General features: G+C 36.7%; 50 protein-coding genes and 1 other annotated feature (1 of these 51 running past the window's edge). Of the genes, 16 read left to right on the top strand and 34 right to left on the bottom strand.

Annotated elements, in window-relative coordinates:
- The 10 genes from lonB to VIO64_RS01480 form a co-directional block, all read right to left on the bottom strand.
- Positions 1-1384, bottom strand: partial view of an ATP-dependent protease LonB gene (lonB, locus tag VIO64_RS01525; protein WP_331914531.1) — the 5' portion only. 296 nt of this gene lie to the left of the window's left edge; 1384 of the gene's 1680 nt are visible here — the first part of the coding sequence; it begins with the start codon at positions 1382-1384; the stop codon falls past the left edge of the window.
- 190 nt (positions 1385-1574) lie between these two features.
- Positions 1575-2870, bottom strand: coding sequence for an ATP-dependent Clp protease ATP-binding subunit ClpX (clpX, locus tag VIO64_RS01520; protein ID WP_331914821.1), 1296 nt, complete (start codon positions 2868-2870; stop codon positions 1575-1577).
- 16 nt (positions 2871-2886) lie between these two features.
- Complete coding sequence (gene clpP / locus VIO64_RS01515) at positions 2887-3492, bottom strand: ATP-dependent Clp endopeptidase proteolytic subunit ClpP (RefSeq protein ID WP_331914819.1); 606 nt, start codon at positions 3490-3492, stop codon at positions 2887-2889.
- A 69-nt stretch (positions 3493-3561) separates the two neighbouring features.
- A complete protein-coding gene (tig, locus tag VIO64_RS01510; protein ID WP_331914529.1) occupies positions 3562-4848 on the bottom strand; it encodes a trigger factor in 1287 nt (428 codons plus the stop codon).
- A gap of 226 nt (positions 4849-5074) precedes the next feature.
- Entirely contained in the window at positions 5075-5773 is a 699-nt protein-coding gene (locus tag VIO64_RS01505; protein WP_331914527.1) for a metallophosphoesterase, read from the bottom strand.
- Positions 5774-5793: 20 nt separating this feature from the next.
- A complete protein-coding gene (gene uvrC / locus VIO64_RS01500; protein ID WP_331914525.1) occupies positions 5794-7629 on the bottom strand; it encodes an excinuclease ABC subunit UvrC in 1836 nt (611 codons plus the stop codon).
- A 40-nt stretch (positions 7630-7669) separates the two neighbouring features.
- Positions 7670-9403, bottom strand: a complete 1734-nt coding sequence (ptsP, locus tag VIO64_RS01495) for a phosphoenolpyruvate--protein phosphotransferase (protein ID WP_331914523.1) — start codon at positions 9401-9403, stop codon at positions 7670-7672.
- 2 nt (positions 9404-9405) lie between these two features.
- Positions 9406-9675 (bottom strand): HPr family phosphocarrier protein, encoded by a 270-nt coding sequence (locus VIO64_RS01490; protein WP_331914521.1) that lies wholly within the window; start codon positions 9673-9675, stop codon positions 9406-9408.
- A gap of 255 nt (positions 9676-9930) precedes the next feature.
- On the bottom strand, positions 9931-10494 hold the full coding sequence (locus VIO64_RS01485) for a zf-HC2 domain-containing protein (protein WP_331914519.1): 564 nt from the start codon (positions 10492-10494) through the stop codon (positions 9931-9933).
- Positions 10491-11051, bottom strand: a complete 561-nt coding sequence (locus VIO64_RS01480) for an RNA polymerase sigma factor (protein ID WP_331914517.1) — start codon at positions 11049-11051, stop codon at positions 10491-10493. The genes VIO64_RS01485 and VIO64_RS01480 overlap by 4 nt, the downstream gene beginning before the upstream one ends.
- Positions 11052-11240: 189 nt before the next feature.
- On the opposite strand from VIO64_RS01480, the gene VIO64_RS01475 reads away from it, so the two are divergent.
- Positions 11241-11591 (top strand): DUF192 domain-containing protein, encoded by a 351-nt coding sequence (locus VIO64_RS01475; protein WP_331914515.1) that lies wholly within the window; start codon positions 11241-11243, stop codon positions 11589-11591.
- Between the two features lie 89 nt (positions 11592-11680).
- On the opposite strand, the gene tuf is transcribed toward VIO64_RS01475, so the two are convergent.
- The 24 genes from tuf to VIO64_RS01355 all read right to left on the bottom strand — a co-directional run bounded on the left by tuf (position 11681) and on the right by VIO64_RS01355 (position 43026).
- On the bottom strand, positions 11681-12883 hold the full coding sequence (tuf, locus tag VIO64_RS01470; RefSeq protein ID WP_331914513.1) for an elongation factor Tu: 1203 nt from the start codon (positions 12881-12883) through the stop codon (positions 11681-11683).
- A gap of 76 nt (positions 12884-12959) precedes the next feature.
- Positions 12960-15047 carry an elongation factor G gene (fusA, locus tag VIO64_RS01465; protein ID WP_331914511.1) on the bottom strand — a complete coding sequence of 696 codons (2088 nt, stop codon included), beginning with the start codon at positions 15045-15047 and terminating at the stop codon, positions 12960-12962.
- Between the two features lie 88 nt (positions 15048-15135).
- Positions 15136-15606, bottom strand: coding sequence for a 30S ribosomal protein S7 (gene rpsG / locus VIO64_RS01460; protein WP_331914509.1), 471 nt, complete (start codon positions 15604-15606; stop codon positions 15136-15138).
- A gap of 150 nt (positions 15607-15756) precedes the next feature.
- Positions 15757-16185: a 30S ribosomal protein S12 gene (gene rpsL, locus VIO64_RS01455; protein WP_331914507.1), complete on the bottom strand. Its 429-nt coding sequence runs from the start codon at positions 16183-16185 to the stop codon at positions 15757-15759.
- Between the two features lie 61 nt (positions 16186-16246).
- A complete protein-coding gene (locus tag VIO64_RS01450) occupies positions 16247-16489 on the bottom strand; it encodes a ribosomal L7Ae/L30e/S12e/Gadd45 family protein (RefSeq protein ID WP_331914505.1) in 243 nt (80 codons plus the stop codon).
- Between the two features lie 220 nt (positions 16490-16709).
- Complete coding sequence (gene rpoC / locus VIO64_RS01445) at positions 16710-20210, bottom strand: DNA-directed RNA polymerase subunit beta' (RefSeq protein WP_331914503.1); 3501 nt, start codon at positions 20208-20210, stop codon at positions 16710-16712.
- Between the two features lie 17 nt (positions 20211-20227).
- On the bottom strand, positions 20228-23965 hold the full coding sequence (gene rpoB / locus VIO64_RS01440) for a DNA-directed RNA polymerase subunit beta (RefSeq protein ID WP_331914501.1): 3738 nt from the start codon (positions 23963-23965) through the stop codon (positions 20228-20230).
- Positions 23966-24771: 806 nt separating this feature from the next.
- On the bottom strand, positions 24772-25155 hold the full coding sequence (rplL, locus tag VIO64_RS01435; protein ID WP_331914499.1) for a 50S ribosomal protein L7/L12: 384 nt from the start codon (positions 25153-25155) through the stop codon (positions 24772-24774).
- Between the two features lie 69 nt (positions 25156-25224).
- Positions 25225-25758, bottom strand: a complete 534-nt coding sequence (gene rplJ / locus VIO64_RS01430) for a 50S ribosomal protein L10 (protein WP_331914497.1) — start codon at positions 25756-25758, stop codon at positions 25225-25227.
- A gap of 34 nt (positions 25759-25792) precedes the next feature.
- Positions 25793-25928: a sequence feature (ribosomal protein L10 leader region), on the bottom strand.
- 20 nt (positions 25929-25948) lie between these two features.
- Entirely contained in the window at positions 25949-26644 is a 696-nt protein-coding gene (gene rplA / locus VIO64_RS01425) for a 50S ribosomal protein L1 (RefSeq protein ID WP_331914495.1), read from the bottom strand.
- 95 nt (positions 26645-26739) lie between these two features.
- Positions 26740-27165 carry a 50S ribosomal protein L11 gene (gene rplK / locus VIO64_RS01420; RefSeq protein ID WP_331914493.1) on the bottom strand — a complete coding sequence of 142 codons (426 nt, stop codon included), beginning with the start codon at positions 27163-27165 and terminating at the stop codon, positions 26740-26742.
- Positions 27166-27384: 219 nt separating this feature from the next.
- Positions 27385-27903, bottom strand: a complete 519-nt coding sequence (gene nusG, locus VIO64_RS01415) for a transcription termination/antitermination protein NusG (RefSeq protein ID WP_331914491.1) — start codon at positions 27901-27903, stop codon at positions 27385-27387.
- A gap of 38 nt (positions 27904-27941) precedes the next feature.
- On the bottom strand, positions 27942-28175 hold the full coding sequence (gene secE / locus VIO64_RS01410) for a preprotein translocase subunit SecE (RefSeq protein ID WP_331914489.1): 234 nt from the start codon (positions 28173-28175) through the stop codon (positions 27942-27944).
- Positions 28176-28194: 19 nt separating this feature from the next.
- Positions 28195-28344, bottom strand: coding sequence for a 50S ribosomal protein L33 (gene rpmG / locus VIO64_RS01405; RefSeq protein WP_331914487.1), 150 nt, complete (start codon positions 28342-28344; stop codon positions 28195-28197).
- A 286-nt stretch (positions 28345-28630) separates the two neighbouring features.
- A complete protein-coding gene (gene ilvB / locus VIO64_RS01400; RefSeq protein ID WP_331914485.1) occupies positions 28631-30298 on the bottom strand; it encodes a biosynthetic-type acetolactate synthase large subunit in 1668 nt (555 codons plus the stop codon).
- A 29-nt stretch (positions 30299-30327) separates the two neighbouring features.
- Positions 30328-31995, bottom strand: a complete 1668-nt coding sequence (gene ilvD, locus VIO64_RS01395; protein ID WP_331914483.1) for a dihydroxy-acid dehydratase — start codon at positions 31993-31995, stop codon at positions 30328-30330.
- Positions 31996-32210: 215 nt separating this feature from the next.
- Positions 32211-32900, bottom strand: coding sequence for a CvpA family protein (locus VIO64_RS01390; protein WP_331914481.1), 690 nt, complete (start codon positions 32898-32900; stop codon positions 32211-32213).
- 24 nt (positions 32901-32924) lie between these two features.
- Entirely contained in the window at positions 32925-34154 is a 1230-nt protein-coding gene (locus VIO64_RS01385) for a DUF5711 family protein (RefSeq protein WP_331914479.1), read from the bottom strand.
- Positions 34155-34291: 137 nt separating this feature from the next.
- The gene (locus VIO64_RS01380; protein WP_331914477.1) at positions 34292-35335 is read right to left on the bottom strand and encodes a hypothetical protein; all 1044 of its coding nucleotides are present in this window, start codon (positions 35333-35335) and stop codon (positions 34292-34294) included.
- Between the two features lie 161 nt (positions 35336-35496).
- Complete coding sequence (locus VIO64_RS01375) at positions 35497-36894, bottom strand: DUF4340 domain-containing protein (RefSeq protein ID WP_331914475.1); 1398 nt, start codon at positions 36892-36894, stop codon at positions 35497-35499.
- Positions 36891-38303, bottom strand: coding sequence for a GldG family protein (locus VIO64_RS01370; protein WP_331914473.1), 1413 nt, complete (start codon positions 38301-38303; stop codon positions 36891-36893). Before VIO64_RS01370 ends, VIO64_RS01375 begins: the two co-directional genes overlap by 4 nt.
- A gap of 5 nt (positions 38304-38308) precedes the next feature.
- On the bottom strand, positions 38309-39040 hold the full coding sequence (locus VIO64_RS01365; protein ID WP_331914471.1) for an ABC transporter permease: 732 nt from the start codon (positions 39038-39040) through the stop codon (positions 38309-38311).
- A gap of 1 nt (position 39041) precedes the next feature.
- The gene (locus VIO64_RS01360; protein WP_331914469.1) at positions 39042-40070 is read right to left on the bottom strand and encodes an ABC transporter ATP-binding protein; all 1029 of its coding nucleotides are present in this window, start codon (positions 40068-40070) and stop codon (positions 39042-39044) included.
- 298 nt (positions 40071-40368) lie between these two features.
- Positions 40369-43026: a calcium-translocating P-type ATPase, SERCA-type gene (locus VIO64_RS01355; protein WP_331914817.1), complete on the bottom strand. Its 2658-nt coding sequence runs from the start codon at positions 43024-43026 to the stop codon at positions 40369-40371.
- 491 nt (positions 43027-43517) lie between these two features.
- Here VIO64_RS01355 and VIO64_RS01350 point away from each other — a divergent pair, with 491 nt between their 5' ends.
- From VIO64_RS01350 to VIO64_RS01280, 15 genes are all read left to right on the top strand, one after another.
- Entirely contained in the window at positions 43518-45257 is a 1740-nt protein-coding gene (locus tag VIO64_RS01350) for an ABC transporter ATP-binding protein (protein ID WP_331914815.1), read from the top strand.
- Entirely contained in the window at positions 45238-45663 is a 426-nt protein-coding gene (locus tag VIO64_RS01345) for a hypothetical protein (protein WP_331914467.1), read from the top strand. The genes VIO64_RS01350 and VIO64_RS01345 overlap by 20 nt, the downstream gene beginning before the upstream one ends.
- Before the next feature lie 17 nt (positions 45664-45680).
- Positions 45681-45896 carry a hypothetical protein gene (locus VIO64_RS01340; protein ID WP_331914465.1) on the top strand — a complete coding sequence of 72 codons (216 nt, stop codon included), beginning with the start codon at positions 45681-45683 and terminating at the stop codon, positions 45894-45896.
- A 73-nt stretch (positions 45897-45969) separates the two neighbouring features.
- Complete coding sequence (locus VIO64_RS01335) at positions 45970-46812, top strand: type II CAAX endopeptidase family protein (protein ID WP_331914463.1); 843 nt, start codon at positions 45970-45972, stop codon at positions 46810-46812.
- 35 nt (positions 46813-46847) lie between these two features.
- The gene (locus VIO64_RS01330; RefSeq protein WP_331914461.1) at positions 46848-47153 is read left to right on the top strand and encodes a PqqD family peptide modification chaperone; all 306 of its coding nucleotides are present in this window, start codon (positions 46848-46850) and stop codon (positions 47151-47153) included.
- Positions 47146-48489, top strand: a complete 1344-nt coding sequence (locus VIO64_RS01325; protein ID WP_331914459.1) for a B12-binding domain-containing radical SAM protein — start codon at positions 47146-47148, stop codon at positions 48487-48489. The genes VIO64_RS01330 and VIO64_RS01325 overlap by 8 nt, the downstream gene beginning before the upstream one ends.
- On the top strand, positions 48490-48708 hold the full coding sequence (locus VIO64_RS01320) for a hypothetical protein (RefSeq protein WP_331914457.1): 219 nt from the start codon (positions 48490-48492) through the stop codon (positions 48706-48708).
- The gene (locus tag VIO64_RS01315; protein ID WP_331914455.1) at positions 48692-50104 is read left to right on the top strand and encodes a radical SAM/SPASM domain-containing protein; all 1413 of its coding nucleotides are present in this window, start codon (positions 48692-48694) and stop codon (positions 50102-50104) included. The genes VIO64_RS01320 and VIO64_RS01315 overlap by 17 nt, the downstream gene beginning before the upstream one ends.
- A gap of 27 nt (positions 50105-50131) precedes the next feature.
- Positions 50132-51481 (top strand): aspartate aminotransferase family protein, encoded by a 1350-nt coding sequence (locus VIO64_RS01310; RefSeq protein ID WP_331914453.1) that lies wholly within the window; start codon positions 50132-50134, stop codon positions 51479-51481.
- Positions 51482-51504: 23 nt separating this feature from the next.
- Positions 51505-53886 (top strand): B12-binding domain-containing radical SAM protein, encoded by a 2382-nt coding sequence (locus tag VIO64_RS01305; RefSeq protein ID WP_331914451.1) that lies wholly within the window; start codon positions 51505-51507, stop codon positions 53884-53886.
- Positions 53887-53905: 19 nt separating this feature from the next.
- Complete coding sequence (locus tag VIO64_RS01300) at positions 53906-54688, top strand: class I SAM-dependent methyltransferase (protein WP_331914448.1); 783 nt, start codon at positions 53906-53908, stop codon at positions 54686-54688.
- A 24-nt stretch (positions 54689-54712) separates the two neighbouring features.
- On the top strand, positions 54713-55363 hold the full coding sequence (locus VIO64_RS01295; RefSeq protein ID WP_331914446.1) for an ATP-binding cassette domain-containing protein: 651 nt from the start codon (positions 54713-54715) through the stop codon (positions 55361-55363).
- 12 nt (positions 55364-55375) lie between these two features.
- The gene (locus VIO64_RS01290; protein ID WP_331914444.1) at positions 55376-56542 is read left to right on the top strand and encodes an ABC transporter permease; all 1167 of its coding nucleotides are present in this window, start codon (positions 55376-55378) and stop codon (positions 56540-56542) included.
- Between the two features lie 42 nt (positions 56543-56584).
- Positions 56585-56773 (top strand): DUF4177 domain-containing protein, encoded by a 189-nt coding sequence (locus tag VIO64_RS01285; RefSeq protein ID WP_331914442.1) that lies wholly within the window; start codon positions 56585-56587, stop codon positions 56771-56773.
- A 62-nt stretch (positions 56774-56835) separates the two neighbouring features.
- On the top strand, positions 56836-57564 hold the full coding sequence (locus tag VIO64_RS01280) for a B12-binding domain-containing radical SAM protein (RefSeq protein ID WP_331914440.1): 729 nt from the start codon (positions 56836-56838) through the stop codon (positions 57562-57564).
- Positions 57565-57671 lie beyond the last annotated feature (107 nt).

The following is a 57671-nucleotide window of genomic DNA, read 5'->3' as shown; positions in this document are numbered from 1 at the left end:
TATTGAAAATAGCCGAATAAATTGCGGCAAACACTGCGATTCCCGCAGATGGCCCGTCAATAGGCATACCGCCAGGAAAATTCAAGTGGATATCATATTTCTTACAGTCTAAACCCAGTACCTTCTTAAATACAGTAACAACATTATCCACTGATGATTTTGCGGTTCCTGCTCTTTTTAATTTATGGCCTCTTCCGTCAAGCTCTTCTTCTTCTATTATGCCGGTAACTGTGAGCCTGCCCTTCTCAGCTTCAGCTTCAATAGCTGTAGCCTCAATGTCAATAACAATTCCTGTACTGCTTCCTAATACAGCGAGCCCGTTTATACACCCTACAATCTCGCCTGCACTTACTTTCTTTTCCGCTCTTGGGCTATAGCGTCCAAACTCAATCACCCACTCAACATCTTTTTTTGTTATGATGCTTCTCTCTTCCACCAAGGCAGAGCCTCCAGCTATCTGTATAATATTCACCGCATCCCTTCCATTTTGTGCGTACTTTGCCACTATTTCCTCTACTCCGTCTTCAGTCTTAAACCCGCCTCTTATTGCTGCGTTTTTTGCAATTTCTGCTATTTCAACGGCTTGCAGCGGCCTGAAGTACACCTCAACACACCTTGATCTGATGGCTGGAGGAATTTCGTCTGCCTGCCTTGTAGTTGCTCCAACCAGCCTGAAATCGGCTGGAAGGCCTTTTTGAAATATATCATGTATATGTGAAGGGATATTATTGTCTTCAGAGCTGTAATAGGCACTCTCCATAATTACACGCCTATCCTCCAGCACTTTTAGAAGCTTATTCATTTGTATAGGGTGCAGTTCACCGATTTCGTCAAGAAAAAGCATTCCGCCGTGTGCACGGGTAACTGCTCCAGGCTTTGGCTGCGGTACCCCTGCAGCTCCATAAGCACCGGCACCCTGATAAATAGGATCATGCACCGAGCCTATAAGTGGGTCAGCTATACCTCTCTCATCAAACCTTAAGGTAGTTGCATCCATTTCTACAAATTTTGCTTCCTTCTTAAATGGTGACATGGAGTTTTTCCTTGCCTCCTCGAGAATAACCCTTGCGGCAGCTGTTTTTCCAACACCGGGAGGTCCGTAGATAATGACGTGCTGTGGATTAGGACCGCATAGTGCAGCCCTCAGAGCTCTTATTCCTTGCTCCTGGCCTATTATATCCTTAATTGCTGCCGGTCTGGTCTTTTCTGAAAGCGGTTCAGTAAGCTTTATTTCCCGAAGCCTCTTAAGCTTATCCAATTCTTTTTTCGACTCTTTCTCAATCGCACCCTTATTGCTCTGCTGTGATTTGAGCAGATTAAGAAAATATAGCCCTATAATCAACGTAAAGAAAAATTGTATAATAAATAAGACACCTGTAAGCATTAAACAACCTCCTTGGAAATTATGAATCTTCATTCCTAAAGTATTATTATTAACATAGAAAGCCATTTTATGCTGTTATAATCATTGTAAATATTAAGCAATAACAATAACAAAAATAAAAAACGAACTGATTTCATAATCAGTCCGCTTCCTATTTATATAATCTTTATAGGTTTCTATTAATTAAGGTCTATGATACCGATTCCCTTTTCATTCGAGACTTCTTTCCCGATGTTTTTTTTAGAGGCTTTTTATTCTCATTGATCACAATTGCCGGTGCCCCGTTATTTTCAACGGAGTCCCTGCCTATGGTACATTTTTCAACGTTGGTAGAGGATGGAATATCATACATGACATCCAGCATTATTTCTTCCAGAATTGCTCTTAATCCTCTTGCACCTGTATTTCTTGCTATAGCCTTTTCTGCAACGGCATCCAGGGCATCTGCCTCAAACTCCAGAATTACGTCATCCATCTCAAAGAGCTTTTGGTACTGCTTGATAAGAGCATTCTTGGGCTCTGTGAGAATCTGTACCAGAGCAGCTTTGTCAAGAGGATGCAGCTTTACTACAACAGGAAGTCTTCCTACAAACTCGGGAATTAATCCGAACTTTAAAAGATCCTGCGGTAAAATGCTCTGCAGGATGTTGCTAACATCCTTTTCCTTGGCTGTTTCGATTTTTGCTCCAAAACCTAATGACTTTTTGCCGATTCTGTTTTGTATAATCTTATCGATACCATCAAAAGCACCTCCACAAATAAACAAAATATTTGTGGTATCAATCTGAATAAACTCCTGATGGGGATGCTTTCTTCCTCCCTGAGGCGGAACAGAAGCTACCGTACCTTCAAGGATTTTCAAAAGAGCCTGTTGAACACCCTCACCGCTAACATCTCTTGTAATAGACGGGTTTTCAGATTTCCTGGCAATCTTATCAATTTCATCAATATAAATTATACCCTTCTCAGCCTTTTCAATGTCATAGTCTGCAGCCTGTATCAATTTGAGAAGTATGTTTTCAACATCTTCCCCAACGTACCCTGCTTCAGTCAATGAAGTAGCATCTGCTATCGCAAAAGGCACATTCAGTATCCTTGCCAGAGTCTGAGCAAGAAGCGTCTTCCCTGATCCTGTAGGACCAAGCATCACAATATTACTCTTCTGCAATTCAGTATCGTTGCTTTTTAAATCCGAACCAATCCTTTTGTAATGGTTGTAAACAGCAACAGATAAGGATTTTTTAGCCCCTTCCTGACCTATTACATATTGGTCCAAAATGGCTTTTATATCCTTTGGTTTGGGTATTTCGCTAAGATCAGTATCTGCTTTTATATCTTCAAATTCTTCTTCGATAATTTCGGAGCATAATTCTATACACTCATCGCAAATATATACCCCAGGACCTGCCACCAGCCTCTTGACCTGTTCCTGAGTTTTGCCGCAGAATGAACATTTAAGCTGCTTCTTTTCATCATATCTGGACATCATTCCACCTCATTCATTATCTTCTATGCATAACTTCGTCCACTAAGCCGTATGCTTTTGCATCTTCTGCCGACATGAAAAAGTCTCTTTCAACATCTTTTTCTATAACATCAAGTGGTTTGCCTGTATTCTCGCTTAAGATCCTGTTAAGCTTGCTTTTAATTTTGAGCAGCCATTCTGTATGAATCTTTATATCAGTTGCCTGCCCGCGGACACCGCCTAAAGGCTGATGTATCATAATTTCTGCATTAGGAAGTGCAAACCTCTTTCCTTTTGTTCCTGCCGATAATAAAAACGCTCCCATACTTGCGGCCATACCGACACATATAGTAGAAATATCAGGCCTAACATGCTGCATTGTATCATATATTGCAAACCCGGCAGTAACCGATCCTCCTGGACTGTTTATATAAAACTGTATATCCTTGTCCGGATCTTCCGCTTCCAGGAAGAGCATTTGTGCAACTATAAGACTTGCAGTAACATCATTTACTTCATCACTTAAAACTATTATCCTATCCTTTAGAAGTCTTGAATAAATATCATATGACCTCTCACCACGGTTAGTTTGTTCTACAACTATTGGAACAAGACTCATTACGTTGGCCTCCTTTTTTGTTATATTATATTATTTCCCACTTATGGTTCGATTAAAAATTAATTTTTATTAAAATCAAATTTAGCAGACTTATTAAACCAGCTTTGCGTTTTCCATAAGGAAATTAATGGTTTTTACAACTATCAAATCTTTTTTAATATATTCTATATCGTCTTCTTTTAAATGTTTCTTAAATTCTTCCTCATCCTGCTTATAATTTCCTGCAAGTTTCTTAATTTCTTCGTCTAATTCTTCTTCTGTTGCTTCTATCTTTTCTATAACAGCTATTTTATCAATTACCAACTGGTTTAAAACATCCTTCTCGGCTCTTGATCTGAACTGCTCGATAATAGCTTCCTGGGAAATACCATATGCAGCCATGTATCTGTTAATATCAAGACCTTGGTACCTCAGTCTCATATCAAAATCACGTATCAATACATCTATTTGTTGGTTTATCATTACTTCAGGAATATCAACAGTTGTGCTTTCTGTTATTTTATCCAATAAAGCTGTTTCAGTTTCATGCTTTGCATTTTTTTCAGCTTTCTCAATGATTTTCTTCTTTAAGTCTTCCTTGTACTCAGCTAACGTATCAAACTCACTTATATCCTGTGCAAACTCATCGTCAATTTCAGGATATTCCTTTACCTTGACATCGTTGACTTTGACTTTAAAGAGTGCTGCTTTGCCGTCTAACTCTTCCTTACCGTAGTTTTCAGGAAAAGAAACATTAACATCCACTTCATCCCCTGCTTTAGCACCGATAAGCTGCTCTTCAAACCCAGGTATAAATTGACCTGACCCGATCTTAAGACTGTAATTATCACCTTTGCCGCCTTCAAAAGCAACATCATCAATAAATCCTTCAAAATCTATAACCGCAATGTCTCCATCTTGTATTACTCTATCTTCAACTGAAACTATTCTTGCACTTTTTTCAACTATTGCTTTAAATTCAGTTTCCACATCTTCATCTGTAACATTTGCTTCAACCTTCTGAACTTCAATTCCTTTATATTCGCCTAACTCAACTTCAGGCTTAACTGTGACCTTTGCAGTAAAAATAAGATTTTGTCCGCTGCCAATTTGCTTTATATCCACTTCCGGTTTGTCTACAGGGTCGATGTTGTTTTCAATAACAGCTGCCTCATATGCTTCCGGACAGATTATGTTTATTGCATCTTCATACAATACGCCTTCACCATATGCTCTCTCTACTATATGTCTAGGTGCCTTACCCTTTCTAAAGCCCTGTACATTGAATTTTGATGCATTCTTTAAAAAGGATTTTTGCATACCTTCTTCAAATTTGTCTGCATCCACCTCAATTTCTAGTTGAATAACATTCTTTTCGATATTCTCAATCTTTACGTTCATCTTAACACTAATCCTCCCATTATATGTAATATTTTATCAGCACCAGTAAATTTGCAGATAACTGCCAAGAAAACCGGCAATAAACAATATTTTTAGTCATCGAATTCTCCAGGAATTCATATAATATGCACCTTTAAAACAGTCAATACATTATAACATAAAATTTTATCAAATTCCAATAATAACACATGAAAATTTTATTATTTTAAATGTCATCACTGGCTTGTTACAATTTCAGCGGTTTAAAATCAAGATAATCCGCGGATATTAATTTAAACTCCAATCCATTATTGTTCCCAACTACAGCGTTTCTATAACTTTCTCCATGCAAATGACCGTATAAACAGAGATTAACTTTATATTGTGCCATTAAATCTACAAAGTCTGTAGGCTCCTTCTTTGAGTTAAAGGGCGGATAGTGCATGGCAACAACTATAAATTTTCCATCTTCAATAGGAGCACTTTTAAGGGATAACTCCAGCCTCTGCAGCTCTCTGCTGTATATCTTGCGGTCTTCGCTGCTGAAGCCGTCATCACCGGGACTTATCCATCCTCTTGTGCCGCACACAATCATACTGCCCAGATCATAGCTGTTATTTTGCATAAATTCTATTGTTTTAAACCCATTAGACAAAACAAATTGCTGCAGCTTGCTGTGTGTTGTCCACCAATAGTCATGATTGCCTTTGGAAATAATTTTCCTTCCGGGAAGGTTTTCAATAAACTCAAAATCCTCTTTAGCCTGTTCGATATAAGTTGCCCAGGAAATATCCCCCGGAATAATCACAAAATCCTCGTCAGTGACTGTATCCGACCAGTTGACTTTAAGCTTCTCCATATAATTGGACCACTTCCAGCCAAACACATCCATTGGTTTATCTATGGATATAGCCAAATGAAGATCTGAAATAGCATAAATAGTCAAACTTGTTTTCCCCTTTGTTTTTAGTGAAAGTATTCATATATTTTTACGGCTACAGCATTGGTAATACCCTCAACAGCCTCAAGGTCATCCACCTGTGCTTCTTTGATTTTACTTACTGAGCCAAAATGTTTGATAAGTGCCTTTTTCCTCTTAGGTCCTATTCCCGGCACCTCATCCAACGCCGATTTACGGTATCTCATTTCCCTAAGCTTCTTATTATAGTCAACAGCAAATCTATGTGCTTCATTCTGAATGGCTGTTACAAGCCTGAATGCGTTTATATCCTTACCAAAGCTGATTTCCCCGGCCTGAGACATCAAAGCCCTGGTTTTGTGTTTGTCATCCTTTACCATGCCATATGCCGGTATATCAATATTCATCTTATTCATAACCTCTTTTACGGCATTGATATGCCCAAGTCCTCCATCAATCAATATGAGATCAGGCATTTTGGAGAACTTGCTGCTGTGTTTGGAATCCTCTTCCAACCTTGGTTTGAACCTTCTGAAAATGGTCTCCTGCATACTCCCGTAATCATTCTGTCCTTCCACCGATTTTATTTTAAACCTTCTATATTCTCGGTTTGCAGGGTGACCGTTTTCAAATACAACCATGGAGGCAACAATTTCCGAAGTACCGGTATTTGATATATCATAGGCCTCTATCCTCTGAGGAGGCTCCTTAAGGCTTACAAGACTCGCCAGTTCCTTAAGACCATCCTTAGACATGGCCTCGTCCCTTGCTACTTTATCCCTGAATTGATTTAAAGCCAACATTGCATTCTGAGAGACCATTTCTATCAACTTGTGTTTGTCGCCTTTTCTTGGAACCTTTATATATACTTTACCGGATCTTTTATCCGCAAGCCACTTCTCAATGATGTTAATCTCATCAATATCTTCTTGCAAAAGTATTTCCTGAGGAATAAATGAAGTGGCACTGTAAAACTGTTTCACAAATGAGGTTATAAGCTCCTTGTCCTCAACCTCTCCAACACCCTCAAATATGAAGTGCTCCCTGCCGAGAAGCTTTCCGCCTCTTATAAAGAACACCTGAATGCAGGAGTCGGTCTCATTTTTGGCATAAGCTATTACGTCCTGATCCTCCATCGCAGTAGAGAGAACCTTTTGCTTTTCTGCTACATGCTTAAGCCCTCTTATCTTGTCCCGGAGGCTTGCAGCTTTTTCGAAATCAAGATTCTCAGCCAGCCCATTCATTTGCTTCTCGAGCTTTGCTATAACCTCATCATGCTTACCGGCAAGAAAGCTGCATATATCCTTCATCAGGTTCCTGTAATCCTCTTTGTTGACATTACCCATGCATGGTCCAAGGCATTGATAAATATAATAATTGAGGCAGGGCCTTTCTTTCCCTACATCCCTTGGGAAAACTTTGTTGCATGTCTTTATAGGAAAAAGCTTCTTTAATAAATCGATAGTTTCCCTAACAGCAGACACATTAGAGTAAGGACCGAAGTATTTGGCACCATCCTTCTCAAGTCTTCTAGTCATCAGCACCCTTGGGTATTCTTCATTCATAGTTACCTTAATATAGGGATAGGTTTTATCATCCTTAAGCAAAATATTAAATTTTGGCTTATGCTTTTTAATAAGATTACATTCAAGTATAAGTGCCTCGAGCTCAGAGTTTGTAACAATATACTCAAATTCTGCAATCCTTGCTACCATTGCTTTAACTTTGGGCGGCATGTTGGCTGAAGATTGAAAGTATTGCCTTACCCTGTTTTTAAGAACAACTGCCTTACCAATATAAATAATTTGTTCATTTTCATCCTTCATAATATAAACGCCCGGTTTATCGGGCATTTTTTTTAACTCTTCCTGGATATTGAACATATTATTACTCCCATATATAAAACTTCGTAGTTCCTAGGCATTAAAAATGTTTTTTCAGCCACTCATCCATCATCTCAGATACCTGATGCTCATCAAGCTTTTGAAGAGCCGCCTCTAAAACCTCTTTACTATCTTTGTAGCTGATTTTTCTTATAATATCCTTAAGTGCAGTTACTTTTGCAGGATGTACGCTTAATCCGTCCACACCCATGCCTATAAGCAGTATTGCAGCTGAAATATCTGCCGCAATCTCACCGCAAACACTAACAGGTTTTCCTTTATCGTGGGATTTCATACAGCAGTATTTGACTGCCATGAGAAAATCAGGATTCAGATATAATTTGTCACTCTCTGACAAATGTTTGCGACTGGCTCCCTGCATTTCCTGAAGCAAATCATTGGTACCGATGCTTATAAAATCAACCTCATCCAATATGCTTTCAATATTTTCTATACCTGTTCTGTTTTCAATAACGGCACCAATCCTCAGGTTTACTTTTGTACGGCTTTTCTCATCCATGCCATTTATTATATTACTAATAATTTCTTTAGCTTTAAGGATATCATCAGCACTATTTACCATAGGAAACATAATGCCAACCTCTCCGAGCAATGCTGAATGGACTATGGCACTAATTTGCTGAATAAATATTTCCTTCTGGGAAAGGGAAAATCTTATTCCCCTTAACCCCTCCTTTTTTATGGACATTTTTGAAGTAAACCCTGAAAATATCTTATCATGGCCTGCATCCAATGTCCTAATAACAACAGGCTCAGGCCTGATTTTCTTTACTATTTTGGAATATGCGGCAAGCTGCTTTTTATCATCAGGCATTTCCTTTGAATTGATGAATAAAACTTCTGTCCTTACCAGCCCTATACCATCTGATAAATTGCGGACTGCAATATCGCACTCGTCAAAATTTCCAATATTGGCCATGATAGCTATTCTCTTATTATCAACCGTCTCAGCATGCGTGTTCCTCTTCCTGAAAAAGGCACCCAGTCCAAACATCTTGCTTTTATACAATTCCTTATATTCTGAAATTTCCTTTTTATCAGGATTAATAATAAGTATTCCATTGTTACAGTCAAGAATGGCAGACCGATTATTTGACTTAGTAATCAAATCATAAGGAACATTATTCATAAGAGGCACTCCGAGACCTCTTAATATAATGGCTGCATGGGAAAAATAAGCTGCACCTTCTTCTGCTACAACTCCTGTAACATTCCTTTTCCCAAGGGCAGCCGCAAGCCATGGTGTAAGACACTTTATTCCGATAATACACTTGCTGTCTATATCATCCAAGTGATGTTTGACTGTCTTTCCACCCATAATATTTCTAATTATCCTGCTTCCGATCTCTTTTATATCTATAATACTTTGCTTTGCATAATCATTATCACTTATCTCGATAACATTTACATAACTGTTTATGCACATGTCAACGGCGTTTTCGGCAAAAATCTTTTTTACATGGATCAAGTCTTTTATCTCACTGATAAAATACTTATCTTCCAAAATTGTCTTATAAGCCTCAAATATAAGATTGTCCTCTGCCTCAAGTCTTTGACGCAGGTCATTGCTAAGATCGCAAATCTCTATAAGAGTCTTGTCGATTGCAACCTCAAGCCTTATTATTTCCTCATTTATAAGACTTTCTTTAATTTTGCCCTTGTTTATTTCAATATTTGTATATTCAAATGTATATAACTTACCAACACCTGTCCCATTTGAAACAGGCATTCCGTTTAATAGGACCTTCTCCATTATCAGGCCCCTTCAACCAAACCTGCTGTTAAATATTTCTCCAAATCTGATATTGCTGACTGTTCATCCTCACCATCAGCTATCAGTATAATTTTTGTTCCGCTTCCTATTCCCAACGACAACATTCCCAATAAGCTTTTGGCATTAGCCTTTCTTTCTCCCTTTTCAATCCATATACCGGACTTGAAATTGGATGCCTTTTGAATGAACATAGCTGCCTGTTTTGAATCAAGACCCGACTGATTCTTTATTACAACTTCTTTTGATATCATTTATATATAGCCTCCTTAAAGTTCTTTTGTACATTATATAACTTACATAAATTCTAGTAATCTACTGATTACTTCCTTTTAATCCATACAAAACCCATCAAATATCAATGTCTATATCATTAGTCATATTAATTATAGCAGAAATTTTTAAAAAGCAAATCCTTTATTTCTAAATTTAAGGATTTCATAAATAAAACAGCATATTAATAACCTGCCTAGAGTACAGGCTATTAATATGCTGTTTTACCAGTAAAATTAGTTGTTTTCAGGAGTTTGTGCAGTCTTTTCTCTATTTCTCTTCTCAACAATGCTTTTTTGAATAACTAGATAAACTAATAAGCTTATAGCAAATAAGTAGTAGTTAGCATAACTATTTATGCTATCCTTTAGTATAGGAGAAATAGTTTTAACCAGGCTATATACAAAGAAAACAATTCCCCAGAAAACCTCTCCTAGCCCTTCATTTTTAACAGATGCACCAAGTATAGATCCGTTTCTCAAATATATGAGAAGAAACATTGAAATTACTCCAAGCACTACAAATGTGGCACCATATATAATCATAAAGTATCTGTCTACTCTTTTACGCCTCTGGTTTTCATACTCATTGACCTTCTCCATTACAGAGGCTTCGAATCCTTCCGGGGGCTCCACTGTATTATCCTCTTCATAGCAGTTAAAGATCTCATTGAGGCTGTCAAACTCAGTTCTACAGCTGACACAGGATTTAATATGTTCCTTCAAGCTTCCGTCTTCTGCGGTGCTTATATTTCCATCAAAGAATTTCATTAGCAGATCACTGAATTTTTCGCAACTCATAGAGCTCCCTCCTTTCCTTCCGGTACCAGTTTACCCTTTAACATTAATCTTGCCCTGTACAATCTATTTTTTATAATGGTTATTGGTTCATTCATAACATTAGTCATCTCTTCATATGATAAGCCGTTTTGGTGAAAAAGTATAATTGGAACTCTGTATTTTTCTGGCAGTTCCGATATAGCTTCTCTAATCTTCTCAACTTTTTCCTTCTTTATATAAAGTTCCTCAGGGGTATCGCTTTTATTAGGAACATCTATAGCTTCGTCAATTGGCAGAGAATCAACCTTCTTTTTCCGCACAATATCCAGGCAGTGGTTTGTGGCTATCTTTACAATCCAAGTGGAAAACTTGTATTCCGGGTTATAGGCCTTAAGATTTTTGTAAACCTTTAAAAACACCTCTTGTGATATATCATTAACTTCTTGCTCATTATTCATAACATTGTACACTACTTTAAAAACTAGCCTCTTGTATCTGCTCACCAGCTCTGAGAATGAATCCTGATTCCCTTTAATACACCTGTTAACCAGCTCAATATCACTGACAGACGAGTCCACAAAACCACACCTCCTTTCAATTTAATTGTTATATACTATTATACGCCTTTTTTTTATTAATGTCTGAATTTTTTGATATATTTATTTACCTCTATTAGAGTAAAATTATCTCTTTTTATAAAAAATCCGATATTTATTAAAAGGATTTTAGATTATTTCATATATAATAAAAGAAAGTAGGAATTTACAATGAAGCTTATAAATAAAAGCAAAGGTACCATAATATCTAGCAATCTGGCGGTTGCAGACAGCTTTATAAAGCGGTTCTCCGGACTTATGGCCAAAAGGGAGCTACCTTCAGGAAGTGGGTTGCTTCTTACAAAATGCAATTCAATCCATATGTGCTTTATGAAGTTTTCTCTGGATATTATTTTTATTGATGATTCTATGAAGGTAGTTCACTTAATAAAAGCTATACCGCCATGGAGAGTATCGGGAATTGTCAGAAGTGCCAAGAGTACAATTGAACTTCCAGTGGGAACAATTGATGTATCAAGCACTGAAATCGGGGATTTGCTGGATTTTGAACAAACTTTTTGATATTAAAGTATAAAAGCCGGGGCATAACCCCGGCTTTTATTGAGGAATTTGCTAAGCAAATATCCTAAAATTTACTTTTATAGAAAATATTATTCTATGATCTTTGAAACTGTACCAGAACCTACTGTTCTACCACCTTCACGGATAGCGAATCTTAAGCCTTCTTCCATAGCTATAGGAGCGATGAGCTTAATTACCATTGTGATGTGGTCACCAGGCATACACATTTCTGTTCCTGCTGGTAATTCAGCAACACCAGTAACGTCTGTAGTTCTGAAGTAGAACTGTGGTCTATAACCATTGAAGAAAGGAGTATGTCTTCCACCTTCTTCTTTTGTTAAAACGTAAACCTGTGATTCGAAATGAGTATGAGGTTTAACTGAACCTGGTTTAGCCAATACCTGACCTCTTTCGATTTCATTTCTCTGGATACCTCTTAAGAGAGCTCCGATGTTGTCCCCAGCAACAGCTTGATCAAGAAGCTTTCTGAACATTTCAACACCAGTTACAACAACCTTCTTGGATTCTTCAGCCAAACCGATGAGTTCAACTTCGTCTCCAACCTTCAATATACCTCTTTCAACCCTACCAGTAGCAACTGTTCCACGACCTGTGATTGAGAAAACATCTTCGACAGGCATAAGGAAAGGTTTGTCTGTTGGTCTTTCAGGTGTAGGTATGAAAGTATCAACTTCAGCCATTAATTTCATTATTGGCTGATATTCTGGAGCATTTACGTCAGTTGCATTTGATTCAAGAGCAACTAATGCAGAACCTCTAACGATGGGAATATCATCACCTGGGAATTCATATGAAGTTAAGAGTTCTCTTAATTCCATTTCAACCAACTCGATAAGTTCTTCGTCATCAACCATATCACACTTGTTTAAGAAAACAACTATGTATGGCACACCAACCTGACGGGAGAGAAGAATGTGTTCTCTAGTCTGTGGCATAGGACCATCAGCAGCTGAAACAACGAGTATAGCACCGTCCATCTGAGCAGCACCAGTGATCATGTTTTTAACATAGTCAGCATGGCCTGGGCAGTCAACGTGAGCGTAGTGTCTGTTATCTGTTTCATATTCAACGTGAGCTGTTGAAATTGTGATACCTCTTTCTCTTTCTTCTGGAGCTTTATCGATCTGATCGTAAGCTGTATAGCTAGCTTTTCCCAAGAAACCTAAAACCTTAGTGATAGCTGCTGTTAATGATGTCTTACCGTGGTCAACGTGACCAATTGTTCCAATGTTAACGTGGGGTTTATTTCTTTCAAATTTAGCCTTTGCCATTGCAAAATCCTCCTTTAATTAATAAATTACTTTAATTATTGGTATATCAACAGGGATTATCCCTGAAGAAAATCACTTATTCATTGTTGTTTGTATTTCTTGATTTAGAAATACCTTCTTGTATGTTCTTAGGAACTTCTTCATAATGGTCAAACTGCATGGAGTAAACTCCTCTACCCTGTGTTCTTGAACGCAAAGTAGTTGCATATCCGAACATTTCTGAAAGGGGAACAAATGATTTAACAACCTGTGCTCCACCTCTTGCTTCCATTCCTTCGATTCTTCCTCTTCTTGAGTTCAAGTCACCGATAACGTCTCCCATGTACTCCTCAGGAACTGTTACGTCAACTCTCATCATAGGCTCGAGAAGCACTGGATTTGCCTTCTTACATCCATCCTTGAAGGCCATTGAACCTGCAATCTTAAACGCCATTTCTGACGAGTCAACTTCGTGGTAAGAACCGTCTATAAGAGTAACCTTGATGTCAAGAACCTCATAGCCTGCAAGAACACCGTGATTCATTGCTTCCTGAATACCTGCATCAATCGCCGGGATATATTCTTTTGGAATAGCTCCACCGACTATCTTATTAACAAATAAGTACCCAGCACCTGGCTCTTGTGGTTCGATTTCAATCCAACAGTGACCGTACTGACCTTTACCACCGGACTGACGAACAAATTTACCTTCAACCTTAACATGTTTACGGATTGTTTCCTTATATGCAACCTGAGGTTTACCAACGTTTGCCTCAACTTTGAACTCCCTCATCATACGGTCAACAATGATTTCAAGATGGAGCTCTCCCATACCTGCGATAATTGTTTGTCCGGTTTCAGGGTCTGTATATGTCTTGAATGTGGGGTCTTCTTCAGCAAGCTTTGATAAAGCAATACCCATCTTTTCCTGTCCAGCCTTTGTTTTAGGCTCAATTGCGACATTTATAACAGGCTCTGGGAATTCCATTGATTCAAGAATAATAGGATCATCATCGGAACAAAGTGTATCACCAGTAGTAGTATCCTTTAAGCCTATAGCTGCAGCTATATCACCAGAATAAACAGTATCTATTTCCTCTCTGTGATTAGCATGCATCTGAAGTATTCTTCCTATACGCTCTCTTTTATTTTTTGTGGAATTTAATACATAAGAACCGGATCCTAGCTTACCTGAGTAAACTCTGAAGAAGCAAAGTTTACCAACGAATGGGTCGGTCATTATTTTAAATGCCAATGCAGAGAATGGACCTTCATCGTTTGCGGGTCTTTCCATCTCCTGCTCTCCATCAACTGCGAGACCTTTTATAGCAGGAATATCAAGTGGTGAAGGCATGTAGTCAATAACTGCATCCAAAAGCTGCTGAACGCCCTTGTTTTTGTATGAAGATCCACAAAGTACAGGAACTATTTTATTAGCAATAGTAGCCTTTCTTATGCAATCCTTCACTTCTGCCAAACTAATCTCTTCACCTTCAAGATACTTCATCATAACTTCTTCATCAAGATCTGCCACGTTTTCCATTAACATAGAATAATATTCGTCAGCAAGATCCTTCATATCTTCAGGTATCTCAACTTCATCTATAACTTTTCCCAAATCATCCTTGAAAATATATGCTTTCATTAATACAAGATCTACCACGCCCTGGAAGTTATCTTCTTTTCCGATAGGAAGCTGAAGAGGCACAGCATTTGAGCCTAATCTTTCCTTCATCATTTTTATGCAGTTAAAGAAGTCTGCTCCCATGATGTCCATCTTGTTAACATAAGCCATACGTGGTACTTTGTATTTGTCAGCCTGTCTCCAAACAGTTTCTGACTGTGGCTCAACGCCGCCTTTAGCACAGAACAATGTAACTGATCCGTCAAGAACACGCAATGATCTTTCAACTTCAACTGTGAAGTCAACGTGTCCCGGTGTATCAATGATATTTATCCTGTTGCCTTTCCACTGAGCTGTTGTAGCAGCAGAGGTAATTGTTATACCTCTCTCCTGCTCCTGCTCCATCCAGTCCATTGTAGCCGCACCTTCATGAACTTCACCGATTTTATGAGTTCTACCAGTATAGAATAGAATTCTTTCAGTCGTTGTAGTCTTTCCAGCATCTATATGTGCCATTATACCAATGTTTCTAGTATTTTCTAGACTAAATTGCCTGGGCATCTTAACCTTCCTTTCAAATATCCATAGGGCCCAAATTAGGATTTATCGAAACAAAATTTTGGACATTGAATACATTTTGAATTTACTCTTACCATCTGTAATGTGCAAAAGCTTTGTTCGCTTCAGCCATTTTATGCGTATCTTCCTTCTTCTTGTAAGCTGAACCTATGCTGTTTGTTGCATCCATTATTTCTCCTGCAAGTCTTTCTCTCATTGTTCTTTCGCCTCTTGCACGAGCATAATTTACCAACCATCTTAATCCCAAGGTTTGTCTTCTTTCAGCCCTAACTTCCATGGGAACCTGATAAGTAGCACCTCCGACCCTTCTAGCTTTAACTTCGAGCACAGGCATGATGTTGTTTAACGCCTGCTCAAATACTTCCAATGGGTCTTTTCCTGTTTTGTTCTTAATTATTTCAAAAGCGTCGTAGCAAATTTTCTGAGCTACTCCCTTTTTACCATCAAGCATTAAATTATTTATAAGCTTTGTAACCACCTTATCGTTAAATAACGGATCAGGCAGAACATCTCTTTTTTGAATATGTCCTTTTCTTGGCACTTTGCTTCCCTCCTTCTTATGATAATATATCATAGGTACTCGCGGCAAAATCCTTGCCGTCGCCAGTGCTCGTACATGCAAATATATATATATATAAACAACGTACTCTGCACCATTTTTCATACTACGTGCCTGCACATTGTACGAACCTTATTTCTTAACAGCTCCAGCTTTTGGTCTCTTAGCACCATATTTGGAACGTGACTGCATTCTTTTTGCAACACCTGCAGTATCAAGAGTTCCTCTAACAATATGATATCTAACCCCTGGAAGGTCCTTAACCCTACCTCCCCTGATGAGAACAACACTGTGCTCTTGCAGGTTGTGACCTATACCCGGAATATAAGCAGTTACTTCTATACCGTTTGTCAAACGTACCCTTGCAACCTTTCTCAAAGCTGAGTTAGGCTTCTTAGGAGTAGTAGTTTTAACAACAGTACATACTCCACGCTTTTGAGGAGCACTTGCATCTGTAGGCTGCTTCTTCAAAGAATTGAATCCTTTTTGAAGTGCGGGTGCTGTAGATTTCTTTTCAACAACCTGTCTACCTTTTCTTACTAACTGGTTAAACGTTGGCATTACTTCACCTCCTTTCAATGATTAATTTATTATTATAATAAATAACTATTTCCACAGTTTGCTATTTTAAAACACAGGCCACTGCAGCCCCAACTTCGATGCCACATGCCTTTCCAAGCTGCTTCATAGTATCAATATAAACAATTTCAATACTGCTTACCGAACATAATTCTTTTATGTTTCTTACCACCTTTTCGTCTGCATCCTTTGCTATATAGACAGTGCCGGCAATTCCATTTTCAACTGCCTTAAGGGACTGTCTTATTCCAATTGTCTTTTTACTGCTCTTAATACTCTCCAACACCTTTACCCTCCAGGAAATCCACTAAATTATATAGTGTGCTCTTACCATATCCTTTCATTAAGAAAAAGCATTTCTTTGTTTCAAATACATTCTTTTACATTAATAATACTTAAACACACACTAAAATATTTTATATCTTAAATTTTATTTTGTCAAGGATTAAGGAGCCAGTAAACACTGACTCCATTTTAATGTCTGTACTATTTTGCAGCTTTATTTGTTATTCTACACCAACAGTACTTATGTTTATATCCTTATATCTGCTCATTCCTGTTCCGGCAGGTATCAGTTTACCTATGATAACATTCTCCTTAAGTCCTACCAGAGGATCAACCTTTCCTTTTATAGCCGCTTCGGTCAATACCCTTGTTGTTTCCTGGAAGGATGCTGCCGATAAGAAGGACTCAGTCGCAAGTGATGCCTTTGTTATACCAAGCAAAGTTCTCTTTGCTTCTGCAGGTCTCTTGCCCTCAGCCAATGCCTTAGCATTTTCTTCATCGAAATCAAATATATCTACAAGGCTTCCCGGAAGAAGGTTTGTGTCACCAGCCTCTTCAACCTTAACCTTGCGGAGCATCTGCCTTACAATAACTTCTATATGCTTATCGTTGATGTCAACCCCCTGCAGTCTGTAAACCCTTTGTACCTCTGACAGCAGATAGGACTGAACACCGTTTATACCTTTTATTTTCAGTATATCATGAGGATTAACGGAACCTTCTGTGAGCTCGTCACCGGCCTCGACTACTTCACCATCACTTACCTTGATCCTTGATCCGTATGGTATAAGATAGTTCCTTGCCTCTCCATCCTCTGAAGTAATAATAACTTCTCTCTTTTTCTTTGTTTCGCTTATCTTAACCGTACCCGGTATTTCGGATATGATTGCAAGACCCTTTGGCTTTCTTGCCTCAAACAATTCCTCTACACGTGGCAAACCTTGTGTGATGTCATCACCGGCAACACCACCTGTATGGAATGTTCTCATTGTAAGCTGTGTACCTGGCTCACCAATTGACTGGGCAGCTATGATACCAACGGCTTCACCGACGTTACAATCTTCACCGGTTGCAAGGTTGGCTCCATAGCACTTACCGCAAACCCCATACTCGGAGTGGCAGGTAAGAACAGATCTGATCTTGATCTTTCTATGTCCCGCCTTTACTATCTTGCTTGCCGTACCTTCTTTTATCATCTTGCCTGCTTCTATCAATACTTCACCGGTTTCAGGGTGTGTAATAGCTTCAGCAGCATATCTTCCTGTGATTCTTTCTTCAAGACCTTCTATGACTTCAGTTCCGTCTTTAATATCGGAAACAACAATACCTTTCCTGGTACCGCAATCCATTTCTCTGACTATAACATCCTGACTTACGTCAACAAGACGTCTTGTCAAGTAACCTGAGTCGGCAGTTCTTAAAGCTGTATCTGCAAGACCTTTTCTTGCTCCGTGAGTTGATATAAAGTACTCAAGAACATTAAGGCCTTCACGGAAGTTAGCCTTTATAGGTATCTCGATTGTCTTACCGGAAGTATCCGCCATAAGTCCTCTCATACCAGCCAGCTGTCTTATCTGATTAACGTTACCTCTTGCTCCTGAGTGAGCCATCATATAAACTGGATTAAATCTGTCCAGGTTGGCCATCAGGGCTTGAGTAATGCTTTCTACTGTCTCTGTCCAAGCAGCTATAACGGAGTTATATCTTTCTTCATCAGATATAAGACCTCTCTTATATTGCTTTACTATATTTTCAATCCTGTCTTCAGTTTCTTTAAGGTAATGCTGCTTAATCTCAGGTATAACCATGTCGGATACGCTGATGGTTATTGCACCTCTTGTAGAATATTTAAAGCCAAGAGCCTTTATCCTGTCAAGTACAATAGCAGTCTCTGTAGTTCCATGAACCCTTATACATTTGTCGATTATACGCCCTAATGCTTTTCTATCGACAAGGAATGTTACTTCAAGGTCTGCTTCCTTTTCAGGATCATTTCTGTCAACAAACCCAAGATCCTGCGGAATAGCTTCGTTGAATATAAGTCTCCCCGCTGTGGCATTAATTATCCTGTAACAGCTCTCACCTCTGATATCCCTCTTCATTCTTACTTTGATAGGTGCATGGAGTCCTAAGAATCCATTGTCATAAGCCATTATTGCTTCTTCAGGCGATCCGAATATTTTACCCTCGCCAGGCTCCCCCGGCTTTTCTATTGTTAGATAATAACTACCCAAAACCATATCCTGAGTCGGTACAGTAACAGGTTTACCATCCTGAGGTTTCAACAGGTTGTTTGCTGAAAGCATCAAGAACCTTGCTTCTGCTTGTGCCTCTGCTGAGAGGGGCACGTGAACAGCCATCTGGTCACCGTCAAAGTCGGCATTGTACGCTGTACAAACCAATGGATGAAGCTTTAATGCTCTACCTTCTACAAGTACTGGCTCAAATGCCTGAATACCAAGTCTGTGAAGGGTTGGTGCACGGTTTAGAAGCACTGGGTGCTCTTTGATTACTTCTTCCAAAACATCCCATATTTCGTTACGTACTCTTTCAACCATTCTCTTTGCACTCTTAATATTGTGTGCGAGGCCATCATTAACAAGCTTTTTCATTACAAAAGGCTTAAAGAGCTCAAGTGCCATTTCCTTAGGAAGTCCGCACTGGAATATCTTAAGGTCAGGTCCGACAACTATAACCGAACGGCCTGAATAGTCAACACGCTTACCCAAGAGGTTCTGACGGAAACGTCCCTGCTTACCCTTCAACATATCTGAAAGGGACTTTAACGGCCTATTGCCAGGGCCAGTTACAGGCCTTCCTCTTCTGCCATTGTCTATAAGTGCGTCAACCGCTTCCTGGAGCATCCTCTTTTCATTTCTTACAATGATATCGGGAGCACCCAGGTCTAAAAGTCTCTTTAAACGGTTGTTTCGATTTATAACTCTTCTGTATAGGTCATTTAAGTCTGATGTTGCAAACCTTCCACCATCTAACTGTACCATAGGTCTTAGTTCAGGCGGTATAACAGGAACAACATCCATAATCATCCACTCTGGTCTGTTGGATGACAATCTGAAAGACTCAACTACTTCAAGTCTTTTAATTGTTCTGATTCTTTTTTGTCCGGTTGTTTCTTCCAGTTCAGCCCTAAGCTCCTTGGACAACTGTTCCAGATCAATTTCTACAAGAAGCTCTTTTATAGCTTCTGCTCCCATTTCTGCACGAAATTTGGGGCCAAATTTCTCCAAACTGTCTCTGTATTCCTTTTCAGTTAAAGGCTGCTTTTTTGAAAGCGGTGTCTGCCCCGGATCTATAACTACATATGATGCAAAGTACAATATCTTTTCAAGTACCCTTGGGGACATATCAAGGATTAATCCCATACGGCTGGGTATACCCTTGAAATACCAAATGTGGGATACTGGGGCAGCCAATTCGATATGCCCCATTCTTTCCCTTCTTACCTTGGATCTTGTTACTTCAACACCACATCTGTCACATACTATGCCTTTATATCTGATTCTTTTATACTTTCCACAGTGACATTCCCAGTCCTTCTGAGGTCCGAAAATCCTTTCACAGAAAAGACCGTCCCTCTCAGGCTTCAATGTTCTATAATTGATGGTTTCAGGCTTTTTAACCTCGCCTCTTGACCATTCTCTTATCTTTTCCGGAGATGCTAGGCCTATTTTTATAGAATCAAAATTATTTAGTTCAAACATCGGCTTCTCTCCCTTCCTTAGATAATATCGTCGTCATCAAATCCGCTTCCGAAATCCTCAGCATCGGCAAAAATATCTTCTTCCATTACGTCATCAATCTTGTCTCCGGTACTGATATCTCCGATTTCAAAATCGTCCATATCCATTTCCTCATCCATAACATCTTCTCCGATATCATCGAAGTCCGCTAACGGAATTTCATCTTCTCTGCCTTCTATATTAACGTTCAATTCTTCAAGCTCATCTTCAACAGATTCTTTTATTGCTATTTCTTCCTGCTCTTCAGAGTATACCTTAACATCGAGACACAAGCTCTGAAGCTCTTTTATCAAGACTTTGAATGATTCAGGTATTCCAGGTTCCGGAACATTTTCTCCCTTAACAATCGCTTCATAGGTCTTAACCCTACCAACAACGTCATCAGACTTAACAGTGAGTATTTCCTGAAGCGTATAGGCTGCACCGTATGCCTCAAGAGCCCAAACTTCCATTTCCCCGAATCTCTGTCCGCCGAACTGAGCCTTACCGCCCAGAGGCTGCTGCGTAACAAGTGAGTATGGACCGGTTGAACGAGCGTGGATCTTGTCGTCAACAAGATGGGCAAGTTTCAATATATACATATAACCGACGGTTACTCTGTTATCAAAGGGCATTCCTGTTCTTCCATCATACAAAACTGTTTTCCCGTCCGGATCTCTTCCTGCCAACTTAAGTGTTTCAACTATGTCATCTTCTGTGGCACCATCAAATACAGGTGTTGCGATCTTCCAGCCAAGTGCCTTTGCAGCATAACCCAAGTGAACTTCAAGAACCTGACCGATATTCATACGTGACGGAACCCCGAGTGGGTTTAACACTATTTCCAATGGTGTACCATCGGGCAGGAACGGCATATCCTCTTCAGGGAGTATTCTTGAGATAACCCCTTTGTTACCGTGCCTTCCGGCCATCTTATCACCAACGGAAATTTTTCTCTTTTGAGCTATATAACATCTAACCAATTGGTTAACCCCTGGAGGAAGCTCATCACCATTTTCCCTTGTGAATACCTTAACATCAACTATAATACCCGATTCACCGTGAGGAACACGTAGTGAAGTATCTCTTACTTCTCTTGCCTTTTCACCGAATATAGCCCTTAAGAGCCTTTCTTCTGCTGTCAGCTCAGTTTCACCCTTTGGTGTAACTTTTCCAACCAGTATGTCACCAGACCTGACCTCAGCTCCTATTCTTATTATTCCTCTGTCATCAAGGTCCTTTAAGGACTCCTCACTTACATTTGGAATATCTCTTGTTATCTCTTCAGGACCAAGCTTTGTATCCCTTGATTCTGCTTCATACTCTTCTATATGAATTGATGTAAACACATCATCTTTTACCAGCTTTTCACTTATAAGGATAGCATCCTCATAGTTGTATCCTTCCCAAGTCATGAATGCAATCAGTATGTTCTTACCAAGAGCTATTTCGCCAAGCTCGGTAGAAGGTCCGTCAGCTATAACATCACCCGGCTGGAGGACTTCACCTTTAGCGACTATAGGCCTTTGGTTGATACATGTTCCCTGGTTGGATCTCATATATTTTAAAAGTTTGTGTACTTCTTTCTTTCCGTCGTTATTTCTTATAACAACCTCATTGGCGGATACCTTTTCAACAACACCGCCCTTCTGAGTAAGAACGACAACACCTGAGTCTTTTGCCGCTTTATATTCTATCCCTGTACCTATAATAGGAGACGATGCTTTTATAAGCGGAACCGCCTGACGCTGCATGTTTGATCCCATGAGGGCACGATTGGCGTCATCATTTTCAAGGAATGGAATCATTGCTGTTGCAACGGATACCAACTGCTTAGGCGAAACATCCATGAAGTCTACTTTTGAATATTCAACTTCAAGAATTTCCTCCCTATATCTTGCAGCAACCTTCTTGGCTGCAAATCTGCCATCTTCATTAAGTGGTTCATTGGCCTGAGCAACAAAGAACTTATCTTCCTCATCTGCTGTAAGGTATACTATTTCACCTGTTACAAGACCTGTTTCCTTATCAACTTTTCTATATGGAGCCTCAATAAATCCATATTCATTGATTCTTGCAAAGGTACTCAATGAACCTATAAGACCTATGTTAGGACCTTCAGGAGTTTCTATAGGACACATACGGCCATAGTGAGAGTGGTGAACGTCACGGACTTCGAAGCCCGCTCTTTCTCTGCTCAAACCACCAGGACCAAGAGCACTTAGCCTTCTTTTGTGAGTCAGCTCAGCTAATGGATTGGTTTGATCCATAAACTGTGACAACTGGCTGCTTCCAAAGAATTCTTTTATAGCTGCTGCAACAGGCCTTATATTAATAAGAGCCTGAGGGGTAACTATATCTATATCCTGAATAGTCATTCTTTCTCTTACAACCCTCTCCATCCTAGCCAATCCGATCCTGAACTGGTTTTGCAGAAGTTCTCCTACTGAACGGAGTCTTCTATTGCCAAGGTGGTCTATGTCATCAACTGTTCCTATACCGTAGGAGAGATTTATAATGTAGTTTATAGAAGCAACGATATCATCAATCGTTATATATTTAGGAATAAGTTCTCCCAGATTTTCTTTTAAAGCTTTCTTAATTTCAGCTTCGGTTTTGTTGTCCCTTAATATGGCTTCAAGGACATCTGCCTTGACCTTTTCATTAACTCCAATATCGCTAACGTCAAAATCAACATAAGCCTTTATGTCCACCATTTTGTTGCCGATAACTTTTACGCTCTTTCCTTCAGCCAGAACATGTACAAAACCTACGCCTGAGTTTTCTATTTCAACCGATTTCTCTCTTCCTATTACTTCACCCTCAGCAGCGAGTATTTCACCGGTTTCAGGGTGAACAATATTTTCAGCTGCTTTAAATCCATATATCCTTGTAGCCAATGAAAGCTTTTTGTTAAACTTAAACCTTCCGAATCTTGCCAAATCATATCTCTTTGAATCAAAGAAAAGGCTGTTCAACAAGGATCGAGCACTGTCAACAGTAGGAGGTTCTCCTGGCCTAAGTCTTTTATATACCTCAAGCAAGCCTTCATCGGTAGTCTTTGAGTTGTCTTTTTGTATTGTTGCTAAAATACGCTCATCTTCACCTAAAAGCTGAGTTATCTCATAGTCCGTACCAAAACCCAAAGCTCTTAATAATACTGTAATAGGCAGCTTTCTCGTTCTATCAATCCTGACAGAAATTATATCGTTAGAGTCTGTTTCATACTCAAGCCATGCCCCTCTGTTAGGGATGACAGTATTTGAATAAAGCTTCTTTCCGGTTCTGTCAAATTTCATTGAATAGTATATTCCAGGAGATCTTACAAGCTGACTTACGATAACCCTCTCTGCTCCATTGATTATGAAGGTTCCGTTGTTAGTCATGAGAGGAAAATCACCCATGAAAATTTCCTGTTCCTTTACTTCACCGGTTTCCTTATTAATAAGTCTTACTTTTACTTTAAGGGGAGCTGAAAAAGTTGCATCTCTTTCCTTGCATTCCTCTACACTGTACTTTGGATTGTCATCGAGAGAATAATCAACAAAATCCATAATAAGATTACCAGTGTAGTCGGTAATCGGGGATACATCTCTAAAAACTTCCCTAAGTCCCTCTTCGAGGAACCACCTGTAAGAATTTTTTTGAACTTCAATAAGATTTGGCATGTCTAGAACTTCATCGATTTTTGAGTAGCTCATCCTAGTAGTTTTACCTAGACTAACGGGATGTACCATTAAATATCACCTCATAATTATGACTTTTTAAGGACTAATTTCTGTAACTTGAAAACCTGCCCCCTTCCGAAAATTCATATCGTATCATCACTTTACCATATTAAACGTGCTTAAATAGATTTATCACCTTTAATATAAATGTATCAAACAATTCTATTGTTAGTTAATTAACAAATACTTTTACTTTTTATATATAAAAATCATTTTAATCATTAAATAAAAGTGATTAAAGCTGATTTTATTTTCTCCTATGTATTTGATCCCATTATTTTTCAACGATCAAGCTAACAAAACCATCTTATAATTTTATTATAAAACTATAAAAGTATGCAAAAATGATGGTAAATATTCTCCTTTTATAAATACCATATCAAAATCTTATACAAAACATTTTATCAATTCTACATAACATATTCTGAATATTTTTAATAAAAGTACATAGACTAATATAATACTGTTTTGCTATTAAAATATTATTAACAATTATTGTCTTATTTATTCTATCGTGTTATAATTTATTTGTAATAAGTATAAAATTTCAGTAAAGCTCAATTTTACCATGAAATTATAACGCAGTATATAATACTACCATTGAAATAACAACTTGTCAAGATAAATCTTTTAAATTTTATTTATTTTTAATCTTTTATTACAAATCCAATTTTAGCCAATTAAATTCAGTTCCTTCTATTTTATATATTAATAATGCTTAGAATATTAATGGCTCCCAAAGCAACCTTTAATTAGTCATGCAAAAAGCTTCTTAACTACAATTGCTGCAGTTAAGAAGCTTTTTAAAAGTTAAATTATTTTATTTCGCAAGTTGCTCCAACTTCTTTGAATTTAGCTTCGATTGATGCAGCTTCATCCTTAGCAACATTTTCTTTGATTGGCTTTGGAGCTCCGTCAACGAGGTCCTTAGCTTCTTTTAAGCCTAAGCCTGTAACTTCTCTAACAACTTTGATAACCTTAATCTTGTCTGCTCCAACATCCTTCAATATTACATTGAACTCAGTCTTTTCTTCAGCTGCAGGAGCTGCTGCTGCTGCAGGAGCTGCTCCACCCATCATTACAGGAGCTGCTGCTGATACGCCGAACTCTTCTTCCAATGCTTTAACTAAATCAGCCAATTCCAATACTGTTAACGCCTTAACATCTTCAATCATCTTTGTAACTTTTTCACTAGCCATTTTAATAACCCTCCGTTATTTTCATATACTTTAAATTTTTAATAGTTAATAATTTTAATCAAGCAATTTTTAAGCACTTTGCTTCTTTTCTGCAATAGCATTCAATACTATTGCCAAACCTCTCAAGTTTCCGTTCAGTACATTTACGAAACCGGAAATCGGAGCATTGAATCCGCCGAGAACCTTTGCAATAAGGACTTCTCTTGATGGAAGCTCTGCAAGCTGTTTTATACCGTCAACATCAATTACCTTGCCGTCAACAACACCAACTTTAAGCTCAAGCTTATCAAACTTCTTTGCATACTCTGCCAAAACCTTGGCAGGAGCAACAGGATCAGTGCTGCACATAGCTATTGAAGTAGGACCGTTTAAGTGTTCATCCACACCTTCGATTCCGTTTTCCTTCAAAGCAAATTTAGTCAATGTATTTTTAACAACCCTGTACTCAACACCTGCTTTTCTGAGAGCATTTCTAAGTTCGGTATCCTGCTCAACGGTAAGTCCTCTATAATCAGCAAGTACGATTGATTGAGCTTCCTTTACTTTAGCTGAAAGTTCTTTAACAACTTCTTTCTTGTGGGCTAATATGCTTTCACTTGGCACTTTTTTACACCTCCTTTATACTATCTTTAAACCAATATAAATAACTAAAACCCTCGTACAGACATAGACGTACGAGGGCATTAAAATCACTTTCAATATCACCTCGGTAGGAAGGATAACCTGTTACGCCTTATGGCACCTACTGTCTATGGCACAATTATTTAGTTTATTTAAATTTGAAATAATTTTCTTATTCAGCAACCCTTGTAGGATTGATCTTTATACCAGGGCCCATTGTTGATGTAACAACAACACTCTTCAAATACTGTCCCTTTGCTGCTGCAGGCTTAGCCTTTACAACCGCATCCAATAATGTACGGAAATTTTCAGCCAGCTTATCAAGGCCGAACGAAACCTTACCTATCGGGCAGTGGATGATATTTGTTTTATCAAGCCTGTACTCAATCTTACCGGCTTTGATATCAGCTATTGCTTTAGCCACATCCATTGAAACCGTTCCGGCTTTTGGATTTGGCATAAGCCCCTTAGGACCAAGAACCTTACCGAGTCTACCAACAACACCCATCATATCAGGAGTTGCAACAACTACATCGTATTCGAACCAGTTTTCATTTTGAATCTTCGGAACAAGTTCCTCTGCTCCAACAAAATCTGCTCCGGCTTGTTCCGCTTCCTTAGCCTTATCGCCTTTAGCAAATACAAGAACCCTTACCTTTTTACCAGTACCATGTGGAAGAACAACCGCTCCTCTAACCTGCTGGTCTGCATGTCTGGAGTCAACACCAAGCTTTATGTGAACTTCGACGGTTTCATCAAACTTAGCCTTTGCAGTCTGCTTAGTAAGATCCAATGCTTCAGATGGATCATAAAGTTTGAATCTGTCTACAAGTTTCGCACTCTCTTTGTATTTCTTTCCTCTCTTCATTATTATCCTCTCCTTCGTGGTAAATTTTCGGGAAATCTATTTCCCTCCCACATTGGACAATCAATGTCCAATTACTAAAACATGAGTACTTAATATTACTCTTCTACTACTATACCCATACTTCTAGCTGTACCTGCAATCATGCTAATCGCTGCTTCAACGCTTGCTGCATTGAGGTCAGGCATTTTTAATTCTGCTATTTTCCTTACTTCATCCTTTGATATTTTAGCAACTTTTTCCTTGTTAGGCTTACCTGAACCGCTTTCAATTTTACAAGCTTTTTTCAATAGTACAGCCGCTGGCGGAGTCTTTGTAATAAATGAGAACGATCTGTCTGCATATACTGTGATAACTACTGGAATTATTAATCCCATATCCTTTGCAGTTTTTTCGTTAAACTCTTTACAAAATCCCATAATGTTAACGCCATGCTGTCCTAATGCTGGTCCAACCGGTGGAGCCGGAGTCGCTTTACCCGCAGGAATCTGAAGTTTAATATAGCCAGTTATCTTTTTAGCCATATTATCCACCTCCCAATTATATTTTTGTGCATGTTTAGTAATGGCTAAGAACTAACACCCGATTCTCATCGTACAAAACCCCGCTAAATCGTCAGGATTTTATCCTTGTGAATACGGATTTATTCTAAGGCATTCCTTATATAAGTGCTATTGCACTATTTAATAGCATCAAAGATCAATAAATCAAATTAATAAATCAACCAGTAACACTATTGGAAACTAAATTTTGCTGATTTGGACAAGTTCCAGTTCAACTGGAGTCTCTCTTCCAAACATTGATACTGCTACGCGGACTTTCCGTTTTTCCATATTTATTTCTTCAACAAGACCAATAAAGTTCTCAAGTGGTCCCGAGACAACTCTGACGTTATCACCGACTTCGTAATCAACTACAGGTGCGAACTCTTCAACTCCCATAGCCTTGACTTCTTCATCTGTGAGCGGAACAGGCTTAGAACCCGGACCGACAAACCCGGTCACACCTCTGGTGTTTCTAACAACATACCAGGACTCGTCCGACATAATCATTTTTACTAATACATATCCCGGGAATACTTTTTTGAGAGTAGCTTTTTTCTTACCATCCTTGATTTCAATCTGTTCTTCCATCGGAACAACAATATCAAGAATGTATTCTTGCATACTCCTATTTTCGACAATTTTTTCCAAATTTGCCTTAACCTTATTTTCGTATCCGGAATAAGTATGAACTACATACCATTTAGCATCTTCTGACATATTGTTACGAAGCTAAGAGCTTCATACCCTCCTCAAAATTATCTTGCTTTAAAGACTACTCCTGCCAATTTAAGCAAACCAAAATCTGCAGCCCAGATTATAGCTCCTATAACAAGACAGGCAAGTAAAACCGTCAACGTATTGTTTGTAAGCTGCGTTCTGTTTGGCCAAATTACCTTCTTAAGCTCACTCTTTACGTCTTTGAAGAATCTGGTAAGGCTTTTTTGTAAATTTGAAAACTTTGATTCTTTTTTCATTACCTCTTCAGCCATAAGTGTATCTCCTAAAAAATTATTTTGTTTCTTTATGATCAGTATGCTTTCTGCAGAATCTGCAGTACTTTTTCATTTCAAGTCTATCAGGATCATTCTTTTTATTTTTCATTGAGTTGTAGTTTCTCTGCTTGCAATCAGTACATGCCAATGTTATTTTTACTCTCATTCTTAAACACCTCCAGCCTGTATTAACGTATCTATGTAAAAATTTCAATGCATAAAAAAAAGACCTTTTTGCAGTGCAATCATTAATTTAACACATATTTCTTTATAAGTCAAGGCTAAATTTAGTTTTTATAGTTTAATTGTTTAATTATTGCCTTAGTAATGATCAAAAAAATAACTTCCGCTATAAATTTTGCTCATGTGTTGACTTAACTCGTCAACACCCGCTCAAAAGCGGAAGTAATTTTTCATTCATGCTTTAGCCTTGACTCAATATAAAATCACTTTTATTCCTCAATAAGCTCGCTGATCGGTGCTCCTGGCGGAACTATGGGGAATACCTTGTCATCCCTGTCAATTTCAAAATTAATAACAACAGGCCTGTCTTTTGATACCAGGGCTCTCTTAATAGCGTCATCAACTTCTTCAGGCTTTGTTACATTAATACCTATTGCACCAAATGCCTCCGCCAGTGCAACAAAGTTAGTACCTCTATCTATTGTTGTAGATGAAAATCTGCTGTCATAAAAAAGCTCCTGCCACTGTCTCACCATACCTAAAACATGGTTATTCAAGAGTGCAACAATTATAGGAACCTTGTATTCAACTGCAGTAGCAAGCTCAGTCAGGTTCATTCTAAAGCTTCCGTCCCCTGCCACATTGATAACCTTCTTATCCGGTCTGCCGAACTGTGCCCCAATACATGCACCGAGGCCGAATCCCATGGTTCCCAAACCACCTGATGAAATAAACTGCCTTTGGTTTGTGTATTTGTATATCTGTGCTGCCCAAATCTGATTCTGGCCAACCTCTGTTGTTATTATAGCATCGCCCTTGGTGAGCTCATAAATTCTGTCAATAATATAGTGAGGCCGTAAAATACCATCGTTCTGGTATTTTAATGGAAATTCCTTTTTCCAGGCTATTACCTTGTCAGCCCATTCAGATTTCTTTTTCTTATCTACCTTTGATATAAGGTGTTTTAATATCTTCTTAATATTCCCGCTTAAAGGGTAATGTACTACAATATTTTTGCCTATTTCTGCAGGGTCTATATCTATATGCATTATCTTTGCATCAGGTGCAAACTTTTTAACATTACTTATAACCCTGTCACTGAACCTTGCACCTATAGCGATGAACAAATCCGATTCGGATACTGCAAGATTTGACGTCCTTGTGCCATGCATACCTGTGAGACCTGTAAAAAGCTCATTTGTTCCCGGGAATGACCCAAGCCCCATTAATGTGTTGGCCACCGGTATTTTGCACTTCTCAGAAAGCTTTAGAAGCTCCTCATTTGCTCCGGCTATGGTAACTCCTCCGCCTGCCAGTATAAAGGGACTCTTTGCATTGTTTATAATCTCTGCCGCACGGTCAATTTCATCCTCTGTTACTCCAATAGGTCTTTCTTCAATAGTCCTTGGCGTTTTTCTTTCATATTCCGCCTCCGCCGCAGTAACATCCTTACATATATCGACGAGAACAGGTCCCGGCCTTCCTTCCCTTGCTATATAAAATGCTTCCCTGACTATATCCGCCAGCTTTTCTACGTCCTTAACAATATAGTTATGCTTTGTTACCGGCATTGTTATACCTGTTATATCAACCTCTTGGAAAGAGTCTCTTCCCAAAAGACTTGTGGCAACCTGTCCCGTAATTGCAACCATAGGCACCGAATCCATATACGCCGTTGCTATACCGGTAACAAGGTTTGTTGCACCAGGCCCTGAGGTGGCCAGACATACTCCCACTTTGCCTGTAGCTCTCGCATAGCCGTCAGCCGCATGAGATGCACCCTGCTCATGTGATGTCAACACATGCTTTATATCATCCTTTGCCTTATACAAAGCATCATATATATTTAAAACAGCACCGCCGGGAAAACCGAATATGGTGTCTACATTGTGCTCCTTAAGGCATTCAATTAATATTTGTGCCCCGGTCAACTTCATTTTATTCTCCTCCTATTCCATTTTAGTTATTATACATTCTTACTTAAAACAGCACCTGTACTTGCAGAGCTTACAAGCTTAGAGTACCTTCCAAGGTACCCCTTTGTTATCTTGGGAGCCGGAGCAGTCCAATCCTTAAGCCTGTTTGCAATTTCCTCGTCACTTAGATCAACATCCAATTTCCCATTTACTATATCAATGCTAATAATATCCCCTTCCTCTACAGCTGCTATAGGTCCGCCCTCCATAGCTTCAGGTGAAGCATGACCTATGGAAGCACCTCTTGTAGCACCAGAGAAACGTCCGTCCGTTATAAGTGCTACATCCTTATCAAGACCCATACCTGCAATTGCCGATGTAGGACCGAGCATCTCTCTCATACCGGGACCACCCTTAGGCCCTTCATACCGTATAATTACAACATCACCCTTAACTATTTTTCCGTTATATATGGCTTCAATCGCTGCATCTTCCGAGTCAAACACCCTTGCAGGACCTTTGTGGACAAGCATTTCCGCTGCAACACCTGCACGCTTGACAGCAGCACCGTCGGGAGCTATATTACCTTTTAGTATGGCTATTCCGCCTGTAGCACTGTATGGGTTGTCGATATCTCTTATAACATCATTGTCCAGTACCTTTGCCTTTTCAATATTTTCACCTACTGTTTTACCTGTAACAGTTATCAAATCCAGATTCAGAAGGTTTTTCTTAGTTAGTTCCTTCATAACTGCCTGTACCCCTCCAGCAGCATAGAGGTCTTGTATGTGATGGTGTCCTGATGGTGCAAGCTTGCACAGATTAGGTACCTTATTGCTGATCTCATTTATTATGTCAAGGTTAATTTCCACACCAACTTCATTTGCTATTGCCGGTAAATGAAGCACTGAATTTGTTGAACAACCAAGAGCCATATCCATAGCCAGGGCGTTCTCAAATGCTTTAGGAGTCAATATATCGGAAGGCTTTATATCTTTCTCAACCAACTCCATTATTTTCATACCTGCCATTTTAGCAAGCCTGATTCTTTCGGCATATACAGCAGGTATTGTACCATTGCCCGGGAGTCCTAGACCAAGAACCTCAGTTAGACAGTTCATTGAATTTGCAGTAAACATACCGGAACATGATCCGCACCCTGGACATGCACTGTTTTCAATATCACACAGCTCTTCTTCATTTATTTTACCTACCTTATATGAGCCTACTGCTTCGAAAACACTGTTTAAATCCAGCTGTTTACCGTTTTTGTTCAGTGAAAGCATGGGGCCACCGCTTATTACAATAGCGGGAGCATTTATTCTGGCCGCCGCCATAAGCATTCCAGGTACAATCTTGTCACAATTTGGAATAAAAACCATTCCGTCGAAGCTATGGGCAAGCCCCATTGCTTCGCAGGAATCGGCAATCAACTCTCTTGTTGCCAGTGAATACTTCATTCCCATATGACCCATTGCAATACCGTCGCAAACACCTATTGAACCAAATTCAACAGGAGTTCCTCCTGCCATCCTTATTCCTGCCTTTACTGCTTGAGCAATCTGGTCTAAATGGATATGTCCCGGTACAATCTCACTTTTTGAGTTGACAACCCCAATCAGCGGGCGTTTAATTTCCTCATCAGTATATCCCATTGCTTTAAACAAAGATCTGTGAGGTGCTCTTTCTATACCTTTTTTTACAACATCACTTCTCATATTCATAATCCTCACTTTCCAGTTCTATATTTAAATAGTCCTCTCTCTTATTGTATACATTAGACATTAAAACAATAGCCGGGGGTTTGACCCGGCTAATTATTAACCCAGAAATAATCTGGAATTTATATTAAAGATATTTTACTACGATTTATATAACCCTGTCCAGTGTTTTTAGTAGATTTATGGTTTTCCCAGTATTTGTTTTATCCAGGTTATCCCTTTCCTGATAACAGGTTAAATATGAAATTATGCTCAAAGATATATTTAGCTACAACTGAACCTTCCAAAGAATCGAATAGGCCTTTAAAGCTAGGTGCCGCACTGAATATCATTAATATTGTAAATATTATATAGACAGTAAGAAAGCCTTCAACTCCTCCGAATGCAAATCCCCCAACCTTATCGACCTGTTTGAAGACTGGCAGCTTTGATATTTCCCCCAGTATGAACTTTGCAAATACCAGTATGACCCTTACCAATACATATAAAAGAATCATGCTTATAACGTAAATTACGATTTTGGTCATTTCTTCACTTATAATATTATTTATCTGCTGTAAATCTATAAGCTTGGTAGGGTCGGGAAACTTACTCTTTATTACATCCTTTAAGAATCCTGGTACATTCAGGCTTTCCACCACTTTGTCAGCCACAGCATTTTTCGCTCCTGCTAAAGTTCCTGACTGTTGAAGTATCAAGGTATCAAGTATCTTTTCTTTTATCTTGTCATGCAATGCTGTTCCCATCAAAAACTTGGAGACATACGGATAGAGTAGAAATGCCAGCACCAAAGAAATTACAAAAGACAGCAATTTGAATACGCTCATAATAAATCCCTTAGACATACCATAAACTGCAAACCCCAAAATTATTCCTATAACTACCAAATCACACCAATTCATTTTATCCTCCTGTAATGCTTATCTCTATAAATGTATATTGTTTATAATTAAACTGTCTTTACAAACTAAGACAGCTTTTTGCCTGCTTATAAAATGCACATCGGAAATATTTGTTTTTGAATCAAACTTGCCTAGAAGTTTACCCTTGCTGTTTATATAATATACAGAAGTTCCTGTATTAACGGCAACGATTCCATTATATGTCTTTATGTTTTTTACCCTCATGTCTGTGGAATAAATCACACTCTTCTCCCCATCCTCATTAATAAGAGTTATATCTGTTTTATTCCCTGTTATCTTTCCCGAACTATCCATATCACTTAATGCAGCAACAATTGAATCTCCTGTCAATAAATCTCCGCATATCACGCTTTTGTTGGTTAGTTTTTGTACCCATTTTGTCTTTCCTTTATCATCAAACAAGTAAACACTGGAATCTCCAACTGCTGCCAAATCGCCATTATCAAAGAATCCAACAATAGGGAACAAGGAAGTCTCCCCAGTATCAAGGGCATTTTTTATATCCTTGCTAAAATCGTCCAATATAACCACAGCTTTGGATTTAACTCCTGAAGCATCGAATCCGTTAATCACCAAATTATCGCCTTTAGGTGATACTTCTGACATAAAAACAAACCTTTTGGCCATCTTTTTTGTGATAACCACCCTGCCGCTTTTATTTATAATTGTAACTGCACCCCTGTAGCCTTTCTCCTCTCTGACAACGGATACATATCCCGCTTCGTTTACATCGGCGTTTATAATGTTACCGGTCATCTTCTGGCTCCACTTAAGTGTCTTGCCTGAAAGCAGATAAACATCTTTGCCTCCTAGATCCGCTACCATTATATAGGAACCGGCACTCTTCACAATTGGGTTTCCAGCATATACCGAGACGACCCACTGTTCCTCACCATGTTCATTCAAAGCTTTTACTCTGTTCTTAACGCTCTCGATAATTAGGCCTTTACAGGTAGTAAAAACATGCTTCTCATTTGCACCGAACTCTATTTCCTTGGCAATTTTATTGCCGCCGTTATTTCCCGTTATATCCATTAACTCACTTACTATATCTTTAAAGCTCATGTTTTCAATGTCAACATTTTTGCTTTTTAAATACATGAATGCAGATGTACCTACTACTACTAAGACAAGAACCAGAAATACAGCAAAATTTCTAAGCTTTAAGCTTCCTCCTCCTGCCCTATCCGTATACACAACCTTACTGCCCTTATCTTTTTCGGAATGTTTCATAATTTATTTCTCCGATTTTCTTTTGTAATAATTTATTATTTTATCATACTTCTGTAATAATTTATTATTTTACCACACACTACAGCATAATTTCAAAATTTCTTTAAGTAAAGTTGTGTACAATTAAATAACTTACCCTAGGCCTTCTTGAATTCTTGAAATAAAATTGCAAATACCATAAACAAACCTATATAACCAAAAGTCGTGTAAAGAGAAGCTATAAGGTTTGTAAACCCGAAGCAGGAAACAGGAATAATCAGTATGCAGGTCAGAACCGTTATCAGCTTTCTGTTTATCTTAACTTTACTTCCTATTCTGTCAACCAGGCAATATCCGGAAGTTACTGCAGATGAAAACATTGCCAGCCATAATATAAAGGTATAAAAGCTGGTAAAATAAGCACCGTATTTTTCCAAAATAGTTAGTATGGGAAAATCCTTGCCTGAAACTTCAGAGTAAAAAATATTGATAACTGTATTTAGCAAAAGTGCTACTGCACATAATGACACTCCACCTAGAATTCCTGCTAAAACCCCTGTTTTTCTTGTTTTGAGGTAAGGAAGCATGTTAGACATTACAACAACTGACATAATACTGTTATAGCTTACATATATGAGGGAAGATAAAACCCAGTTATTTGTAATACCCTTTAAAGTACCTGTCATACTAAATACTGATGAGTCTCTAAATATTATAACATAAAACCCTGTAAAAACTATTCCCAGAATAAGAATGGGAGTTATTAAACTGCTTAATGCCACTATTCCCCTGATATCTGTCAGCATAAGCAGCATGCAGACAAAAGCCATTATCGTTACTCCTAGAGGTAAAGAAAAACTCAGTTTATCGGATAATATGCTGCCAAGCCCAGCTACCATTATGCTTAACACAGAAAACATAAACAGTGTCACCACAATATCCATAACCCTTCCAAAAACCCATCCCACAGTAGGGTATAGGAACTCTTCGTAATTCTTTATTCTTCCTATGTAAACCCTGTCAAGAACAAACCAACCTACTATGGCAAATAATACTCCGGCAGCCACTATGCCATAGAATCCGCCTTTGTAATAGCCAGAGAAAAACCTGGCAATCTCCTGCCCTGAAGCAAACCCTGCCCCTATTATTGTCGTCACATAGATGCTTGCAACTTTATAAATGTTTTTTATTTCCTCACTCAAAAAAACACCCCAGACATAAGAAATATTTCAATATAATTCTATGTGGGACTGTTTAATTAATTCTAATTAATTTTAACATATTATGATTTTAAAAAAACTAAAACCCTTTAAATTAAAGGGTTTTAGTTTTTATATTAAGTGTGAATCTGTACTTTGTCTTATTACTTGCTGTCAAGTGATTCAAACAGTTTCCTGAGAGAATCTTTTGCACCACCAGGCATATCGAATTCCATCTTTGATACAATCTTGCCCGTGAACTTCCCATTAATCACAGCATAATAGGTTGATGTATCCTTAGGAATATACTCAACAGTAACTTTACCCGGTGCCTTTTTCAAGTTATAGGTGAAGGTAATTTCAGGCTTTCCTGGAGGAACAGCTTTATTTTCAGCATCAAGATCGATAAAACCGATTCCGATTATTGCCCTGTACAATACCCTTACAAACACTTCTCCCTGCTGGTTCTTTTTGTTTGCCTCTTTACCGTTTACAAAGAATTTATCCTTATCGGTATCCTTCTTTTCATCCAGCTGGAGCTTGACTTGTGTAGTCTTACCATCCATATCAATTGTAAAATCATTTACATCGTATATGTCAGGACAGTAAACCAAACCTTCAACCAGTTCTTTAAGCGGTAAGTCAAGGTAATTTAAGCTTGAAACAGGAAGAATATAAACTGTATCGCTGCCTTCAAGCTTTCCATATATCTCTTGACCCTTTATAATCTCAGAGCCCAGATAGAGCTTTTTGATTCCTTTTTTTGTATCAAGAGTCATAACATAAGATGGTTTATCAAGGCCAAATTCTGCAAGATCCTTTGGCTTATCCTCTTCGATTGAATTTGCTGTCAAATTTGGGATCCCGTTCAAATAAGGCTCCAATTTGTTTGAATTTGCCGCACCTTCCAAAGGCTCAGTCAGATACCATTTTTTATCACTGTCAAGTTTAACCTTGAAAGCCACTTTTCCCTGACGTTCAAGAGTTAACGAATTGATATCTTCTGTTGTCATATCAAATAGCACCCTCTGCCAGAAAAAGTACTTGGAGACCTTAAAGGAGCTTACGCTGTACTTGTCTACAAGATAAACAGTATTTGATCCCTTGGTTTTTACATAGGTACCATCATCTGTCGGTGTATTAGCACCTATCTCAATAACCTGCTCCTTACCATCCTTTGTTTTCACAGAAACTATGGCCGGTGTATCAAGACCGTATGTCTTTAAATCAGTTGCATTTTCTTCAATAACCCTTGTCGCATTTATAGAATTGGCATTATTAGCCATGTTCTCAGTTTCTATTTTACTGTAATTGACCCCTGCAGGATAAGTCAGCACCCAGTCAGTTCCTTTATGGGTTACAGTAAACTTATTACCTTGATTTTCAATAGTATATTCTGTAATATCATCTTTCTTGGCATCCATTAATGGTATGAGATTCGATGTAGGTTCTGCCTGAACATTCTCCTCATTGTCTTTTTTAAATACACTAACAGCTACCAAAGCACCAACTAAAACAACCATTACTACTGCAAGAATAATAACATTCTTGAACGTTCTCATAAATGCCTCCTCCTAAGCCATACGAAGGTACCCAATCCAAATATCAGAAGTGGTATGGCACCAACCAGTATTATACCGGTGATGTTTGCATTGGTTTGAGAAATGGTAATTGTTTCTAAATTGAGGCTCTTTGGCGGTATGCCCATATCATCCTTGTTCTGAATAAGCCATCCCATGCAAACCGCTAGAATCTGGTATGTGTTTTGGTTAATGTACTGATCCTTAAACATTGAGGCGTTACCCCACACCATTATTCTGCTGTCCTGCATGCCTCCGGTATATTCTGCAGCAACTACAACATCCAAAGGACCGTTTATATCTTTTCCTTTTGATTTGTCAATCTGCATACCCACTGCTTGTTCGGATGTCTTTGCAAGTGATACAATTTCAAGGCCTTCCTTCACTGTTTTCAAAATATTGATACTTCTTGAATTCGGCATATTTATGGCATACTGGCCTGCAGGTATTTCCCCTAAAATAGCATTTGATTCAAGGAATACCAATAGGTTGTTTGCATCTCCCGATACATACCTGTTTTTATCCCCTTCTTTAACCTTGTCATAATTGAGGCTAAAGTTGTACTGGCCTAATATCTTGTCAAATGCCGGCAGATTTTGATTTGGTACAACCGGATCAAACGCAAAGAATATTTTACCGCCCCTATCAAGATAGTCGGTAACCTTTTTTGCTTCATCAGTTGATAAATCTGATTTAGGAGCCATAACAAATATTAGCTCACAGTCATCTGGAACTTTAGGTTCTGTCTGGAGATTCAATGCTTTGGTATAATATCCGCCGCCTTCTACTGCTATTCTGATCTGGTTGAATTCTTCAACAAGTAAATTTTCGTTGTGACCTGTAGTGTAATATATTGTTGGTGTCTTGTCACTGCTAACCCTCTTTATAGCGGTAGTTATATAGTTTTCAACCAACAGGCTTGTATCCTGACCCATTTGGGTGGACTGGGAATAAGTAATGCTGGCTGCAGGTATAACGTCCAGCTTCTTGCCGCTGGATACTAAAATATCTCCCTTTGCAATTGTTTTTGTTTTCTGAGGATCGAGCTGATTGATTATACCTGGATCCTTATCAACATCAACATATTTTATAGCAATTTTAGGTGATGCATTCTTGTACTGCTTAAGAAGCTCATTAACTATTGCATACGTATCTCCGCTTTCAATTTTGGTATTATCATATAATCCATATATGGTAACATCCTTTGTAAGCTTCTGAACAAAATCTACGGAAGTCTTATTCAAGCTATATATTTTGTTAGTTGTTAAATCCCATTGGATATCAAGTCTGATCACAATAAGATTTACAATTATTGCAATTGCAATAACTATCACAGCAGTCAATAATGCCGCTGCACCATATTTAAAACTCTTTGAGTTTTTATTTGTCATTTTTATCACCCCTGACTCCAACGTCTTTTTTCAATTATCAAAAATGTTATAACAATCAATGTTACAGTAACACTTGCAAAGTAAGTCATAGTACCCAAACGGAATATCCCGGAAGAAAGGTCTGTAAATCTTTCAAAAAGTGAAACCCATCTGAGAATTTCAGTTACAACTCCTCCAAAGGTACTTGCAAATATACCTGTTATAAAAAGGAAGAACATTGATATAAAACTTATAATTGCAGCTATAATCTGATTCTCTGTCAATGCTGAAGCTAACAAGCCAATTGAAATAAGACATGAACCAAAAAGTATAAAGCCAACATAACCACCTATCATCTGTGGTGTGAATGCTCCTTTGAATATGACAATAACAAGTGGGAAAGCCAGCGTAAGTGCAGTCATAGCAAGGAAAAGAGTATATGCTGCTAAAAACTTACCGATTACAATACTGGAAATCTTACTTGGTGATGTAAACAGAAGGACCTCTGTACCGTTTTTTCTTTCTTCCGCATACATTCTCATTGTCAATATTGAACTAAACATAATGAGTATCAATGAAAAAATCGGTTCCCTAAACATCCATGACAATGTTCCATAACTATTATTCAGATTTATAAGGAAAAATAATATAGATGATATAAACATAAAGAGGCCAAGTATAATATAAGCCATAGGGGAATTAAAATAAGACCTTGTCTCTTTTTTATAAACACTTACTACATTTGATAGATACCCCATCCTATTCAACCTCCTTCTCTTCAACAGGATTTTCGACAGCCTCTTCAACCTCTTGGGCTGCCTTATCCGATTCAACAACATCTTTTGTTAGAACCACATCGTTTCTTGTAATCTGCAGGAATACATCCTCAAGAGACATATCCATTGCTTTAAGCTCCATAATAGGATATCCTGCTTTTGCCAGTTCAAAGAACATAGGCTTTCTTATATCTGCTTCTCTGATTGACTCAATTACAAAACTACTTATGTCGCTATTTTTAGTGGAAGTTGTTTCAACTTTATTTACTCCATGCAGTCCTTTTATAATATCCTTTACAGACTCTTCAGGTCCTGCAACAGCTACAGTATATCTCGCATCGGCATCCATAGCCTTTGAAAGATTTTCAGGGGTATCAACAGCAGAAATTCTTCCCTTGTTAATAATTACTACTCTCTCACAAACCGCACTTACTTCAGGTAGAATATGTGAACTTAATATTATTGAATGTTCCCTGCCAAGTGCCTTTATCAGATTTCTTATTTCAATTATCTGTTTAGGATCAAGACCAACTGTAGGTTCATCAAGGATCAGAACCTCCGGTGAGCCAATTAAAGCTTGTGCAAGGCCTACCCTTTGTTTGTAACCCTTTGATAGGTTTTTGATAATCCTGCCTCTTACATCACCGATTTTAACCAGATCCATTACATCATCCAACTGATTTTTTCTAAGACTCTTTTTGACAAACTTCAAATCGCATACATAGTTCAGATATTCCTTTACAGTCATATCCATATAAAGCGGCGGCTGCTCAGGCAAATACCCAATCCTTTTTTTTACCTCCACAGGCTCTTCCATAATATCATAACCGCACACCTTCACCGACCCACTGGTAGGCGGTATATAACCGGTTATAATATTCATGGTAGTGCTCTTACCGGCACCGTTCGGACCAAGAAATCCCAGAATTTCTCCCTTTTCAAGAGTAAAACTCAGATCTCTAACGGCATTAACATTTCCGTACCGCTTAGACATGTTTTGAATTTCAATCATCTTAATGTATTCCCCCCTGTATATAATAATATTAAGTTTTTCTTAAGAAAACAGAGACCTGTCACAATTATCTCAAAAGAATTTTAATAAATTGTGAACAAATTGTTACTATTGCTCATACTTGTCCATTATATAGGTTTCTCAGTTTTTTTTCAAGAGTATAACAACAACCTTGGTTGTTGTCGTGAGAAATTGTGGTATAACATGCATCACAATTTCCTGGCATAAAAAAACATCCAACCGCTAAATAACTGCCCTTAGGCACTATAGCAGCTGGATATTTCAATTTGGTCAAACCTTATTTTCTTCTCGGTTCTTTATTTACCCTTAAGAAGCTTGAAAGTACAGGACCTAAGGATGAGAACCCCAATATCAATGCCCAGTCATTAATGTTTAGGGGCACAGTCTTGAAAACGCTCTGGAAAACAGGCATGTATACTACACCAAGAATCATAATTAAAGAACACAAAACAGATAAAACCAGTGGTATATTGTTGAATAACGGTATCTCAAATATATTTTTCCTCTCCGACTTACACTCAAATACATGTATAAGCTGAGTTATGACCAGTGTAACAAAGCTGGCCGTTCTAGCACCCTCAATGCTTCCTGTGAAATGCAGTACACTGACAAAAACTGCAAGTGTGCTCAATCCTATAAGAGTTCCCCTGAAAAGTATCAACTTGAGAAGCCCGTTTGAAAAAATATTTTCTTTAGCTCCCCTTGGCCTTCTCCGCATTATATCTCTTTCCGGCGGATCCAAACCAAGTGCTATGGCCGGCAGTCCATCGGTTACTAAGTTAACCCACAGTATCTGTATCGGCAGCAATGGAATGGGAAGGCCTACAAGCATTCCTAAAAACATGGTAAGAACTTCACCAAGGTTACATGACAGCATGTATCTGATAAATTTCCTTATATTATTATAAATTACGCGGCCTTCCTCCACAGCTGCAACAATTGTTGCAAAATTATCATCCATAAGTATCATGGCAGAGGCTTCCTTGGTGACATCAGTTCCGGTTTTACCCATTGAAACACCTATATCAGCTTCCTTAACGGCAGGAGCATCATTTACTCCATCACCTGTCATAGCAACAACATGCCCCAGCTTTTTCAACGCCTTTACTACCATCAGCTTGTGCTTTGGAGATACTCTTGCATAGACCGAAACCTTATCTGCAACCTTCATAAGTCCGCTGTCGCCTAATTCATCAAGCTCAGCACCAGTAAGCACCCTATCACCGTCCTGTAGGATACCTATCTCCGCTGCAATAGCTGCTGCGGTTATTTTATGATCTCCTGTTATCATGACAGTTTTTATCCCTGCCATCTTGCACTTATACACTGCCTCCTTAGCTTCTGTTCTCGGTGGGTCTATCATACCTATAAGTCCTGCAAAGGTTAGGTCCCTTTCAATTTCATTCTTATTGTACCTGGCTGTGCCTAGTTTTTTGAATGCAACTCCCAAAACCCTAAGGGCATCTCTGGCCATTTTATCATTCATGCTTAAAACTTCATTCTTATATGCAGAGTTTATTTTTTTGACTCCAGAAACCTCGTTGATATTTGAGCATTTATCTAGTATTATATCAGGTGCCCCTTTTGTAAACACATAACGCTCTCCGTTTTTCAGTTCACAAATAACTGACATACATTTCCTGTCAGAGTCAAATGGTATCTCATCAATTCTCTTATATGAGCTGCTCAATTCATTTTCGCTGATCCCCACATTTATAGCTGCTTCTAAAAGAGCTATTTCAGTGGGGTCTCCTCCAAACTTTATCTCCTGTTTCGAGAAAAGGTTCTTTATTTTCTTTATCCCCCGCTCCTTTTCCTGCTGATTATTTATTATGACAGCATTGTTACATATCCCACCTATCTCAAGAACAAACTTTGATGCAGTATCAATGCTGGACTTATTAAGATCAACAATATCCTTTTTGCGGTTTCTGTCCGCCCACGTGTATATACTCCGCACAGTCATTCTGTTTTGGGTAAGCGTACCAGTCTTATCTGAGCATATGACGCTTGCACAACCTAAAGTCTCAACAGCAGGCAGTTTTCTAATAAGTGCATTTCTTCTCATCATTTTTTGTACACCAAGTGCTAAAGCAATCGTCACTATAGCAGGAAGTCCTTCAGGCACTGCAGCAACTGCAAGGCTTATTCCGGACAAAAGCATGGTAAATAGCTTCTCTCCCCTTATTATCCCTGTAATCGATACAATGGCACAAATTATAATACACCCGAATACTATGTATTTACCAAGGTCGGCAAGCTTCTTTTGAAGCGGGGTTTCTTCTGATTCTATATTCTGTATCATATCGGCAATCTTACCCATTTCGGTATTCATTCCCGTAGCCTGAACTATTGCTTTCCCTCTGCCCCTTGTTATTACGGTGCCCATATAAATAAAGCTTTTCTTTCCTTCCGGATCATCTTTACTGTCATGAGATTTGTCTACTGGAACCGACTCACCTGTCAAAAGCGACTCATCCACCTGTAGACTATTGATCTGAATCAGCTTGGAGTCGGCAGGAATCCTGTCACCTTCCTCCAAAACCAACAGATCTCCGGGAACAATTCTATCCGCAGGTATATTATCCATGGTTCCATCCCTAATTACCTTGGCTGTAGGTGCGGTAAGCTCCTTTAAAGCATTCATTGTCTTTTCTGTTCTAAATTCCTGCAGAAAGCCCAAAACCGAATTTAGTATTACAATAGCAATTATCGTAATAGCTTCCGTAATTTCACCCATAAAAGCCGAAATAATTGTGGCAGCAATAAGAATCAGTACCATAAAGTCAGTAAATTGCTCAAAAAACATCCTAATGGCTGAAGCTTTCTTTTTCTCTGCAAGAGAATTAGGGCCATGTATTAAAAGAAGCTTTTCTGCCTGCTTGCTGCTTATTCCTTTATAGGTATCTTTAGAAAATGGGTTTTCTTTTGACAAAGCCTTTGACGGTAAACTATTTGTAGTTTTGTTTAGCCGTATTGTTTCCCTCAATACATAACACTCTCCTTTTAGTTTTGTTATCTTTTATCTGTGCTGGTTTTAGTATTTCAGTTAAATTTCTGTCTATCAGTCCTATTTCTATGCACAAAAACCATTAATAGACCAAAATAATGAACCGCAAACAAATAGCGACATTTTATTTAAAAATAATCATCCCACACTGCATCAAATAATTCTCAAACTTTGTTATTATAGGGAATTTAGTAATTTTATTAACATTATTGACTTTTTTTGTATATTAAGTTAATATTGTTTTATGCATATATTTTTTGTATATATTTCATCTTTTTATATTATTTGTAATTTAGGGGCTCTATTAGTTTTTCAAAATAAAAACCCCATATGTATATAAAAAAGTGCTTGTATTTATCAGAATTTTGCGATCTTAATATCGCAAATTGAAATGAGTGAAAATATTGAAAAACACAATGTTAAAATGTATAAAATACTTTAAGTACCTTAAACCCTATTTAAAATACGAAGTATTAATCTTTATCTTAATATCAATGAGCTCGGTTTTGGCTTTGGCTAATCCAATATTATTAAAAGTAATTATTGATAGAGTTCTAATATTAAGGGAATTGTACTTGTTAAAGTATGTTATAGTCGCTTTGTTTATTTTCTATATCATAAATACACTAATAATGTTTTGTAACGGCTTTTTTAATACTTATGTCGGACAAATTATTTCCTTAAAAATAAGACAAGATTTACTTTCACATATACAAAAAATAAAAGTAAGCAATTTTTTCGATAGTGAGACTGGAGATTTTATCAGTAAAGTTATCGAAGACGTATCCACTATTACCAATTTTATGTCAGTAACTTTAATATCCACTCTTAACGATACACTTAATTTGCTTGCCACCGCTATTTTTATGCTTTATTTTAGTCCTAAGTTAGCATGTATTGCTTTCATTTTAGCGATTGTACAGTTTCTTATTTCACTTAAGTTTTCTATTTACATAAGAACAGTACAAGAAAAAACAAGAGAGAATTCATCAATACATTTTAGCTTTCTTAAGAGAATATTTACCGGCATAAAATCTATTAAAGCTTTTAATAGTGCAAAACACAATGATATTAATTATACAGCCATATTAAGAAATATCCTGAACTTAAACTTTAAATATTTCTATTCATACTACGGATATAGTACTTGTATGTCATTTGCATCTTTTGTTGGATCGGTCTTAATATTCTCTTTGGGAGTGTTCGAGATATATAAAGGCAATTTATCAGTAGGTGCACTTTTTGTATTTGATATGGTATCAGAAAGGTTTTATCAGTTTACTAATAATCTGGTTAACTTAAACATAAATTTCCAAAACTTTACTGTGGCAATTAATAGGACTGAGTCAATATTTTCTTTAGAAAAAGAAACAAATGCAGGAACCCTTAAAAACACTATTGATAGCTCAATTGAATTCCAGGGCGTTACATTTTCATACGAAAGAGATTCTAATAAACCAATAGTTACTAACCTATCATATAAATTTGAAACAGGAAAAACCTACGCATTAGTTGGTGCAAGCGGTTGCGGCAAATCCTCCCTACTTAGTCTGATGTTGAAATTTTACAATCCTTCATCTGGAAAAATACTAATAGGCGGAAAAGATATCGACAGTCTTGATCTAAGGTATTTACGAAATAAGATAAGTATTGTATTCCAGGATTCATTGCTTTTTGACGGTACTATTTGGGATAATATCAGATTTGGCAACAAGAAAGTTACAGATGAACAGGTGAGATCCGCTGCAAAGGTTTGTTGTATTGATGACTTTATCCTTTCACTTCCTGATGGATATGATACTAGAGTGGGCGAGGACGGTGTAAAAATTTCCGGTGGTCAAAAACAAAGAATATGTTTAGCTAGGGCTTTATTAAGAGAATCTGATATTTATATTTTTGACGAGGCTCTCTCAAACTTGGATAAAAAGCTTGAATATGATATTTTTCAAAATTTGCAAAGAAAACTAAAAAACAAAACTCAAATTTATGTTACTCATAACATTAAGCTAATTAGAAATTTACAGAATATTTTAGTTATAAACAGAGGCAATATTGAGCTTGCCGGCGGGCATGAGTTACTAATTCAAAAATCCTTAATTTATCGAGAGCTGTTTACTAAAGGAGAAAATGATTTCAATGAAGAGAAATATGCTTAAAATAAGCACTGCAATATTTTGGGTTATTGTAACTTTAGTTTTAGTAACATCCATACTTTCCTGTTTTTTAAACATCGGGCAGACTTTAGTTACAAAAGGCACCTTCCATAAAAACGAAAATGAGTACTTTTATATATTTGACCACTTGGAAAAAGGTAAAAAGATATTAAATATAGGGGATCAATTAACTTTGAAAAGCGACTTTATGGATAAGCCTATACAGGGCAAGGTTACTGAAATCAGCAACAAGGACATATATGTCGAAGACGGCGTTATTGTGAACTACAAAATACAGATTTCGGATTCCCCACAAAAATATATTGATAATTTATATGAAGTAAAATTGATTTTAAATGATAAAATCAATTTGCTGAAAATGATGCTCAGCAAATTTGTTGAGATATAATGAAAGGAGGTGAAAACATGTTACCAAAGCCAAGTGTTATCAAGATACCAGATGCTTCTAGTGCTTTTATAAGTGGCAAACCTGGTTGTGGATACTATACTGGTTCTTCCCCATGTGTAGATGGTTCTAACTATACTCCGCCGTCAAGCGGTGGATGCAGTTGGACTCTCGGCATAGGAGCCGGTGGTGCCGTAGTAGGTGCTGGAGTAACAGCAGGTATAGTAATCACTTAATTACATATCTAAATTTTTTAGAGGGCAGGTTGTTGATGCCCTCTAACCCCAAAAAAATTATCGGAGCAAAATAATGATTGAAAATATAAAAACCGTAACAACTGAACATAAGACCAGTAAAATTATTTATTTAATATTCTATCTTATACCTTTTGTCTACATAGATATGTTAGGAATCACTTTACTGCTTTCTGCAACAGGGTTGACAATGCTTATGCATTCACAGTTCACAGACACAAGCAAAAGAGACATTAACAAAAAATCCATACTCCTGTTATTAGTAAGTGTATTTATTGCTTATGTCACAATGTTTTTGTTTATTAACGACAAATTTGATAAAGGCTTTTCAATCGGTGGTTTTGAAATACTTCCATCATATACTTTCTTGTTCTATTACTTATTTCCATTGTTGTGGGCCTTCTTCTTAGAAAAAGAGACACTTAAAAGCTTTATTAGGGTTGATAGAAAATTTCTTCTATACATGGCACTTCTCTGCCTTCCAATTATTGCAACCAACTCTTTATGGGTTTTCGATCAGGTATTTTTTGATTTGAATTACTCAATTAATGATTCACTTAAGGAAGTCTATCAAGCTTTTATAATTGCTGCCATAGCTGAAGAATTGTTCTTCAGGGGATTTGTATATAATTCACTTAAAAAGGTTGTAACCGTACCAACTGCACAAGTACTATCCTCTATAATTTTTGCATTTTGGCATTTTAGCCTGATAAAGTCTTTTTTAATAGAGCAAACCCTTAATCCGATTTTAAACATGGTAGAAATATTTGTTTTAGGACTTGTGCTCTCGTTTATATATGAAAGAAGCAAAAGTTTAATTTCCTCAATATTATTTCATGGTTTTATTGATGGTGGTTTTAAATTTGCATTGCTGGCTTTATTTATTATCCAGAAGTAATGTTAAACATTTTTCGAAAGGAATGGGATATATTTATGAATAAGACAGATATTCCAGAGGTAAAAACTCTGAACTGGAGTGTAAAAGATAATGTAGTTATTATAGATATGCTTACAGATAAGGTTTTATTAAATGAAAGTGCAAGCATCGTTTGGAACATGATTAATGGCGTTGACAGTATTGGAGAAATCTTTGACAAATTGAAATTAAAATATGGAGATCAAAACAGCGATGAATCTTTATCTGAAATACTTGAATCGTCAATAAATCTATTTATTGACAATAATGTGCTTGCGTTAAAATCACACAGTGATTTTGATGGGTGGTTGCAATATGAATAAAGTACTATTAATGAACTTACCAATCCAATCTTATTTACAAAAAGAGTTTACAAATGATTCCGGTTACAATCCATCATTAGGATTACTATCTATTGGAACTTGGATGGAACTAAACGGCTATGAACCAATTGTATTAGATTTGTGTTATAACCGAAAAACTTCAAAAGAGCTTTTGCAACTGATTGAGGAAGAAAATCCTATACTTATTGGCATGTCAGTCTATACAGAAAATGTAGATATGGCTATTTCTACTGCCAAAATAATTAAAGCAGCTTTTCCTTCTATTAAAATTGTTTTTGGTGGAGCACACCCAACGCTGGTACCTGATGATATCATAACTTCACAATATGTGGATTTTATAATAAGAAAAGAAGGTGAATCTACATTTTTAGAGTTATGCGAAGCAGTAGTATCTAATGAAAACATTATAAAATTTGATGACATAGCTGGACTGGTTTTTAAAAGAGATAACAAAGTTATTCAAAACAAATTGAGATCTTTTATAACCGATCTGGATATCATGCCACTACCTAAAAGAGAGCTGGCAGGTATTGAAAACTATAAGGATATTATAAACATTTCAACGAGCAGAGGCTGTCCAGGTAATTGTATATACTGTTCAGCTACTGCATTATCAGGTGCTACTTACCGCACAAGAAATATTGATAACGTATTTTTGGAAGTTGTGCTGCTAAGAGTAATTGTAAGGGATAGCTTCCTTAAAATATATATTGTTGATGATACTTTTACAGCTGTTCCTGTAAGGGTTTTACGATTTGCTGACCTTATAAAAAAATATAACCTAAATATATACTGGCATTGCGAATCGAGAGTTGATGTAATGACTGAGGAGTTACTAGATGCTATGACTTCTAGCAGGTGTATAGCTGTTCAATATGGCATCGAAAGCGGCAGTCAGGAGGTTTTAGATAAAATTAGAAAGGGAATTAATCTGGATATAGCTCGAAAGGTTATAGACAGCACATTCAAGAGAAAAATCCTTCCATGCTTGTCATTTATGGTAGGCCACTTTTGTGATACAAAAGAAACAATGGAAGAAACACTAAATTTTATTAAGCATGTGTCCACAAATTATAAAGCTGAAGTAGCATTGTCGTTTAATACACCATTTCCAGGAACCTGGCAATACACTCACAAGGATAAGCTTGGAATGAAATTAGTGACAGATAAATATAAACTGTTTTCATTGCTTGATCCGATTGTAGAAACAAATGCTTTTACAACTAATGATCAACGAGAGATATTTTTCGAAGCAAGGCAATATTTAGCTAGAATAACATCAATTGAAAGAATGCGAAAGGAGATGGTAGATTAAATGACCAACAGATTAATTCTTAGGACAACCTCAAATTTAAGTTTTGCCGGAGAAATATGTAAAAACGAGAAGCTAGAAGGAGAAAATGGTATTTTGATAAAACCTAGCGAAAAATCCGAAATTAAAGTATGGTGTCCGTTAGAAGAAGTTAAATGCATTATTCTTCCTAACGGTCAAATGATAGAAGGAGAGGAATTAAGAAATGGCTATAAACTTTAATGTTAAGTATTTTTTGGATTCTGATTTTGAAATTTCAAATAGAGATGATAATTTCCTGTATATTGATTATAAAAATGCAATATGGCTTAGAACTAACAGTACTGGAAAAGAAATACTTGACTTATGCAATGGAAATTTGTCGCTTGATGAAGTAATAAATACTGTTGCAGAAAAACACAGTTTTACACCGGATATTTTAAAGGTATATTTCTCTGATTTCCTTAAACAAGCATTAGACAACAACCTATTACTGGAATCCAACTCCAACAAACAGATTATTGAGGTTAAATATTCAGCATACCCTGAGGATATATGGATTCACGTTACCGGAACGTGTAACCTTAAGTGTCCATTCTGTTATTCTATTTCTGACGCGGTTAATAATAAAGACTTGGATCACGAGAAAGTTATAGAGTTCCTCCAACAAATTCCCGAAGAAAATAGAATAAACATAATTATTAGTGGAGGAGAGCCATTTTTATACAAACAATTGCCAGAATTTATCCAAAATCTAAAGGCATTGAAATTTCAAAAGATTGTACTTATCACAAATGGTACTGTTGGGGAGGAAGCTTATGAAAGGGTACTGCCTAATATAAACACTCTGCAGATATCAGTTGATGGTACAACGCCTGAATTCCATGATAAAACAAGAGGCCAAGGCTCATTTGTAAAAATGCTTGAAAAGATTAAACTTGCAAAAAAAATCGGAGTACAAAAACTTCTTATATCTTTTACTCCAACAAGTTTTAATATAAGTGATCTGCCCAATTTGCCTAAATTTGTGTTTGAAAACAATATCGATGCAATACATATAACAAGGTTAATGCCAGTTGGAAGAGGCCAATCAAGTATAAAAGATTTATCTCCTTCTGTTGAAGTATATAGGGACTATGTTGGAAAATTCTTAGTAAACTATGACAAACTAAACAGCAATATTTATTACATCCGTGAAACTGAACAAATGTTTATAGATGAGAATGATAAGAGAAAGTTTGTTGAATTGACTTTTGCATCCGACCAGGCAAGTAAAGTAGCAATTAGAGATAAAAGAGTTAACTGCGGTGTGGGTTGTGGTTTATTAAGTATAAACTATGATGGAAATATATATCCGTGCCCCTCATTGCATCATGACGAATTTAAACTTGGCAGCGTTATCAGTGATACTTATGAGGCTACTTTTGAGAGTGGTTTAGCTTTTGCTAAAAGCTGCGGTGTCGATGTAGAATCTTCAGGATGTTTCGATTGCAAGATGAAGTATTTTTGCGGTGGTGGGTGCCGAGCATGTGCATTATCCAATGGCAGCATTACTTCTGATGATCCTATGTGCAATTATTATAAAGAGTCAATCATCGGCAATATGTGGAAATTTAATGCAAATAAGAGCATGGTCTAGTGAACACAAATTAATCGAGGTCTTCAAATGAATACTTTAAATTTAAGAACTGTTATAGACACGGGAAGTGATGTAAATTATCCCGTTTGGCATCCTTTCTCGAACACAACACGAAACTACTTTAGCATGTTAAATATAACAAAAGGCGAAGGCATCTATCTCTACGACATAAATAACAGAAAATATCTGGATGCTTCAAGCGGTTTATGGAACATTTCACTTGGCTATGGAAACAAAAAAATTGAGGATTATATTCTGAAGCAACTGAATAGGCTGCCTTACTGTTCTTTATTTGATTATACAAATCCCACAGTAGTATTGGCAGCAAGTAAAATACTAAGTATTTTGCCGCCCAATATGAAAAAAATTTTCTTTACTTGCTCAGGATCGGAAAGCATTGAACTATCTATTAAAATAATGAGAAAGTTTTGGGCATTAAATGGTCATCCGGAGAAGAAGTTAATAGTAAGCTTAAATGGGTCTTACCACGGTACATATTACGGAAGCATTAGCATAAGCGGAATTGAGCAAGAGTTTGTAAATGATATATCACCCTTGCCTGGAGAAGCTATCTTTATAAATGGTGGAATATGCAGAAAGTGCAAGTGTTCTAACGAATATCCTTCATGTGATTCCAATTGTGTTTATAATCTGGAAGAAATAATTAAAAAGAATATTGATAAAATTGCAGGGATTGTTATTGAACCAATTCTAGCATCAAAAGGAGTCGAAGTTCTTTCAGAAAAATTTATTACCGGAGTATATAATATTTGCCAAAAATACCAACTTCTATTAGCTATTGATGAGGTTGCTGTAGGATTTTTCAGAACCGGTGAATCCTTCTATATAAAAAAATATGGGATAGAACCTGATATCATATGTATGGGTAAAGGAATAAACAGCGGCTATTTGCCTATGGGTGCAGTTTCTGTCAATTCAAGGATTGTTGAGGCCTATAGCAGCACAGATGGTGTTATAACTCATGGTTCTACACAAGGTGGAAATTTATTGTCATGTGCTGCCTGCATCGCTTCCATTGAGCAGTATGAAGTAATGAATATTGGTGCTAATGTAAAGGCAATGGGAGATCATTTAAAAAAACAATTATCAGACAGGTTGTTGTATCATCCTAATGTCGGAGAAATAAGAGGAGAAGGGTTATTGCTGGAGGTAGAGCTCTTTATAAATAAAAATTCCGGTGAGCATCTTACAACAGAACAAATTTGCACTATTCAAGAAATTTTAAAAAACAACGGTCTTATTGTTTATCGTTCAGATGTTGGACTAACTATTCTTCCAATGTTGATTGCAGATAAAGATAATATCAATAATTTAGTTGATATTTTAGACTATACATTTAAACATATCTCTTTTTAGATAAGATTGGAACGGACGAGAATATGCAATTTTATGATTCGGTATTTGTTTATATTAATGTAGTTAACGGTTACATTACTGGAGCAGAGTATCAATTGGACTGTGCCTATATTAGGAGCTATTTGAATAAATTTGATCTCAAAACCATGCAGTATATAAATAAAAATATTAAAAGATATTCGGATATAATAAGAGAACTATCAAGTATTTCATCAAGATCTTATGTTTTTTATATCAACGAATATAACTTTTTCATAAATAAATTAATTATTAATACATTGAGGAAATCAAATCCCAACGTTACAGTTTATGTTTTCGGAGCGTCAGCAAATTATATTGCAAATAATCTATTGGATGAAGTATATATAGATATGTGCTTGATTGACAGCGTTGCCTATTCCTTAAAGGATATACTATTATGCAACAAGGAAATATGGGAAATTAGTAACATAATATATAAAGCTGACAATAAAGTTTATTCTACTGAAAAGAAATACATTGACTATTCACTGGATGATCTGGGACTGCCCTATAGCAGCGGTGTTATCCCTCCTGAAGAAATTCAAAATGTAGGTATGGTTAGTTCTGTAGGATGCTATGGGGAATGCAGCTTTTGTTCTTATGTTAACAGCAAAATGTTCAGAATTCATTCAATTAATAGTATAATTCAAGAGTTGAAATATATAAGTTACTTTATATCTGGTAAAAATACCAAGGTCAGTTTTTTTGATGACTGTTTCTCAGTATCAAAAGAAAGAACAATCGAGCTGTGCAGCAAAATTATTTCAGCAGGTCTTCAGTTTCAGTTTTGGTGCTGCACAAGATCAGATTTACTTACGAAAGATGTAATCGATGCTATGGCCGAATGCAATTTCAAAAATATTGTTATAGGGTTAGAGAGTGCATCTTGCAACACACTCGATAAATTAGGCAAGCTTGGAAAAAATCAAAATGCTGCAGATTATATTTATAACCTCCAAAATATGTTTCACTATGCTACCCAAAAGGGAATCAACCCTTATATAAGCGTTAATTTTGGTTTACCAAATGAAGAACTTTATGACGCTTTAAAGACTATTAATTTTATTAAGAGCAACAATGCCATTAAGAACACTAGTGTATGTTTTACAACTTGCTTCCCTGGAAGTAAAATATTTGAGGAGAGTGCTAATTACCAAATACACAAAGAAACATCTCCAACAATTCTTCCATATCGCACGTACTATAACAATTATGATATGCATCCGGTTTTTAATGAGCTAATAAAAACCGAAATTATAAGCGGTGATTTAAAAGAGAGTCTGATGAAGACATCAGAGCATAAGAAAGAATATATTAGTTATTTTACAGGCATAAACCAAGATCTTAATAGCGTTGGAACAATTAAATTTATTGAGATTAAAGATTTTAATGAAAAAAACAGTGTCTTTATTGATAGGAATATAAGCATAAATGGTAAAGTCATTTCTTATCCTGAAAAGCTAATAATATCAAAGAAAAACCTTTTTTCTGACGATAGAAAGAAGTTGAAGCTTTCAATTAAAATGTATGATGAAAATTTGGAATATGCATATAGAAACGATAGTTATTTACCTACTGACCAAGCTTCCATTATTGAAAAAGGTGAATATACATATATTCAACCCAATAATACATATTTAAATGAGCCTATCAAAATGAAGATCAATAAAATAGATTCTTCACAATCTTTAAGTGAGATTGAAAAGAGAGCAAAAAACTTTTTTAAAAATAGAGTATTGAAGTTCAATGATTTGGAAAACAGCATTTATTTAAATGCATGTATGTTTTCAGGAAAATGTAACATATGTTCAATATTAAGAGTATCTATTGCAGATGAAAATATACTTGGATGCATTAACAAGATAAAAATCGGAACTATTAACGATAGTTATGAAAACATTATTAACGGCATTAATAATATTTTAAAAGAAACATACTCACATCGAAATTGCATCAGCTGCTCAGCATATAACTGGTGTCCTAAGTGTGTCTCCTTGCAGGGGTATATCAGCGACAAAGATTACTGCGATTTTATAAAAAATAATAAACATTTTTGTTTCTATTTAAAAGTAATCGGTTTTTTAAATTTATTACTAACGAATGAAAGCAGTATAGATAATATATATTTTCATATATTTTTAAATAGCATTCATGACGGAATAAAAAATACAAAACCAAGATTTAATTTTCATGAAAATGTTATTCTTATTGAAATAAATAATAATTTTCTGTTATGTAATTTGTTAAACAATAAGGTTATAAAATGCAGAGACATAGAAAAGGACGCTATATTAGGATCTAAAGAACTTAGTACTTTTTTACAATACAATGCACTTTACAACCAACTAAACTACCATGGCTTTATTGGAGCAAATGGAAATTAAGCTATTCTAAGGAGTACATATGGATTATTTCGGATTTTGCAAAGGGATAAAGAACTTAAATCTACCTAATTTGAAAGAGTTGGACGTTTATGAAGGATTCTTTGCTGAATTTTATAATAAATGTGCAAATGAAAAATTTGATATAGACTTGTACCTGAGCCTAGCCAATGTATATGGCAGCAAGGTTTTGGAACTTGCTTGCGGCTCTGGCAGAGTTTTAATACCCTTACTTGAAAATGGTCATGAAGCAACAGGTCTCGACTTATCACAAGATATGCTTAACATACTTCAACGTAAATGCATAGACAAATTTGAGAATGTAAAGCTTGTATGTGCAAACATGGCCGAGTATATTTCTGAAGAAAAATATGACATGGTGATTCTTTCCCAAGGTTCACTATGCTTACTAAAGGACAATGAGGACAGAATAAAAATTTTCCGAAATACATATAAAAATCTTCGAGATGGGGGATTATTTGTTTTCAATTATATAGATTCCTCATTTGAAAATATTACTGTAGGTGAACTGAAGCCCAAATACTTCTTTAGTGCTACTCAAAAGTCGTTCATTATCCTTACTGAAAAAATATGGAATGACAAGTCAAAATCAGTTATTAATCTATATGGCGAAGAGATAACAAGGACAGGAGAAGTCTATAGATATTTAGGAAATACAACTAAATATTTACTTTCCAAATCTCTTATTGATATAATAATCTCTGAAAGTGGTTTTACCAAAATAAAGGATTACACTATAGAAATTCCAGAAGGTATAATGAGATTTGAATTGCTTAAGAAATAAATGAAAACGAGAGGAGATTTATTTGTGCGGGTATCAACGGTAAAGTTAAATAAGTCCTACAAAAAAAAAGGAAAGCAAATTGAAATTATAAAAGATTTCAGTTATGATTTTAAACCCGGAGCATTATATCAAATAAAGGGAGAGTCCGGCAAAGGGAAAACTACATTACTCACTCTATTGTCACTTCTACAAAAACAAGATAGTGGTGAAATATTTTTTAATGATGAATTAGTTAGCTCGTTAAACTATGAAAAAAAATGCAAATTCAGGAGGGAACATATAGGTATAATATTCCAAGATTATAACCTGCTTGATAGTTTAACAGTTATAGACAATATTTGTCTTTTAGATATTTGCGAAAATAAGGTATCTGCAAAAGATGCATATAAAAAAGCAGAAGAAGTACTTTCTCTTTTAAATCTTTCTCACAGATCCCATCACCTGCCCTTTGAATTGTCAGGCGGTGAACAGCAAAGAGTTGGAATTGCAAGGGCAATAATTAAAAACCCGTCTATTCTTATATGTGATGAGCCTGTATCAAACCTTGATATGGAAAATTCAAAAAGGATAGTTGATTTTATAAATGATTATTGTCATAAGAATAATAAATTGGTATTAGTAACGAGCCATAATGAATACTTTGATGATTATGCTGATGAAATCATTAATTTGTAAGGGAGGCATATAATGTTTAGAAAGATATTTATAAACGTTTTATTTGAAAATAAAAAAATACTAATTGCATTTTCTTCAATACTGGTAATTCTTTTTGTTTATATAGGTGTTCAAGTCATGTTTGCGACTTCCCAGTTAACTCAACTTGCAATGCCTGACATTGAAATCACAGGGAAACTAGATAGCGATGGCTTACTTAGGTATAAACTTTATAATGATCAGAGCGGATTATCCAGTAAGCTCAAAGAATTGTATAACAAAGATTATAATATTTACCCTGTAGTCTCCAGAAATATTTTGTCAAATCAAAGTACAACAATGTCCTTTAAAGTTAACTATTGGATATACGGAGTAGAAAATAACTTTTTTGATGATCAACTAAAAGGTTATATAAAAGATGGAAGAATGCCAAAGCCAGGGGAAAAAGAAACACTAATTGGAAATTACGCTGCACATTACTACAAAGTAAAAGTCGGTGACAAAATTAAAATTCCGGTAACATTAAAAAAAGATTATGAAAAGAGTGATATATCTACCTATACAGTTTCTGGAATTTTAGATGACAACATAGATTATTTTAAAGGTGCAATTTTTATATCAAGAGATACCTATGAATCAATAAACAGCAATAAAACCGTAGAGAACCTGGTATTAATTTATTCCAAGAAATCTATAGACAGCAAGGAATACGAAAAAATATACAATTCTTTTATCGGCCTTAAGGCTGACTATAATATTGGGCAAATTAATGCAAACTTTTATCAAAAAGATACATCAAAACGCAATGTTATTATTAATATAATATTTGTATTATTTATGAGTGTTATAATAGTTTTTCTATTATTATCATATCTGATGAAAGGTATTACAAAAAAGATCGGTTTGCTTAAAGCACTGGGTATATCCGACTCATACATTATTAAAACATTCCTGGGAGGGCTATCTGTAACAGTAGTTTTTGCTACTCTCCTATCTATTATTAGTGGTTATATAGTTAAAACCTATATAAACAAAAAGATTAGCGAGTTTTTGGAATTTAGCGTTTCATATTATTCGATAAATAAATATGTGATCCTATTTACATTAGCAATGTCTTTACTTATGTTTATAGTAATATTCGTCATTATAAAATTGAAAAGTTCAAGGATATCTCCAAGAGATGCAATGCTGAAATCGTAAATTTTAAATATTAAATAATAAAAATAAAACGGAGGAAATCTTATGTATGAATATAAAATAATAAGAGTAGAATGCAAAAAAATCGGCACTGCAAATGCAAAAGAAAATTACCATACTATAATTGATGATTATGCTAGCCGCGGCTGGAGATTATTACAACTATTTGCACCTCCGATAGCTGGATACGGTACGGCATCATATATTGAATTGGTCTTTGAAAAACAAGTTTGAGGATTTACGAGTTTTTAGCAATCTACCTCAAGAAATATTACGAGAGGAAGTTTACCCAAATAATGAAAGATTATGAATATACTAAACTTAATACAAAGGCCAATAATATTGTTTTAATCAATTTGCCATCAATGACTTATAAAATTGATGGCATGGAAAAAGAATTTGGATATAATCCTTCATTTGCCCTTATTTCACTTGGCACGTGGCTGGAACTGAATGGGTATCATCCAATCCTTATTGATTTGTGCTGTGAGCATTTATCCAAAGAAGAGATCTTTGGAATCCTGGAAAATGAAAATCCAATTATTGTTGGTCTGTCTGTACATACGGAAAATATAGAACTGGCATTGAATATGGCAAAGCTTATAAAACTATCTTTTCCAAGTGTAAAAATTGTATTTGGAGGGGCACATCCCTCCCTCGTACCTGAAGATATAATAACCTCAGAATACGTAGATTTCATTATTAGAAAGGAAGGTGAGTCTAGCTTCCTTGAACTGGCAGAAGCCATTGTTTCTAATGAAAATACAATTAGCTTTGATAAAATACCTGGTATATTATTCAAAAAATCAGATACAGTAATTAAAAACTCTTTAAGACCCCCCATTACTGATTTAGATTTAATGCCTCTACCAAAGAGAGAGTTTTTTGATATTAACAAGTATTCTTTTGTTGTAAATATAATAACCGGAAGAGGATGTCCTGGAAATTGTGTATATTGTGCTGCAAAATCACTTTCCGGAGCAGAATATCGTGAGCTTGTCCTATCTTCCGTAGAATTTCGGTAGCTTAGTTTTACTTCATTTTTCTCATCCTGCTGACTGTTTACCATGCTCTTCCACCTTTGAAATGCTATTAATAAGGATTGGGAGTAGTTTATATCCCTTAATACGAT

It is taken from the genome of Pseudobacteroides sp. (assembly GCF_036567765.1).
Classification (GTDB): Bacteria; Bacillota; Clostridia; order Acetivibrionales; family DSM-2933; genus Pseudobacteroides.
The sequence above is the reverse complement of the archived record's forward strand: the minus strand, read 5'-3'. Positions and strand labels throughout refer to the sequence as shown.

Excerpts from the sequence above, each read along its gene's own strand:
- tig (WP_331914529.1), bottom strand. The coding sequence starts at position 4,848 with ATGAACGTAAAGATTGAGAATATCGAAAAGAATGTTATTCAACTAGAA.
- VIO64_RS01475 (WP_331914515.1), top strand. The coding sequence starts at position 11,241 with ATGAAGCTTATAAATAAAAGCAAAGGTACCATAATATCTAGCAATCTG.
- rplA (WP_331914495.1), bottom strand. The coding sequence starts at position 26,644 with ATGAAGAGAGGAAAGAAATACAAAGAGAGTGCGAAACTTGTAGACAGA.
- rpsL (WP_331914507.1), bottom strand. The coding sequence starts at position 16,185 with ATGCCAACGTTTAACCAGTTAGTAAGAAAAGGTAGACAGGTTGTTGAA.
- ptsP (WP_331914523.1), bottom strand. The coding sequence starts at position 9,403 with ATGGAGAAGGTCCTATTAAACGGAATGCCTGTTTCAAATGGGACAGGT.
- VIO64_RS01305 (WP_331914451.1), top strand. The coding sequence starts at position 51,505 with ATGCAATTTTATGATTCGGTATTTGTTTATATTAATGTAGTTAACGGT.
- VIO64_RS01385 (WP_331914479.1), bottom strand. The coding sequence starts at position 34,154 with ATGAAACATTCCGAAAAAGATAAGGGCAGTAAGGTTGTGTATACGGAT.
- ilvD (WP_331914483.1), bottom strand. The coding sequence starts at position 31,995 with ATGAGAAGTGATGTTGTAAAAAAAGGTATAGAAAGAGCACCTCACAGA.
- rpoC (WP_331914503.1), bottom strand. The coding sequence starts at position 20,210 with ATGTTTGAACTAAATAATTTTGATTCTATAAAAATAGGCCTAGCATCT.
- VIO64_RS01345 (WP_331914467.1), top strand. The coding sequence starts at position 45,238 with ATGAAGAGAAATATGCTTAAAATAAGCACTGCAATATTTTGGGTTATT.
- VIO64_RS01300 (WP_331914448.1), top strand. The coding sequence starts at position 53,906 with ATGGATTATTTCGGATTTTGCAAAGGGATAAAGAACTTAAATCTACCT.
- rpmG (WP_331914487.1), bottom strand. The coding sequence starts at position 28,344 with ATGAGAGTAAAAATAACATTGGCATGTACTGATTGCAAGCAGAGAAAC.
- VIO64_RS01330 (WP_331914461.1), top strand. The coding sequence starts at position 46,848 with ATGAATAAGACAGATATTCCAGAGGTAAAAACTCTGAACTGGAGTGTA.
- VIO64_RS01320 (WP_331914457.1), top strand. The coding sequence starts at position 48,490 with ATGACCAACAGATTAATTCTTAGGACAACCTCAAATTTAAGTTTTGCC.
- VIO64_RS01485 (WP_331914519.1), bottom strand. The coding sequence starts at position 10,494 with ATGAGTTGCGAAAAATTCAGTGATCTGCTAATGAAATTCTTTGATGGA.
- VIO64_RS01370 (WP_331914473.1), bottom strand. The coding sequence starts at position 38,303 with ATGACAAATAAAAACTCAAAGAGTTTTAAATATGGTGCAGCGGCATTA.
- rplL (WP_331914499.1), bottom strand. The coding sequence starts at position 25,155 with ATGGCTAGTGAAAAAGTTACAAAGATGATTGAAGATGTTAAGGCGTTA.
- ilvB (WP_331914485.1), bottom strand. The coding sequence starts at position 30,298 with ATGAAGTTGACCGGGGCACAAATATTAATTGAATGCCTTAAGGAGCAC.
- VIO64_RS01350 (WP_331914815.1), top strand. The coding sequence starts at position 43,518 with ATGTTAAAATGTATAAAATACTTTAAGTACCTTAAACCCTATTTAAAA.
- VIO64_RS01310 (WP_331914453.1), top strand. The coding sequence starts at position 50,132 with ATGAATACTTTAAATTTAAGAACTGTTATAGACACGGGAAGTGATGTA.
- secE (WP_331914489.1), bottom strand. The coding sequence starts at position 28,175 with ATGGCTGAAGAGGTAATGAAAAAAGAATCAAAGTTTTCAAATTTACAA.
- rpoB (WP_331914501.1), bottom strand. The coding sequence starts at position 23,965 with ATGGTACATCCCGTTAGTCTAGGTAAAACTACTAGGATGAGCTACTCA.
- VIO64_RS01390 (WP_331914481.1), bottom strand. The coding sequence starts at position 32,900 with ATGAATTGGTGTGATTTGGTAGTTATAGGAATAATTTTGGGGTTTGCA.
- VIO64_RS01375 (WP_331914475.1), bottom strand. The coding sequence starts at position 36,894 with ATGAGAACGTTCAAGAATGTTATTATTCTTGCAGTAGTAATGGTTGTT.
- VIO64_RS01360 (WP_331914469.1), bottom strand. The coding sequence starts at position 40,070 with ATGATTGAAATTCAAAACATGTCTAAGCGGTACGGAAATGTTAATGCC.
- VIO64_RS01315 (WP_331914455.1), top strand. The coding sequence starts at position 48,692 with ATGGCTATAAACTTTAATGTTAAGTATTTTTTGGATTCTGATTTTGAA.
- VIO64_RS01335 (WP_331914463.1), top strand. The coding sequence starts at position 45,970 with ATGATTGAAAATATAAAAACCGTAACAACTGAACATAAGACCAGTAAA.
- VIO64_RS01290 (WP_331914444.1), top strand. The coding sequence starts at position 55,376 with ATGTTTAGAAAGATATTTATAAACGTTTTATTTGAAAATAAAAAAATA.
- nusG (WP_331914491.1), bottom strand. The coding sequence starts at position 27,903 with ATGTCAGAAGATGCTAAATGGTATGTAGTTCATACTTATTCCGGATAC.
- uvrC (WP_331914525.1), bottom strand. The coding sequence starts at position 7,629 with ATGTTCAATATCCAGGAAGAGTTAAAAAAAATGCCCGATAAACCGGGC.
- VIO64_RS01285 (WP_331914442.1), top strand. The coding sequence starts at position 56,585 with ATGTATGAATATAAAATAATAAGAGTAGAATGCAAAAAAATCGGCACT.
- rplK (WP_331914493.1), bottom strand. The coding sequence starts at position 27,165 with ATGGCTAAAAAGATAACTGGCTATATTAAACTTCAGATTCCTGCGGGT.
- tuf (WP_331914513.1), bottom strand. The coding sequence starts at position 12,883 with ATGGCAAAGGCTAAATTTGAAAGAAATAAACCCCACGTTAACATTGGA.
- VIO64_RS01325 (WP_331914459.1), top strand. The coding sequence starts at position 47,146 with ATGAATAAAGTACTATTAATGAACTTACCAATCCAATCTTATTTACAA.
- clpX (WP_331914821.1), bottom strand. The coding sequence starts at position 2,870 with ATGTCCAGATATGATGAAAAGAAGCAGCTTAAATGTTCATTCTGCGGC.
- VIO64_RS01340 (WP_331914465.1), top strand. The coding sequence starts at position 45,681 with ATGTTACCAAAGCCAAGTGTTATCAAGATACCAGATGCTTCTAGTGCT.
- VIO64_RS01490 (WP_331914521.1), bottom strand. The coding sequence starts at position 9,675 with ATGATATCAAAAGAAGTTGTAATAAAGAATCAGTCGGGTCTTGATTCA.
- fusA (WP_331914511.1), bottom strand. The coding sequence starts at position 15,047 with ATGCCCAGGCAATTTAGTCTAGAAAATACTAGAAACATTGGTATAATG.
- VIO64_RS01280 (WP_331914440.1), top strand. The coding sequence starts at position 56,836 with ATGAAAGATTATGAATATACTAAACTTAATACAAAGGCCAATAATATT.
- VIO64_RS01365 (WP_331914471.1), bottom strand. The coding sequence starts at position 39,040 with ATGGGGTATCTATCAAATGTAGTAAGTGTTTATAAAAAAGAGACAAGG.